The 57,671-nt window shown below is 44.0% G+C and carries 40 protein-coding genes and 1 pseudogene (2 of these 41 only partly in view); 18 read left to right on the forward strand and 23 right to left on the reverse strand.

Annotated elements, in window-relative coordinates:
* From rhuM to ACMFL8_RS07530, 4 genes are all read right to left on the reverse strand, one after another.
* On the reverse strand, window positions 1-722 hold the 5' portion of the coding sequence (gene rhuM, locus ACMFL8_RS07515) for a RhuM family protein (RefSeq protein ID WP_413190584.1). It extends 274 nt beyond the left edge of the window; only the first 722 of its 996 coding nucleotides appear in the window; its start codon is at window positions 720-722; its stop codon lies off the left edge, out of view.
* A gap of 71 nt (window positions 723-793) precedes the next feature.
* A complete protein-coding gene (locus ACMFL8_RS07520; RefSeq protein WP_189581987.1) occupies window positions 794-1,537 on the reverse strand; it encodes a zinc-dependent peptidase in 744 nt (247 codons plus the stop codon).
* Window positions 1,538-1,729: 192 nt separating this feature from the next.
* Window positions 1,730-3,784, reverse strand: a complete 2,055-nt coding sequence (locus ACMFL8_RS07525; protein WP_413190585.1) for an autotransporter domain-containing protein — start codon at window positions 3,782-3,784, stop codon at window positions 1,730-1,732.
* Window positions 3,785-4,025: 241 nt separating this feature from the next.
* Window positions 4,026-4,622 (reverse strand): TetR/AcrR family transcriptional regulator, encoded by a 597-nt coding sequence (locus ACMFL8_RS07530; protein ID WP_413190586.1) that lies wholly within the window; start codon window positions 4,620-4,622, stop codon window positions 4,026-4,028.
* Window positions 4,623-4,740: 118 nt separating this feature from the next.
* On the opposite strand from ACMFL8_RS07530, the gene ACMFL8_RS07535 reads away from it, so the two are divergent.
* Together ACMFL8_RS07535 and ACMFL8_RS07540 are read left to right on the forward strand one after the other, a co-directional pair.
* On the forward strand, window positions 4,741-6,180 hold the full coding sequence (locus ACMFL8_RS07535) for an NAD(P)-binding protein (protein WP_413190587.1): 1,440 nt from the start codon (window positions 4,741-4,743) through the stop codon (window positions 6,178-6,180).
* 32 nt (window positions 6,181-6,212) lie between these two features.
* Window positions 6,213-7,307 (forward strand): DUF2855 family protein, encoded by a 1,095-nt coding sequence (locus ACMFL8_RS07540; RefSeq protein ID WP_413190588.1) that lies wholly within the window; start codon window positions 6,213-6,215, stop codon window positions 7,305-7,307.
* A gap of 166 nt (window positions 7,308-7,473) precedes the next feature.
* On the opposite strand, the gene ACMFL8_RS07545 is transcribed toward ACMFL8_RS07540, so the two are convergent.
* Window positions 7,474-8,112: a GDSL-type esterase/lipase family protein gene (locus ACMFL8_RS07545; protein ID WP_413190589.1), complete on the reverse strand. Its 639-nt coding sequence runs from the start codon at window positions 8,110-8,112 to the stop codon at window positions 7,474-7,476.
* A gap of 238 nt (window positions 8,113-8,350) precedes the next feature.
* Here ACMFL8_RS07545 and ACMFL8_RS07550 point away from each other — a divergent pair.
* The 3 genes and pseudogenes from ACMFL8_RS07550 to ACMFL8_RS07560 form a co-directional block, all read left to right on the forward strand.
* A pseudogene (locus tag ACMFL8_RS07550) lies at window positions 8,351-9,973 on the forward strand (circularly permuted type 2 ATP-grasp protein); the annotation flags it as partial.
* A gap of 957 nt (window positions 9,974-10,930) precedes the next feature.
* Window positions 10,931-11,716, forward strand: a complete 786-nt coding sequence (locus tag ACMFL8_RS07555) for a transglutaminase family protein (RefSeq protein ID WP_189581966.1) — start codon at window positions 10,931-10,933, stop codon at window positions 11,714-11,716.
* 34 nt (window positions 11,717-11,750) lie between these two features.
* Window positions 11,751-12,491 carry a peptidase gene (locus ACMFL8_RS07560; protein WP_413190590.1) on the forward strand — a complete coding sequence of 247 codons (741 nt, stop codon included), beginning with the start codon at window positions 11,751-11,753 and terminating at the stop codon, window positions 12,489-12,491.
* Between the two features lie 120 nt (window positions 12,492-12,611).
* Here ACMFL8_RS07560 and ACMFL8_RS07565 read toward each other — a convergent pair whose 3' ends face one another.
* The 4 genes from ACMFL8_RS07565 to yghU all read right to left on the reverse strand — a co-directional run bounded on the left by ACMFL8_RS07565 (window position 12,612) and on the right by yghU (window position 18,969).
* Complete coding sequence (locus ACMFL8_RS07565) at window positions 12,612-13,856, reverse strand: DUF819 domain-containing protein (protein ID WP_201590655.1); 1,245 nt, start codon at window positions 13,854-13,856, stop codon at window positions 12,612-12,614.
* 485 nt (window positions 13,857-14,341) lie between these two features.
* Complete coding sequence (locus ACMFL8_RS07570) at window positions 14,342-16,009, reverse strand: DEAD/DEAH box helicase (RefSeq protein WP_413190591.1); 1,668 nt, start codon at window positions 16,007-16,009, stop codon at window positions 14,342-14,344.
* Window positions 16,010-16,615: 606 nt separating this feature from the next.
* Window positions 16,616-17,701, reverse strand: coding sequence for a DUF1176 domain-containing protein (locus ACMFL8_RS07575; protein WP_413190592.1), 1,086 nt, complete (start codon window positions 17,699-17,701; stop codon window positions 16,616-16,618).
* 413 nt (window positions 17,702-18,114) lie between these two features.
* Complete coding sequence (gene yghU, locus ACMFL8_RS07580; protein ID WP_413190593.1) at window positions 18,115-18,969, reverse strand: glutathione-dependent disulfide-bond oxidoreductase; 855 nt, start codon at window positions 18,967-18,969, stop codon at window positions 18,115-18,117.
* 387 nt (window positions 18,970-19,356) lie between these two features.
* On the opposite strand from yghU, the gene ACMFL8_RS07585 reads away from it, so the two are divergent.
* Entirely contained in the window at window positions 19,357-20,733 is a 1,377-nt protein-coding gene (locus ACMFL8_RS07585) for a DHA2 family efflux MFS transporter permease subunit (protein ID WP_413190594.1), read from the forward strand.
* Between the two features lie 143 nt (window positions 20,734-20,876).
* Here ACMFL8_RS07585 and bfr (ACMFL8_RS07590) read toward each other — a convergent pair whose 3' ends face one another.
* The 3 genes from bfr (ACMFL8_RS07590) to ACMFL8_RS07600 form a co-directional block, all read right to left on the reverse strand.
* Window positions 20,877-21,359 carry a bacterioferritin gene (bfr, locus tag ACMFL8_RS07590; protein WP_194618535.1) on the reverse strand — a complete coding sequence of 161 codons (483 nt, stop codon included), beginning with the start codon at window positions 21,357-21,359 and terminating at the stop codon, window positions 20,877-20,879.
* A gap of 61 nt (window positions 21,360-21,420) precedes the next feature.
* The gene (gene bfr, locus ACMFL8_RS07595) at window positions 21,421-21,909 is read right to left on the reverse strand and encodes a bacterioferritin (RefSeq protein WP_010198016.1); all 489 of its coding nucleotides are present in this window, start codon (window positions 21,907-21,909) and stop codon (window positions 21,421-21,423) included.
* 405 nt (window positions 21,910-22,314) lie between these two features.
* Window positions 22,315-22,506 (reverse strand): bacterioferritin-associated ferredoxin, encoded by a 192-nt coding sequence (locus ACMFL8_RS07600; protein WP_010198018.1) that lies wholly within the window; start codon window positions 22,504-22,506, stop codon window positions 22,315-22,317.
* Between the two features lie 358 nt (window positions 22,507-22,864).
* Between ACMFL8_RS07600 and ACMFL8_RS07605 the strand changes: the two genes are divergently transcribed.
* Window positions 22,865-23,194 carry an ArsR/SmtB family transcription factor gene (locus ACMFL8_RS07605; protein ID WP_194618537.1) on the forward strand — a complete coding sequence of 110 codons (330 nt, stop codon included), beginning with the start codon at window positions 22,865-22,867 and terminating at the stop codon, window positions 23,192-23,194.
* A 418-nt stretch (window positions 23,195-23,612) separates the two neighbouring features.
* On the opposite strand, the gene ACMFL8_RS07610 is transcribed toward ACMFL8_RS07605, so the two are convergent.
* The 5 genes from ACMFL8_RS07610 to ACMFL8_RS07630 all read right to left on the reverse strand — a co-directional run bounded on the left by ACMFL8_RS07610 (window position 23,613) and on the right by ACMFL8_RS07630 (window position 28,824).
* The gene (locus tag ACMFL8_RS07610; protein ID WP_010198021.1) at window positions 23,613-24,335 is read right to left on the reverse strand and encodes a sulfate/molybdate ABC transporter ATP-binding protein; all 723 of its coding nucleotides are present in this window, start codon (window positions 24,333-24,335) and stop codon (window positions 23,613-23,615) included.
* A gap of 110 nt (window positions 24,336-24,445) precedes the next feature.
* Window positions 24,446-25,381: a sulfate ABC transporter permease subunit CysW gene (gene cysW, locus ACMFL8_RS07615; RefSeq protein ID WP_413190595.1), complete on the reverse strand. Its 936-nt coding sequence runs from the start codon at window positions 25,379-25,381 to the stop codon at window positions 24,446-24,448.
* 1 nt (window position 25,382) lies between these two features.
* Window positions 25,383-26,267 (reverse strand): sulfate ABC transporter permease subunit CysT, encoded by an 885-nt coding sequence (cysT, locus tag ACMFL8_RS07620; RefSeq protein ID WP_189581940.1) that lies wholly within the window; start codon window positions 26,265-26,267, stop codon window positions 25,383-25,385.
* Window positions 26,268-26,448: 181 nt separating this feature from the next.
* Window positions 26,449-27,549 (reverse strand): sulfate ABC transporter substrate-binding protein, encoded by a 1,101-nt coding sequence (locus tag ACMFL8_RS07625; RefSeq protein WP_194618539.1) that lies wholly within the window; start codon window positions 27,547-27,549, stop codon window positions 26,449-26,451.
* Window positions 27,550-27,699: 150 nt separating this feature from the next.
* A complete protein-coding gene (locus tag ACMFL8_RS07630; RefSeq protein WP_413190596.1) occupies window positions 27,700-28,824 on the reverse strand; it encodes a sulfate ABC transporter substrate-binding protein in 1,125 nt (374 codons plus the stop codon).
* Between the two features lie 255 nt (window positions 28,825-29,079).
* On the opposite strand from ACMFL8_RS07630, the gene ACMFL8_RS07635 reads away from it, so the two are divergent.
* Window positions 29,080-29,601, forward strand: coding sequence for a hypothetical protein (locus ACMFL8_RS07635; protein WP_413190597.1), 522 nt, complete (start codon window positions 29,080-29,082; stop codon window positions 29,599-29,601).
* A gap of 104 nt (window positions 29,602-29,705) precedes the next feature.
* On the opposite strand, the gene sat is transcribed toward ACMFL8_RS07635, so the two are convergent.
* Window positions 29,706-30,959 (reverse strand): sulfate adenylyltransferase, encoded by a 1,254-nt coding sequence (sat, locus tag ACMFL8_RS07640; RefSeq protein ID WP_413190598.1) that lies wholly within the window; start codon window positions 30,957-30,959, stop codon window positions 29,706-29,708.
* Between the two features lie 277 nt (window positions 30,960-31,236).
* Here sat and ACMFL8_RS07645 point away from each other — a divergent pair, with 277 nt between their 5' ends.
* The 6 genes from ACMFL8_RS07645 (at window position 31,237) to ACMFL8_RS07670 (ending at window position 41,910) form a co-directional block, all read left to right on the forward strand.
* Window positions 31,237-32,922 carry a nitrite/sulfite reductase gene (locus ACMFL8_RS07645; protein WP_010198040.1) on the forward strand — a complete coding sequence of 562 codons (1,686 nt, stop codon included), beginning with the start codon at window positions 31,237-31,239 and terminating at the stop codon, window positions 32,920-32,922.
* On the forward strand, window positions 32,915-33,511 hold the full coding sequence (locus ACMFL8_RS07650; RefSeq protein WP_010198042.1) for a DUF934 domain-containing protein: 597 nt from the start codon (window positions 32,915-32,917) through the stop codon (window positions 33,509-33,511). Before ACMFL8_RS07645 ends, ACMFL8_RS07650 begins: the two co-directional genes overlap by 8 nt.
* An 87-nt stretch (window positions 33,512-33,598) precedes the next feature.
* Window positions 33,599-34,237, forward strand: coding sequence for a phosphoadenosine phosphosulfate reductase family protein (locus ACMFL8_RS07655; RefSeq protein WP_010198043.1), 639 nt, complete (start codon window positions 33,599-33,601; stop codon window positions 34,235-34,237).
* Between the two features lie 203 nt (window positions 34,238-34,440).
* Window positions 34,441-36,108 carry a uroporphyrinogen-III C-methyltransferase gene (cobA, locus tag ACMFL8_RS07660; protein ID WP_413190599.1) on the forward strand — a complete coding sequence of 556 codons (1,668 nt, stop codon included), beginning with the start codon at window positions 34,441-34,443 and terminating at the stop codon, window positions 36,106-36,108.
* A gap of 168 nt (window positions 36,109-36,276) precedes the next feature.
* Window positions 36,277-37,884 carry an exonuclease SbcCD subunit D C-terminal domain-containing protein gene (locus ACMFL8_RS07665; RefSeq protein ID WP_413190600.1) on the forward strand — a complete coding sequence of 536 codons (1,608 nt, stop codon included), beginning with the start codon at window positions 36,277-36,279 and terminating at the stop codon, window positions 37,882-37,884.
* Window positions 37,885-37,986: 102 nt separating this feature from the next.
* Complete coding sequence (locus ACMFL8_RS07670; protein ID WP_413190601.1) at window positions 37,987-41,910, forward strand: AAA family ATPase; 3,924 nt, start codon at window positions 37,987-37,989, stop codon at window positions 41,908-41,910.
* A gap of 231 nt (window positions 41,911-42,141) precedes the next feature.
* Here the strand turns inward: ACMFL8_RS07670 and ACMFL8_RS07675 are convergent, their stop codons facing one another.
* A complete protein-coding gene (locus ACMFL8_RS07675; RefSeq protein WP_413190602.1) occupies window positions 42,142-46,992 on the reverse strand; it encodes an NAD-glutamate dehydrogenase in 4,851 nt (1,616 codons plus the stop codon).
* A 460-nt stretch (window positions 46,993-47,452) separates the two neighbouring features.
* On the opposite strand from ACMFL8_RS07675, the gene purD reads away from it, so the two are divergent.
* Entirely contained in the window at window positions 47,453-48,802 is a 1,350-nt protein-coding gene (purD, locus tag ACMFL8_RS07680; protein ID WP_413191383.1) for a phosphoribosylamine--glycine ligase, read from the forward strand.
* Window positions 48,803-49,174: 372 nt separating this feature from the next.
* Window positions 49,175-50,569, forward strand: a complete 1,395-nt coding sequence (locus ACMFL8_RS07685; protein WP_413190603.1) for an ABC1 kinase family protein — start codon at window positions 49,175-49,177, stop codon at window positions 50,567-50,569.
* Between the two features lie 125 nt (window positions 50,570-50,694).
* Here ACMFL8_RS07685 and trmB read toward each other — a convergent pair whose 3' ends face one another.
* Window positions 50,695-51,384, reverse strand: coding sequence for a tRNA (guanine(46)-N(7))-methyltransferase TrmB (gene trmB / locus ACMFL8_RS07690; protein WP_413190604.1), 690 nt, complete (start codon window positions 51,382-51,384; stop codon window positions 50,695-50,697).
* Between the two features lie 217 nt (window positions 51,385-51,601).
* Here trmB and ACMFL8_RS07695 point away from each other — a divergent pair, with 217 nt between their 5' ends.
* Window positions 51,602-51,793, forward strand: a complete 192-nt coding sequence (locus ACMFL8_RS07695; RefSeq protein ID WP_194618554.1) for a DNA gyrase inhibitor YacG — start codon at window positions 51,602-51,604, stop codon at window positions 51,791-51,793.
* 40 nt (window positions 51,794-51,833) lie between these two features.
* Window positions 51,834-53,015, forward strand: a complete 1,182-nt coding sequence (locus ACMFL8_RS07700) for an aspartate aminotransferase family protein (protein ID WP_413190605.1) — start codon at window positions 51,834-51,836, stop codon at window positions 53,013-53,015.
* Window positions 53,016-53,138: 123 nt separating this feature from the next.
* Here the strand turns inward: ACMFL8_RS07700 and ACMFL8_RS07705 are convergent, their stop codons facing one another.
* The 3 genes from ACMFL8_RS07705 to ACMFL8_RS07715 all read right to left on the reverse strand — a co-directional run.
* Window positions 53,139-54,038 carry a LysR family transcriptional regulator gene (locus ACMFL8_RS07705; RefSeq protein WP_010198065.1) on the reverse strand — a complete coding sequence of 300 codons (900 nt, stop codon included), beginning with the start codon at window positions 54,036-54,038 and terminating at the stop codon, window positions 53,139-53,141.
* 236 nt (window positions 54,039-54,274) lie between these two features.
* Window positions 54,275-56,530, reverse strand: coding sequence for a DNA polymerase III subunit gamma/tau (gene dnaX, locus ACMFL8_RS07710; RefSeq protein ID WP_413190606.1), 2,256 nt, complete (start codon window positions 56,528-56,530; stop codon window positions 54,275-54,277).
* An 84-nt stretch (window positions 56,531-56,614) separates the two neighbouring features.
* On the reverse strand, window positions 56,615-57,671 hold the 3' portion of the coding sequence (locus ACMFL8_RS07715) for a hypothetical protein (RefSeq protein WP_413190607.1). The gene runs 209 nt beyond the window's last position; the window shows 1,057 of its 1,266 coding nt (coding positions 210-1,266); its start codon lies beyond the right edge, outside the window; the stop codon is at window positions 56,615-56,617.

Below are 57,671 nucleotides of genomic sequence, written 5' to 3' on the forward strand. Positions count from 1 at the left end.
TCACCAAAGACCGTTTGTTGTAAATTACCCAATACACTATCCAAACCATCACCACGAGGTTTAGCAAATAATTCAGTCGCCTCACCCCTATCTATCAGCTGCGCTTTCAAATCAGTTAACGCTGCCATCGCCTCAGTCGTACTGGGTAAGATACCACCATCTTGCCCTGCAGGACTATCCAGTAGACCTTCATCATAGCGCTGTAACCATAAAAACGTCTGCGTATAACGGCTTATAATCTCAACCAGTCCGCGTCCTTCGTCGGTGTTAAGCTCGGGACTTTGGGCGGTTTTTTTGATTAATTTTAGCGCTTGTTGCAATTCAGTAGAGTTTTTATCGAAGCGCTGTTGATTGAGTGTATAGCCTTGTACCAAGTATTCACGTAAGCGCTGCGTTGCCCAACGCCTAAACTGCACACCTTGAGGAGATTTAATGCGATAACCGACTGATATAACCACATCTAGGTCATAAAAAGTCACCGGGCGGTCTGAATTTGCAATATGCATTTTTTGCATATTGCTTTTTTCATCGATTTCTTCATCTTTTATGGCATTGGCAATATGACGAGAAACCACTGATTGGTCACGCCCAAATAACTCGGTCATTTGGGCTTGTGACAACCAGACGGTTTCTTGCTCAAAACGCACATCTACTTGCGCCTTTCCATCAGCACTTTCATAGATCTCTACTGTTGACATGTCGTCATTTATAGCGTTAATCATCTCAGCTTCCCAATCCTAGAACCTTAAATTGATTAGCCCTTATTGAAGACTTTAGGTTCTGTACTCTTTATTCATAGTGGTGTTTGCTTAAAGAATTTCACCATAATCTCATAAATATCTGGATATGCGTCCACTAGCTTTTGCGGTGTCTCAAAAAACACCTCACTGAGTACGGCAAAAAACTCAGCAGGATTGGTCGTTCCATAGCGATCTAGCCCTGACTTGCGATGGGTTTGAAAGTCCTCAAAATCTCGCGCCATAATCTCAGTCCAGCGCGCAGGATCCATATCAGGTTGCATCGGTGGAAAACCATTGGCGCGGCCATTCATCATATCAAGTTTGTGCACAAACTCATGAATCACGACATTATGACCATCACGTTCGCCTGAATGTTTGGCATCTTTCCATGACAAGATAACAGGACCTCGCTGCCATGCCTCCCCGCTACGGTGCTGACTGCCTTCATGGACAATACCAAACTCATCTACAGTAGTGCTGTCGCTTTTGTATGAACCTGGATAGATAATGACAGATGACCAGCCAGCGTACCATTCAAGGCTTAGGTTTAAGATAGGCAAACAGGCTTGCAGCGCAATAGACTGCCTAACAGCATTGGTTATTTCAAACCCTTGCGCACCAGTAATGGATTTATCAGCCAAAAACAAAGTTGCCAGCTCAAACAGATGCGTCATCTCGTCATTGTTTAATCTATCTAGTATCACAATACGCTCAGCCGCTTGTACCCAATCGGCATGGGTAAACTCGCTGTTATCCAATATACGCTGTTCACGCCAGTCTTTTATAATGCCAAACATACACGTCACCCCTATTCTTATAATATTTGGAACACATTTTTTATTACCACCTCTGAATATTATAGCGGTAACCAATAATACGCCATTATAATTGGTATATTGAAATGTATAAGAAAAAAAACGCTGCTCATAAATCAATTATTGAGCAGCGCAGGTTTATATTCACAAATTATGACATTCATACATTGAGATTTAAAACTGATATTGTAAGCCTAGTTGTACTGAGCTGTCTTTATCGTCACGTGCAAAGGTGGTGTCGCCATTCAGATACGCATAAACATTTTTATGAACCTTGTTACTCACACTCAGCTCAAAACGTCCATAATCGTCGTCTTTATCTGCTTGAGTGATGCTAACCTCTCTTGTCCGACCATCAGCTAAAGACGTGGTCGATAAATTATCTATCAGACCATCTTCGATCACATGTACATAAGCGACTTTGCCTTGAAGCTTGGCAGGCGTGCCCATCAAATTAAAACCATACTGTAACTGGTAACCAAGCTCTGAATCCCATGCCTCGCTAGAGGTATCATCAATCTTGAGCGCAGTGCGAGAATTACCATTGCCACTGGTATAACCATCTATGTCTGTATCACTGTAATTGAGACCCAAAAAGGCACCATGGGCGATATTTTTTTGCATAAGAAAGTTATAGCCAAGCTCATTGTGTACGCTAAACACATCGGCATCGGCATTACCGCGTTCGCTATTGTTGATAATATTGATACCATCATTACCATCCAGCCTGACGGTTCTATTAACGTCCAAGTCATGCTTAGACAGACTTAAAGAAGTAGTATTCCACCAAGCTGTGTCTTTGCCGCCCAGTAACGAGTAGGCTTGAACACCATAACTCGTATCTTTTTTAATACCGTTTTCTACGCTTTTATTGTTTTGATTGGCCGCTTGCACACCTGCGCCAACACGCCAGCTCGGCTGTACCATATATTCGCCATATAGACCAATATTGGCGCGAGTGCCTTCTTGTGCGTCCTCAGCATCCACGTAGCTTTGGGAGCCATCTACCCAAACCTGAGTACGCGACTCGGAATCAAAAGACTCCGCATCATCGAGAGTATGTAATGCTAAAGCATTAGCGCGCTCAAGCACCGCTGAGTGCGAGTCGGTAGCATTGTCTTGTAAAGCTAAGCCCATCGTATTTTGAAGATTGAGCGCACTTTTGGTTGATGCGATGATATCGGCATTGGTTTGCTCAACAATCAATCTGCTGATGATACGAGAGTAGTCGCGCATTCTTTGGGCTATGCGCTCTTCACCAAAGGCCGCAGTAAGTACTTCCTCATTGTCTAAGGCAGGGTTATGCCACGTATAGCCGCCTGGAATGTCTGGGTTTTCAGTTTGTGTGTAACCATCATAATCAGGCCCGAGGCTCCAGTTGGTTGCCTCAAATCCTACGACCTGCATGACACTATCAAAAGACTCCTGATCGCTACAGCATCCAACGCCATAAGGCTCGTATGGCTCTGTCTCACCTGGTGCAATAATGGCTGGATTGACCTCTAGTGTAATACCAAGCTCTTTAGCGATGCGCAGTGCATTTTCACGCAAACTTACATTGGCAGCCACTTCGTTGCCATCATCGTCGTAAGCATTTCGCCCTGCATTAGCGTACATTTTGTCGCCCGTAATCAGACTGTCTAGGTTAATCATGCCCAGTGCTGTTGATTTTTCCGCGTCCGTGAGCTGATCAACAAATGCCTTTGACCCATTAAGGCCGCCCTCCTCTGCACCAAATGCCACAAACTGAATGTCGTGCTCTGTCTCAATGCCAGTCAGGTTTTTTGTCAACTCAGTTAAGACGCCAGACCCAGAAGCGTTATCATCTAATGCTTCTAGATTTGCATAGTTTGGATAGGCGACGGCAGAATCATAATGTGCGCCAACAAATAGCGTTCTGTTGGTATCAGCACTGCCTTTTTGGGTCACGACAACGTTATTACTCGTTAACGTTTGACCTCTGAATAAACCACGAGGCGCTACGAAATCAAAAGTTTGACGATTGACTTGGTTGTTACTGTCATCGATGGTCATGCGCTGCTGCATATAATCAGCAGCTTGGACTTCTTTATCGGAACCTGTATAACGACCAGCATAATCACGGGCAAGCGTCAGCGCCGTTTCTGTACCATAATCACCGTACTTGGCCTCTGCAAATACTTGCGAGCCTGTAAGCAGTGTCAGCGCCGCAACCACTGAAATCTTAAGCGGTGATAAATTAGTATCCAAACTGCTTCTCCTTGGTTAAAGAACTGTAATCAACAGTGAAAAGTAACCTAAAATAATGCAGTTTACAAGATAAAAGACATATGTCTGTTTATTTACTTTTTGAGCATAGTGGTGAATCATCGAAACGCTATGTACCTATGTAGTTACTTATCCGTGATCAATACAATACTTACGAATCGCTGTTCGGTATTCATTTTCACCTTCATACTGCTGATTTATCGAGCCGTGTAGGAAGGCTTTACTACTGATGCTTAGCATTAGTTATTTCAGTTATGTCAATGGCATCCAACTGCACTGCTACCACTCGCAGCGCCATTGATTTCCAGTCCAAATGTATATCATCGGTAAACACCATATGGTGACTGATGCTGACGTATCCATGCACGATTGCCCAGATATCTAACGCTATTTGTCGACGTTCCGTTGCGCTAGCATCCTCGGGCAAATAAGAACCCGCCACTCGTACCAATTTTGAGAAAGCACTATCTCTTGCTGCAATGGCCTCGATTGAGGGCTGATATCCTGCATCAGACTCCCCAAAAATCAGTCGATAATGCGCCTCGTATTTTTCTCCGACATTGAGATACCCTAGGCACGCTTCTAGTACTTGTTCTTTATTTGCCTTACCCTCCGGAATGACATTCATGGCTTCACGGACGAGATTAAACCCTTCAATATATAGCGCATCCAATATGCCTTGCTTGCCTTGGAAGTGACTGTATATACCAATAGTGGACAATCCTGCACGTTTAGAGATGGCTCGCACGCTTAAGGCATCCCCGCCCCCTTCTAAGAAAAGCTCAGATGCGGCGTTTAGTATTTTGGTTCTGGCATCCATTAGATTCTCACTATCTCTTGACAATTATAACAGCGTTATTCTAGTATATAACACTGTTATGCACAAACAATTATGAATTGCTTGTGTTGATAGAAACTCAACTTAGAGTAAGGACGCTATGAGTATTCAACAGCTAGAAACGGATTATTTAATCATTGGTAGTGGCGCGGTGGGCATGGCTTTTGCCGACGTGCTGCTCACAGAAACAGATGCTAATATTATTATCGTCGATAAGCATCATAAGCCAGGTGGTCATTGGAACGATGCCTATTCATTTGTCACCTTACATCAGCCATCGTCGTTTTACGGCGTGAGCTCACGTGAGCTTTGCGGCGGTATGATTGATAAGATTGGTTTAAACAAAGGTTTGTCTGAGCTGGCATCAGGCGCAGAAGTCATGGCATACTTTGATAAAGTCATGAAGCATACGTTTTTACCGAGTGGCCGTGTGACATACTTCCCGATGTGTGAGTATCAAGGCGATGGTAAATTTTCATCGTTACTGTCTGATACCAGCTATGAGGTCAAGGTCAACAAAAAAATCATTGATGGCACTTACTTCAAAACTTCAGTACCAGCAACCCACACCCCTAATTTTGAAATTGCTGAAGGCGTTAAGTTTGAGCCATTAAATAATCTACCGAGTCTAACCAAACCCCGTGATGGTTACGTGATTATCGGCGGTGGTAAAACAGGTATTGATGCGGTTTTATGGTTACTAGAGAATCAAATTGACCCAGACCACATTACATGGATTATGCCAAGAGACGCTTGGCTGATCGATCGTCAGAACACCCAGCCTTCTCGTGATTTTTTTGTGAACACTATAGGTGCGCAGGCTACTCAGGCAGAAGCGATTGCTGAGGCAGAAAGCATCGAAGACCTTTTTAATCGTTTAGAAAAAGGCGGCGTATTAATGCGTATTGATCCAAATGTACGCCCGCAAATGTTCCATGGCGCCACCATTAGTAGTGAAGAGCTTAAGCAGTTACGCCGTGTTAAAAACATTGTGCGCAAAGGACGCGTGACCCGTTTAGATACTGATAAGATTTATTTCGGTGATGACAGCATTGCTACCACTCCCAACACGATGCATATTGATTGCTCTGCACGGGCAGTACCAGTGACAGAGACGTACGATGTATTCAAAGGTAATACTGTGGTGGTACAAACCGTACGTACCTATCAGCCCGTATTTAGTGCGGCGTTCATCGCCCACATTGAAGCCAATTATGATAATGAAACTGTCAAAAACGAGTTGTGCCAAGTGGTGCCGATCCCAAATCATGATACAGACTTTCTGGTTGGGCTCGTTAAACAAATGCAGAATCAAATGCGTTGGTCAAAAGAGCCTGCGCTACGTGAATGGATGATTAACAATCGCTTAGATGGCTTCACTAAATTGGTACGTGCCAGCGAAGATACGCCACCTGAAGAGCTGGCTATCCTTAAACGTCTAAAAGAAGCAGGACCAAAAGCCGCTGCAAACATGCCCAAACTCATGGGTGAAATTATGCAAATAACGGCAGCACGTCAAGCCAAAACTGCTAACGCTTAATCTGATAACTATAAAGAGAAAAGGAAATGTCCATGCAAGAATTTCAGACCAACAAAACAAACCTAACTCAAGCTCGCCTGCAAGAGACGCCTATACACACTCTCGGTGATGGCGAAGTACGTGTCAAAGTCGATCGCTTTGCCTTTACCGCCAACAACATTACTTATGCCGTCATGGGTGACCAATTACGCTATTGGCAGTTTTTTCCGCCAAATGGGAATGAACCCGAAAAATGGGGCATTATTCCTGTATGGGGCTTTGCCGATGTTGTGGAGTCCAATAGTGAAGCGCTGCCCGTCGGTGAACGACTATTTGGTTACTTCCCGCCTGCCAACGAATTAATTATTACACCTAAGCGAGTCACGCAAACCAGCCTGCTCGATGGTAGTGCCCATCGTGCCGAGCTGCCACCCGGTTATAACCTATATCAGCGCGTTAACCACGAGCCGGGTTATGACCGTGCCAATGACAATCAGCGCATGCTGTTGTTCGTATTGCACTTGACCTCATTCTGCTTACATGATTTATTAAAGCGCAATGACTGGTTTGGTGCAGAGCAAGTGGTGATTATCAGTGCCTCTAGTAAAACCAGTATTGGCCTAGCTTATGGCCTCACTGATGATAAAGATGCGCCGCACGTTATCGGCCTCACCTCAAACCGTCATATAAATTTCGTTAACTCAATTGATGCTTATGACAGTGTGCTTAGCTATGACACGCTTGAGAAAATTGACGCCAGCAAACCAACGGTCATTGTCGATATGTCGGCCAATACCGATGTGCTTAGCAGGCTGCATCAGCACTTAGGCGATAATATGCGCTACACCAGCAATGTCGGTCTCACGCATTGGGACGAACCGCGCCATGTAGACGGTATTATTCAAGAACGTAGCCAGCAGTTTTTTGCGCCCAGTCATGTACAGCAATGCATGAAAGAATGGGGCACTGAAGAATTTAATAAACGCTCTATGCGCTATATCATGAACAGTACCGCAAAAACCAATGCATGGCTAAAAATTCAAGAGCTTGACGGAGTCAATGGTTTATTGGAAGTCTATCAAGACATTTGCGCAGGAAAAATAGCTGCTGATGAAGGTTTGGTGGTAGTCATGGATGACAATCAATAAAATGACTGGGCTATAAAGGCCGGACTATAAAATTTATTGTTTATTCGTCATTAATAAAAAAGCAGAGTGCTTAGTCAATAAGCGCTCTGCTTTTTTCGTACTGATTAAACTCTAGATGTTAAATACATACGCCCTACTCACGATTTTTAAGGTTGAGATTCGCCGCTTAATACATCCACCCTTCGTCTTTTAAATAACCATGTAATCCTTCGGCGAACTGTCTATAACCTGCAGCATTGGCATGAATTCTATCAGATTTTAATGCGTCATCTGACAGAATAGTCGACCAGCCATCAGAGTATAGTGGTATGTCTTCAGCTTCCGCAATATCTTCATACAGTGGGTTATCATTGGCTTTTCCAAACAAGGCGCTGGTACTGAGATGCGGCTCAGCAATTAGGACAACATCAATATTTTTAGATTGTAAGGTATCTATAGTCGCGATGATATTGGCACGCGTCGTATCAGATTGAACGCGTTGCAGCACATCATTTCCACCCACGCCAAGCAGTACCAAGTCAGGGTTTTGCTTAGTGATTTCGTCCACTCGAGCCAGCACATCTGCGGATGTATCGCCATTGACACCTGCATTAATGACTCTCCATTTGCTTAAGTCTGCAAGTACCTTAGGATAGGCAGTTTCTGGACTCACGCCATAGCCATAAGTCAATGAATCGCCAAGCGCTATCACTGTGCTACCAGCGGGCAAGATATCTTGTTGTGGTTCGCTACCACAGCCAGTCACACTGATAGTCGCTGACAATCCTATACCTGCCAGTATTAAAGAACGATGGTATTTTTTCATGGTTTTATTGACCTTGTTCAACGATTTCTTGTCTTATTTAGTGGACCATAGAACACTTGTTTGTAATATTCTAATTCATAACATATTGAATATATTCCATTTTATTATAGAACGATTGTTGTATATTGCCTAGTAGACGTTGTATAGTTCATACAAGATACAGGCGCTATGTATGGCGAATTGACGCTATTGTCTGTCCACTATCATCTAGATTCTACCAAGGATACGTGTGGTATTTATGAATAAAAAATCATCTCAATCTCAGTCTCAGAGCCAAAATCAATCACAAGAAGACCAGTCGCAAGACCAAAGTCAGAATCAAAACACAAATAAGGACACGGCTGCCCCTAAAACGAGTACAAAAGACAACGCTTCAGAGCCATCGCAAAGCCAATCACAGAATCAGTCAGAGGATACACCCGTCAAGAATTTAGCAGATACTCCTCCATCACGAGCACCAAGCTTTGATGAGCTCCAAACGGCTAAAGGTCAGTATCGCCCAGTGGCAAAAGCCGTTGGTAATTGGCTTGATAACATCAACATGGATGCCCTCAATTATCTAAACGAACAAGCAGAAAACATCTTTTACCGTAAAGGCGTCACCTTTACCGTCTATAGCGATGCCAAAAACATCGAGCGTATGATTCCGTTTGATATTATCCCCCGTATTATTGCTGCAAGCGAGTGGCGTCTGATAGAAGCCGGTTGTAAGCAGCGTATCACCGCACTCAATGCTTTTTTGCATGACATCTACCATGACCAAGCCATCATGAAGGCCGATATTGTACCTGCCAGTTATGTCTATGCCAGCGGCTGCTATGAGCCTTGGATGATGGGTATTGAGCTTGACAAACCCATCTACTCGCATATCAGTGGTATCGACTTGATCCGTGACGAGTCTGGCAAGTTCTGTGTATTAGAGGACAATTTGCGTACTCCGTCTGGTGTCTCCTATATGCTTGAGAGCCGTAAAATATCAGAGACATTATTGTCTGATATGTTTGCTGACACCTCTATTATGGGCATCAGTGATTATCCCGACCGCCTCAAAGCCTGTCTTGCCAGCTCAACATCCAAATATGATCCACAAGTTGTCATCTTGACACCTGGCCGCTTTAACAGTGCCTATTATGAGCATGCGTTCTTAGCACATGAGATGAATGTGCCACTCGTACATGGTTATGATTTGGTAGTTGAGGACAGTAAGGTCTATATGCAAGGTATTCGTGGCAAGGTACAAATCGATGTGATCTACCGACGCATTGATGACCCATATATTGATCCGCTCGCTTTTCAATCTGACTCGATATTGGGCGTCTCAGGGCTAATGAGCGCCTATCGCGCTGGCAACGTCGTTATCGTAAATGCCCCAGGTACAGGCGTGGCTGATGATAAGAGCCTATATCCTTTTGTGCCAGACATGATTAAATTCTATCTAAACGAAGAGCCGATTCTGCCTAATATAGAAACCTATCAATGCCGCAAGCCTGATGAGCTCAAATACGTGCTTGATAATTTAGACAAGCTAGTCGTAAAAGAAACCCAAGGTTCGGGAGGCTACGGCATGCTTATTGGGCCGACTTCTACCAAAAAGGAGATTGAAGAGTATCGCCTGCGCTTACTTGAAAACCCAGCCGGTTTCATTGCCCAGCCGACTATTTCGTTATCGACCAACCCCACTGCTGTCAGCGATGGCATTGCGCCGCGTCACATTGATCTGCGTCCCTTTATCCTCAGTCACGGCGATGGCACAGTCGATATCGTACCGGGTGGCTTGACTCGTGTGGCCATGGTTGAGGGCTCATTAGTCGTCAACTCATCACAAGGTGGCGGTATTAAGGACACTTGGGTCGTCGATGACAGTCACCTACAATCTGAAACCAAAAAACCAAACGGTAATGGTCAAGCTGGCAAATACACGCCTGTGCCTTTAGATGCCAACAACTCAGATCACGCCAACTATTATGATCGTGTGCAGCCTAAAGAAGCAGGCTATGAGATGCTAGATGACGCACCGATGATCTTGCTACTTTCCACTGCCAGTCATCTCATATGGCTAGGCCGATACAGCGAGCGCCTGTATTACTATGATAATGTCATGAAGCAACTGGTCAAAGACGATCTCAAAAAATCACAGCTGAAGCATTTAATCAGCCATTTAGGTTTTGACGCGGATGCGGATGAATCGTTTAAGACCATGAAAGCGCAGATGCTGTCTGATCTGGAACGAAATATCATACCGAACATCGTTCAATCGATAGATGACAATGTGCAAGAGGCCAAAGGCGTCATTGGTAAAGACACGGCTGAGTTATATAATTTGATTAAGCGGCTTTCAAGTGCTGGTACTTATCGGGCTGCAACCTTGCAGCTACATGCATGTAACGCAGCTATGAAACAAGAGCATCCAACGGTGACCTGCTTCTGGCAATTAGGGCGTCATTTTGAGCAGCTAGAGCGGGCTGTGCTACTGGAAGAGGACTCAATAGAAGTCAGTCTTGAGTTTAAGTACTGGATCAATGAGCTGCCTGAAAACACGCGCTGGCGTGAGCTGACACGTCTGGCCAATCAGATGATTAGATCGAAGAAATTTAGTGATTTTCAGCTGATTAGCAAAGAGTTTAATATCATCTTGCGTCAAGGTGTCTAGTCGCAAGATGATTACAGGCGCTAATGATACAGTCGATTCCAGATAATTTGGATAATAGCAAGGCGAGTAACAGTACTACCAATAGTAGACTAAGCTCGCCTGACGCCATATCCGATTTATATGGGATTGACCATACATATGAAATAAACAGAAAAATAGGAAGCTATCATGAAACTTCAAATCAGCCATCAAACCAACTATTATTACGGCGAGCTTGCACAGCGCAGTGTCCAGTATATACGCATGACCCCCATGCAGATGCCGCACCAAATTATTCACAAATGGGAGGTCATGCTGCCTAAAGTGGCGACCAATCAAAAAGACGGCTTTGGCAATGACTGGCTCACCCTTAGCCGTAATGAGGCACATAATAACTTGCAGATGCAAGCGTCAGGTATCGTGGAGATTGACACAGAGACCAAACGGTTAGAGGATATGGCACATGTCCCCTATCTGCTCTTTACTGTACAAACGCCATTGACCAAATGCTCACAAGAGATGCGTGAGTTTTCAGCGCCCTATCTAAAAAACCCCACGCATGACAGCCTAAAGTCGATGGCCAATGCCCTTATCATGAAGATGCCGTTTGTGAAAGATGTGACTCATGTAGGTACGACAGCGACTGAGTCTTTTGCGACAGGCGCTGGCGTTTGCCAAGATCACACCCATGTGTTTTTAGGCTGCTTACGGGATCAGCATATCCCAGCCCGCTATGTGTCAGGCTATCTATACGACGATACCGAAAACCATATGGCCAGTCATGCGTGGGCAGAAGTATGGCTGGACGGTTACTGGTACACCTTTGATATCTCAAATCAGCTGTTTCAACCAAGTTCTCACGTCTACGTCGCCATTGGTCGAGACTATTTAGATACAGCTCCTGTCCGCGGTGTTAGAATGGGCGGCGGTTATGAAAACCTTTACAGTCAAGTATTGGTTTCGAGATTATCATAGGCTATTTTTAAGCCTATTCTACTAAGGATCAGTTATGACTTATTGTGCCGCTATTCGCCTGAAAGAAGGGATGGTTTTTGCTAGCGACACACGTACCAATGCTGGGGTTGATCATATCTCAACCTTTAGGAAACTCTATCAATATGGCGTTGAGGGCGAGCGCTTTATAGTATTACAGACAGCTGGCAGCTTAGCGACATCGCAGGCGGTGTTTAACAAGCTGCAAAACGATATTGACCAGCGTCTTGAGAGTAATCTCAATACGGTCCCGACTTTATTTGATGCTGCGCAAATGGTTGGTGAATGCATGCGTGAAAAAATGAACCATGCAAAAAAAGTTGCTAATTCTAGTGTCGATGGCGCCTTTACCAGCTCTTTTATGCTGGGTGGTCAAATAAAAGGCCAGCCGCCTGAGTTATACATGATTTATCCTGCAGGCAATTGTATCAAAGCCACTGAAGACACACCGTTTTTTCAGTTAGGTGAAAGCAAATATGGCAAACCCATTCTAGATCGTTCTGTCAGCTACAATACAGACGTAAGACATGCAGCCCGCGCGTTGATGCTATCATTTGATTCAACCATTCAATCAAACTTATCAGTAGGCATGCCAATTGATTTTATACTATATGACAATGACAGCCTGACCATGCCCACTGGCCGACGTATTGATGAGAATGATGAGTATTTCAACAGCATTCGCCATCAATGGTCAGAGGAGCTACGTCGTATTTTGATTGAATTGCCTAAATGTCCTGATGGTTATTGGGGATAGGTATATGAAGGGCAAAAACTGTTTTAAATGAATGGTGAGGATCAACCGACAGACGTAGAAAAAGCAGCATAAATCGACCTTATGCTGCTTTTTTTATAACTATTTTTTCAAATTATAAGGTTATGTCACCACCAATCGCATTAGCTGCGTACTGATATAACCACCAAACGTGCCCACCGCATAACCCAAAATACCTAAAAACACGCCAACTGGTGCCAATGATGGATGAAAGGCTGTTGCCACAATTGGTGCAGAAGAAGCACCGCCAGTATTTGCGTTAGAGCCAACTGCCAAAAAGAAAAATGGCGCACGAATGACTCTAGCGACCGCAAAGATGATGACGACGTGAATACTCATCCACAATAGACCAATGAGTAGTAATCGCCACTGCGAGACAATACCTGCTAGATTGATTTGCATACCGATCGCGGCGATTAATACAAAGATAAATACGGTACCGATTTTGGAGGCGCCCACATGATCAAGCCGACGTATTTTGGTGAAGGAAAAAACCACTCCTATTAAAGTGATAATCACCACCATCCAAAAGAACGAGCTGGCAAAGCTGTATTGTACTGCCCAGCTATAAGGTGCAAAAAACTCTGCAATCTGACCACCTATGAAATGTGCCACCCCAACCATCGCAAAGCATAAGCCAAACATCACCATCAAATCATTTAAAGTCGCTGGACGCGTATGATCACGTTCGTAGCTTTCAACCGCTTTAATCACTTTATCGATACTGCTGGTATCCGCTCTCAATAGGCGATCTATCTTATCGCTATGCTTTGCCATGATTAATATCGCCAATAACCACAATGATGCATTGGTCGTATCGACCAAAATCATCATGCCAAACAAATCATCACTGACCCCAAACAGCTCTTTCATCGCCGCTTGGTTGGCGGCACCACCGATCCAACTGCCCGCCACTGCTGAAAAGCCGCGCCAAAGAGTATCGTCGGTAAACATACTCGGCGACACCCACTTAGCGATACCCAAGCTAATCGGGCCACTGATGACAATGGCAATACTGGCAGCGAAGAACATCGCAATCGCTTTCCAGCCCAACCCCAATATCTTTGGTACATCCATTGATAGGGTCATCAATAGCAAACTTGCTGGCAGCAAATAAGTAGCAGTGAAACCATAAATCTGTGAGCCAATACCGTCAGCGAACACACCCAAACTGTTTAGTGTGGCTGGTATAAAGCAGCACAGTACGATACCCGGCAATACTGCATAAAAGCGCTGCCAAAACTTACCGGGCAAACCTTGAGTATAGAACACCAATCCGATAACAGCCATGATGATACCAAAGGCTAACGGCAAGCTATCAATGGCTAAATGAGAAATATCAGGCATCAAGGTACTCCAAGAGTTACAGCTAGCAAAAGTGAGTCAGTATAGATAAGGCGAAAAACAGGTGCAAGCAACGATTGACTACGAAGATATATTTGTTCGTTTTGGCAGCTCATCAGTACTAGGGCGTGTCTTCAATTCACTCGATAGTCATCTGAATAGGCTGAAAATGGCTAAATCTTGCCAAACATCGTCAAATAGCTGGTTAATATCCCGATATTATCTGCACTATTTTTCTTGTTTGACGGCAATTTATCTCATTTTTATCACCATTTTTGAAATGAAGACACGCCCTAGAGCGTGTCCTCATTGTTAGCCCATTTGGAGAATACTGGATTGATATGAGAACACGCCCTAATCGGATACATATAAAACCACTGCGCACAAAAAAGCCAGATAACAAGTATCTGGCTTTTTGACGCTATTTTATCCGATTAAGTAAGGACTATTTTATTAATAACCTTTATTAATCATCAAATACAACGGTATTACGAGTTGTTACTACGGTTACCGCCGCTTGAACGACCTTGACCACGGCTGTCAGCACGACCAGCTGGGCGACCTTGGCTGCCACTTGGACGACCACGACCCGTTGCAGCACGCTCGCCGCGTGGAACGCCAGTGCTATCACCACGGCTAGGAGCACCAGTGCGCTTGCCTTGATACGGCTTGCCACCTGAACGCTCATTTGGCTTACCAGATGAATCACGTGGCTTGCCTTGATAACCGCTGTCATTGCTTGCGCGTTGACCGGTTGGAGCGCTGTCACTTGAGCGACCGCGAGCATTAGCAGGATTACCTTGATAGCCACCGCTTGAGCGACCACGGCCTTGACCATTACCGCCACCGCCGTTTGAACGACCACGACCACGGCCACGACCATTGCCTTTGTTTTCGCTAGGTACATAAGTCTTCTTAGGCTCCATGCCTTCGATGATACATACTTCCATTTTGCGATCTAAATAACGGTTGATCGCGTTTAGCTGTGGACGATCATCCATGCTACACAAGCTGATAGCGATACCAGTACGACCAGCACGACCACAACGACCGATACGATGGACGTAATCTTCAGTCTGACGTGGCAAGTCATAGTTAATAACGTGCGAGATAGCTGGGATATCTAGACCACGAGCAGCAACGTCAGTCGCTACTAGGATTTTAATTTTGCCATTACGCAAGTCTTGAACGATACGGTTACGCTTGCTTTGTGGCAAATCGCCATGTAGGAAGCTTGCTTTATGACCCGCTTCTTGTAGCTGTTTGGCCAGTTTTTCAGTGCTACGTTTGGTAGCAGCAAAGATAATGATCTGTTCCATATCTTGCTGGCAAACGATTTTGTCAAGCAAACGGTTTTTATGATCAAAATCATCACAGTAGTACACTTTTTCTTCGATATGTGCAGATTCTACTTTGATTGATACGCGCTCAGGGTTCTTAGTGAAGCTGGCAGCGATTTTACCTACTGGGCCATCCCAAGTTGCTGAACACATGATTGTTTGACGATCCGTTGGTGCAGCACGAAGGATATCACTGATGTCATCAGCAAAACCCATGTCTAGCATGCGGTCAGCTTCATCAAGTACCAATACTTCTAGGTTAGACAAGTCAACGCGACCGGCATTGATATGGTCAAGTAAACGACCAGGGGTCGCAACGATAACTTGTACGCCTTTTTTCAAAGCAGTAATCTGACCGTTGTACGGTGCGCCGCCTACTAATGGCACACAGAACAAACCGCGCATATCTTTAGAATATGTACGCACGCTGTCATGTACTTGCTGAGCAAGTTCACGCGTTGGCGTTAGGATAAGGGCTTTGGTTAGTTTGTCAAAGCTAGTGGCGCGGCTTAAACGATCAAGTACAGGGATAACGAAAGCTGCCGTTTTACCACTACCGGTTTGCGCTGATAGAAGAAGGTCACGACCCGCTAGAGCAAAAGGAATGGCTTGTGCTTGAATAGGTGTTGGGTTTGTATAACCACTGCGATCAAGCGCGGTCAAAATTGGCTTGGCAATACCGAGGTCAGTAAAAGTAACTTGATTTTCGTCAGAAGCGTCAGCGTCAGTAGAAGCTGCTTCATTAGTAGTTGTGTTTTGAGTGGTGTCTTCGATAATGCCATTTTCAGCGGCGATTGCAGATAAGATGTCAGTCATGAGAATCCTTGGTAAGTATAAGCTGCTGTAAATTCAGCAAACTTGATGCATACCACTGATAACCGTTCACCACGCTGCTTTTATTAAAAAACTACCGAGCAATATGAAAATGTCGATAATCAGAAGCCAAGCTAATAAAGCTCTACTTCTTCAATAAATGCGTTCGTGCTGTCTGACGTATTTTGGTGGTAGTGCCGAGTGTCTTATCCTTGCCTGATATCAGCGCATTATCGATGCTTTGTCCAAAGCAGATAAAGGCAAACAACAACCAATCTAGACCATATTTATATGGGCCAGTAGATAAGATATGAGTCAAAAATAACTGATATTTTTTAAAAGGTTATTTAAGTACACAAAATCATCGGCAACAATTACTTATGGTCATCCTAGACCCAAAATCGCAGGCGATGTTATCAATCTCATAATTCACGCTAGTCAATGCTAACGTGGCGACGCAGTATAGCACAGTACAAACACTATCTGTATCTATTTTTCCATTTACTATCAAAATAAGCGCTATCTTCTTAATAACCAATCATTTATTTAATCAAGACATGCCTCAGCCTTTAAGTAAATGATTGGTCACTAAAATGAACGTCGAATGTTCTAGCGTAGAATTTTTACTTCTGTCACATAAGTTGGCATTTGCCATGCCCCGCCTGCTTCGACCATACGGCACAGCCCCGTAGTGCTCTCATGACTTTTTTCAAAAGCTTTACCTGTCCACATCCAGTCGGCTTTGGATAAGCAGTCACCAATCCCGCGACCTTTTTGTACCGACGTGATTTTACCTTTGTCGTAATCGGTTGCATTGGTGGTAACCAAGGTCGGCTTATAAGGTTTATTGTCATTTATCACCCAGACGCCTATACCTGCATTATAAGCCCCTACCCAGCATTCGTGTTGTGCTAATAACTGCGTATTGTTCAAACGGCTGACACGCCATGAGGTTTCATCGAACAAATTTGGGCAGTCACTATCGGCATCTCGCATGGTAGTTTTCATCATTGTTGACAACTGCGAGGATTTCATCACAAATTTTTTGTTGCTGCTAGATATAGCAGCAGGGTTGGGTGCTACAAAACGGAGTGACGGTGCAGGCTTAGGTGGCAAGACACTACTATTGGGCTTTTTAGCATCATCGCTACGGATAAAGGCACTCGATGTGCCTAGGCGGCCCTGTGCCTCATCTGCCTTGAGCATGACAGCGCTAGCTCCTTTATCAGACAACTGCCAACGTGAGTTACGTAGTACCAGCTCGATTTTGCTTGATTTAGTCAAAGCATCTAGCAGTGCGGTCACCTGTGACGAGGTCAGCTCAGCATTGCCTGCTGCTGCGGAGAAAGGTTTGGTTTCACCCAAGTCTTTGCCGTCGATAACCAAAGAAATGCGATGGCGATTACCCAGTTGCATCAAGGCTTTCGCAGCGCTTTCTTTAGCACCGCCAAACTTAACTTGACCGTCTACGGTGGCATTGGCCCCCGCACGGCGCACCAGCAATACCGAGACGGGCAACTGGCTATTGTTTTCTGCTTGGTATCCTGCCAGCCGGCAAGTACGGGTATTATCACAAGCAACCTGCCAATCTTGGTTGGTAAATTCAACGGCGGCAGCATGAGCGTGGCTCATAGAGCTAAATGATGTGATAGTCAGTGCCGTCAGTATGGGTAATAAAATTTTGTTTTTTGACATTAATAGGCTTATTTTTGTTGTTGTTTTAGCTTTATTTGAAGAATGAGTCACATTTTTTGCATTAAATTTTTTATGAATATTGATATAGTAACTGGCATTGTGATCAGTTAACAATAATGGTGCACTTAGAACTTTATGCTTCTTCATAATAATTACTCATCAATAGAAGAATTATAAACACACGTCCTTTAAGACGGCGACCTGTTATCTTAACGTATCAATGTTTCTATCTGTTGTACTAATGTACCATTATGTAAATATACAAGTATACTGCTAATTTAATATATCGATATATAAAGATAGCACTATCAATATGTTAAAAAAATAAAGCTGATAAGCAAATTGCCTACCAGCCTTGTTTGACAGTCTCATTATTTTTATTTTTCTAATGAAGACTTATGATGCTTAATTACTTAAGCCATTGGTTTTAGTGACAGATCGACTGCCCGTTTTACCGCAGGACGCTCAGCTATTTGCTTCGCCCAGCGCTGTACATTTTTATAATCATCGACCTGCAAGAATTCAGCGGCTTCATAAAGCTTACCCAAAACCAATTGTCCATACCATGCCCAAATAATGATGTCTGCAATATTATAGTCTGCCTCGTCATTGCCGCACATGTATGTGCTGTCTTTTAGATGTTTATCGAGTACGTCGAGCTGGCGCTTGGTCTCCATGGCATAGCGATTGATGGGGTATTCCATCGGCTCTGGCGCATAAGCATAGAAATGACCAAAACCACCGCCTAAGAAAGGCGCACTACCCATTTGCCACATTAGCCAAGAGAGGCAGTCTGCTCTCGCTTTACCAGCGGCTACAGGTATGAACTGACCAAACTTTTCTGCCAAGTACATTAAGATGGCACCGGACTCAAAAAGCGCAATAGGCTCGCCAGCGGTATCGGCAGAATGATCGACCAAGGCTGGAATCTTTGAGTTAGGATTTACCGCCACAAAGCCTGAACCAAATTGATCGCCTTCTGAGATGTCAATTTTATAGGCGTCATATTCAGCGCCCTCCACACCAAGCTCGGCCAGCTCTTCTAATAAGATGTTAACCTTGACACCATTTGGCGTATTTAGTGAATAGAGCTGTAATGGTGCCTCGCCGACTGGCAGCTCTTTTTCATGACGCGCGCCAGCCGTTGGGCGATTGATACTAGAAAATTTACCGCCACTTTCTTTATCTTGTGTCCATACCTTAGGTGGCGTATAAGTCGCTTCTTTTACATTATTATTGGTCGTTGATTGATTGTTATCATTACTCATCAGAGATCCTATTTGTTATTGTGTCACAAAATATAATTTTACTAAAAATAGCCCGTTCAAGATAATTTGGATAAAACAGCAGGCAAAAGCACTGTGAACAGTAGACTGAGAGAACCTAACAAATTATTTAATTCATGTATCCAATTTATATGAGACTGACTGAATGTGTGCTCTACTATAACGGCTATCTCTCAACCTATTAAAGTCCTGTCGTGTAATTAATGTAGTGGTTTTTAAGATAAAAAGTCCTTTGGTTACTTTGCTCACCTTTAACTACTCTGTCATTGTTCCTATACTACGCACAATTTAACGGTCTTTAGAGATAAAGGTAGTGGCTCACGAGCACGCTCTTTGAATACCCTAGCCTTAAGATATGGTGATGTCAGTATGGTAACGCTAACCTCCACACAAAATAAATACCTACCCTATGTGCTGGCGGTGGCGCTGTTTATGCAAATTTTAGACGCCACCATTTTGAATACCTCGCTACCACAAATGGCACAAGCACTGGGTGAGTCACCACTTAAAATGCAATGGGCTGTGATTAGCTATGCGTTAACCTTGGCTGTTTTTATTCCAATCAGTGGGTTTTTAGCGGACAAATATGGCACACGTCGGGTGTTTTTATCCGCGATCATCATCTTCTGTATTGGTTCATTGCTGTGCGCGGCGTCACCAACCCTAGACTTTTTAATTGGTTCACGTGTGATACAAGGTATTGGCGGTGCGATGATGACACCTGTTGCTAGGTTGATATTGGTCAAGTCATATCCTCGCAATAAGCTATTGACCGTGATGAACTTTGCGGTGATTCCAGCATTGGTAGCACCCTTGGTAGGGCCAGTACTCGGCGGTTATATCGTGCAATATGCCAGCTGGCAGTGGATATTTTTGATCAATATACCGATGGGTATTTTTGGTTTTATTATGGGCAAAAAACTGGTACCGGCTTTATTTGAAGATACTAAGCATTTAGATTGGACAGGGTTTTTATTGTTTGCCACTGCAGCTTGTGGGTTTACGCTGGCGGTAGAGTTTGGCTCACAGGCAGGGCGAGAGCTTTATGGATTGTTCTGTGGTTTGGGTGCAAGCCTGCTGATAGGTGCTTATATCTGGCATGCCAAACGCCGTCAAGCACCGCTATTCCCCTTGACCCTATTTGACATTCGTACCTTTAAGATTGGGATTACGGGTAACTTATTTACGCGCTTAGGCATTAGTGCCGTGCCGTTTCTACTACCGTTACTATTACAAGTGGTGTTTGAGTACTCACCGTCGCAGGCAGGTTGGCTACTAGCGCCTATCGCGGTTGGGGCGATTGGTATCAAGCCTTGGGTGAGTAAAATTATTCAGCGTTATAGCTATCGCACGGTATTGGTCTACAATACATTTTTTATGGGTACACTCATCATTATGTTGGCGCAGTTTAATGATGCCTCACAGTGGCTTTGGTTCATCCCTATTTTAACCGTAATGGGTGCTTGTAACTCTATGCAGTTTAGCGCAATGAACACCATTACCATTGGTGATTTGGAAGGCGTACAAACCAGTAGCGGTAACAGCTTGATGGCCGTTAATCAGCAGCTCGCGATTAGCTTTGGTATTGCCTTTGGGGCTGCGCTACTGAATCTACTACGTGAGCGGTTTGAGCTTGATACCTTGGCTGCGTTTCAGACGACGTATTGGATATTGGGAATACTAACGATTCTCTCAGGACTGTATTTCTTACGTCTTAAACCTGAAGATGGCCGTGGTTTGTATTAGGGCGTGTCCTCATTTAAAAGCTGAAGACAAATGATGTCATAAACATGCTCATAAATACCAGACACAAAAAAGCCAGTAGAGGTTTGAATAATATCAAACGCCTACTGGCTTTTTAATCGATGAAGGACTTAATCGACGAAGAACTAAGGCGCTTTGTCATCATCCATCTGTGATTGGATGTAGCGTTCTACACCAATGCTTTCGATCAAGTCTTCTTGTGTCTCTAGCCAGTCTTGATACTCTTCATTGCCATCTTTGAGCTTCACCAATAGCTGACGAGATACATAATCACGATGTGTCTCGCACAGAGTAATCGCATCGGTAAGAATGTCGAATTTCTGTTTTTCTAAACGCAAATTGCAATCAATAATCTCTGGCACATCTTCACCCACCAGCACTTTACCCAGTTCTTGCAAGTTCGGTAAACCATCAAGTAACAAGATACGCTCGATTAAATCGTCTGACCATTTCATCTCAGCAATTGATTGATGGTATAGCGAGTCATTCAGCGCTTCGAGACCCCAATGCCGAGCAATCCGTGCGTGCAAAAAATACTGGTTAATAGCGATTAGTGATTGACCAAGCACTTTATTGAGTGCACGGATAACGTCTTTATCCCCTTTCATAATATCTCTCCCTTTATCATTACCTAGTAAATTAAATGTCGTGTAACGCTATCGATAGCTATTAAACAAGATGAGGAGATACCTCAGCCATTTGACTTTGTAGGTAATTTGGTAGACCAATCATATCGATAAGACGCAACTGCTGCTCAAGCCAATGCGCATGATCTTCTTCAGTGTCTTTTAGCTGCACAACCAACATCTCGCGAGTGACGTAATCATGTTGTTCTTCACACAGCGCAATACCGTCTTTTAGATGCTGTTGCACTTCATACTCTAGATCAAGGTCAAGCTGCAGCATTTCAGGAACAGTGCTACCAACATTGATATCGTTGACTTTCATCTTTGGCGTGCCGCCGAGCATTAGAATACGGCGAATGATAGCCTGTGCGTGTAAGGTTTCATCTTGCATCTCATGATTGATACGGTCGTATAATTTGCCGTAATGCCATTCCGCATACATCTCTGAGTGAATGAAATACTGGTCACGAGCTGCAAGCTCGCCACCTAATAGAAAATTTAAATACTCAATAACTTTTGGGCTACCTATCATCACACGCACTCCTATATTTATTCGTCTTTCAGATTACAGTAATAGTAATAATACCTGTATTGATAGCATTATCAGTAACCTGCACGGTCAAATTGAAAACAACAAAAAATCTTCTAAATCAAGATAGATATAGTAGCATATAGACGCTGTATGACTTGTAACGTTATTAACTAAGAATACGATGCTAATTGAGAATCATAATTAGCCAGCTTTTTTGAATACGCTCAATAGATATTTGAGCAATATAGAGAAAGTTCAGTGCGGGATATAAGCATGATAATTGCCCTACCCTTTATAACAGCTAATTGAGCTATAAAGAGTAAGCCGCGATAATAGAAGAGGTGGTTGTTCGAAGGTAGGATTAGTTGTCATGCGCAAGCGTAAACGGTGCTTATCCAACAATCGTTAAACGGCATAAGCTAGGACATCTAATCTAGCATGGTGTTCATCAAGATAATCGTTGACCATAGGTTCGCAGCAGCCACAGCACGTCGCAACATCAAGGGTATCTTTTAGACCGTCAAGGGTATCGATGCCAGCAGCAATAGCGGCTTTGATTTGCTTTTCTTTTACGTCGTTACAGATACATACGTACATGTGCTTGCTCCTACGATGGTTACTATATGCTTTGCTGAGGTACTTAAAAATGAAGAGATATGTTTTGAACGATATAGGTTGCTTGATGTTCAATACTTTATCTTGTTGGTCGTTATAATAACGATAATTATTACCATTTGCAATAGCATTGACCTATCTGTCCGTCATAAATCTACTGCTATTGAATCTTGATAAAAGCTCAATTCATGTAACTGCATACACACAAACATGTAACCGAACATTTTTAACGGTATTAAATTGACGATGAAGTGTAATTTTGCTCACTTTTTAATCGATTTTATTGATAACTGCTGTTATATTGACATCCTATTAATAAAAGCTCTCTTGGGATTACCCTATGTCTGATAATAATTTTACGATACAACCTATCGAATTGTTTAAAGTTTTATCTGATCCGACACGCTTAAAAATCTTCCAAATTTTATTCAAAAAAGAGGCACTCTGTGTAGGCGCATTGGTAGAAATACTGGATCAACCGCAGCCAACCATCTCTCGCCATTTAAACCATTTGAAAAAACTGGGTATTTTAAGCTGTGTTCGCGACGGTACGTGGATGTGGTATGAAGTAGCAGATGACCTGCCTGACTGGTGCCAAGATATCTTAGACATCACTTATGAGCAAACCTCACTTGGAGACTTAGACGGTGATATGCAAAAACTTGCGTAGTTACTATTAACTTGCGTAGTTACTATTAAGTAGTTACTACTAATAAGTGCTTAGATGGTAATCGATTAGGATAGTAGGTAATTAGAAGCTATTCATTAAGCGTTACTATCTGCGGGTTTGGTCATTGCTCTACCTCTAAAGTTGACACTTATAAATAGCTTAATCCATAAAAAAAGACCTAATAATTTAGGTCTTTTTTTATTTACAAATGACAGCAACTGCACAGACTGGTTGTCTTAAACATGGGTGAAATGCGATGAGATATAGTCAAAATACCCCAAAAACGCTACGATACTGATGATATTAATTTTTTGTCGCCTCTGTCTGCATAGGTACAGCAAGCAAGAAAAATTGATATCAGCAGTGCGTGATGTATCGATATTACTTTGCACTGACTATATGACTTAAAGAAGTCTGATTATACTAAATCTAAAAAGTCGCTGACAAAAGCGTTAGCTGGATGGTGTATCAGCTCCTCTGAAGTACCTACCTGCTCGACATGACCATGATTCATCACCACAATCTCATCAGATATTGCGCGCGCCTCTTCTTGATCATGGGTCACCATGATACTGGTAATACCAAGATCATGATGAATGTCTTTTAGCCAGGTACGCAACTCTTTACGCACCTTGGCATCAAGTGCGCCAAACGGCTCATCCAGTAGTAATAACTTTGGTTTTACCGCCAGTGCTCGTGCCAGTGCAATACGTTGGCGCTGACCGCCAGATAATTGATGCGGATAAGCATTGGCAATCTGCGGTAACTGTACTAATTCTAGCAGCTCTGCCACCCGCTTATTGATATCAGCTTTGCTTGGGCGTTCGTTCTTTGGCAACAGCGTTAAGCCAAAGGCGATATTATCAGCGATATTTTTGTGGCGAAACAAGGCATAGTGCTGAAACATAAAGCCGATATGGCGTTTTTGAACCGGCGTGTTGGTAACGTCCAAATCATCAAACAATATCTGCCCCGAATCCGCATATTCAAGCCCAGCAATGATACGTAACAGTGTCGTCTTACCGCAACCAGAGGGGCCTAATAAGGTCGTCAATTTACCAGTAGGCACAGTGATATTAATATTATCTAAGGCAGTAAAATTGCCAAAACTTTTATTAACGTTCCTAATTTCGATGCTCATAATAGTGTCTCTTATTATATCTTTTGTCTTATCGTAGCAGATTGTCTTCGATTGCTGTTTTATTAGTAGCTAAATATAAGTAGCGAACTATTAACAGCTACTTGAACCATTTATAGGCTGTTATCTTCGTTCTTTACTACGGTGGCATTGGCACTCACTGGCAGCTCAGGGGCACTTGCCAGCCGTTCAGATTTGGCAAATTTACGCTCTTGTACTTTGGTCATGACTTGTTGTATCAGCAGCGTCACGAGAGCAAGCGCAGCAAGTAAACTTGATAAGGCAAAAGCCGCGGTAAAATTATAATCATTGTAAGCAATCTCAACCAAGAGCGGCATGGTATTGGTCTCACCGCGAATATGGCCCGAGACCACGCTCACGGCACCAAATTCACCCATTGCTCGAGCATTGGTTAAAATCAAACCATAGAGCAATGCCCATTTGATATTGGGCAAGGTTACATGCCAAAAAGTCTGCCAACCGGTAGCACCCAAAGTAAGCGCGGCCTGCTCTTCACTATCGCCTTGTGTCTGCATCAGCGGTATCAGCTCACGGGCTACAAAGGGAAAGGTCACAAATAGCGTTGCCAACACAATCCCTGGCACCGCATAAATCACTTGAAAGCCCATGCTCTCAAGCCAGCCACCAACGGTAGAGTTAAGGCCGAATAACAAGACAAACATCAAACCGGCTACCACTGGTGACACCGAAAATGGCAAATCAAGCAAGGTTGTGACCAGCTGCTTACCTTTAAACTGATAACGCGTGACCAACCATGCAATCGCAATACCCATCACCATATTAATGGGTAACACGATAGCAGCGGTAATTAACGTCAGCTTAATGGCTTGCAAGGCTTCTGGATCGACCAGTGAGGCGATATACAACTGCCAGCCACCTTTAAAGGCTTCGTAGAACACCGCAAATAATGGCACCACCAACATGATAACCATGAATAAAACAGCAATCGCGATAAAGGTACGTCTAATCCATGGGCTGTCTTTAGTCGCTGGATTACTTTGATAATCGTAACTATTGGATATCTGCATCTTAGCGAGCTCCTACACGGCGCGACAGTTTCCACTGTACGATGTTGATGGTCAATAAAATCACAAATGAGATCAGCAGCATAAATAACGCCACGGCGGAGGCACCCTGAATATCAAACTGCTCAAGTTTACTGATAATAATGAGCGGTAAAATCTCAGACTGCATCGGAATGTTACCAGCGATAAAAATCACCGAGCCATACTCGCCAGTCGCACGAGCAAACATCATGCCCGCACCCATAAGTAAAGCGGGTAACAGCTCTGGCAAAATAACCTTGCGAAAAGTGGTAAAGCGATTCGCACCTAATACCGCAGATGCCTCTTCAAACTCAACCGATAGCTCGGCCAATACGGGCTGTACCGCACGAACAATAAACGGAAAGCTGACCACTACTAAGGCGAGCCAAATACCGATAGGCGTAAAAGCCACCTGAATATCGAATTTATCGAACCATTGACCAATCAGACCATTAGGCGCGTAAAGAGTGGCAAGAGAGATACCGGTGACGGCGGTTGGTAGTGCAAAAGGCAAATCAACCAAAGCATTGATTAGGGACTTACCCCAAAACTCATAACGCACCAGTACCCAAGCGACCAGCGTACCAAACACCATATTGGTGAGCATCGCTAAGAACGACATCCACAAGCTTAATTTTATAGCAGCGGTCACTTGCGGCTGGGTAATGGTTTCCCAAAAGCCGGTCCAGCCCATTTGCGTTGTGGTATAAGCCATCATAGCAAACGGCAGTACCACCAGTAACGATAAGCTAAAGACGGTGATGCCCATGCTCAGACCAAACCCTGGCAGCACATTGCGCTGACGCAAACGGTTCAGCCACCCTTTGTTTCGCAGGGGTTTGTTGGCAGAAGATAGTGGTGCACTCATAGTAATGTCCTATTGCCTATCTGATGGTACTTATCGTAAAGACCACGTTTTATCAAATTTATTATTAGTACGCTTATGGTATAAAGGACACAGCGCGGGTGCCATGTCCTTTATATGATTGGACGTTACTTTAGAATTGCTGAGCTGGTAACGACAGTACGTTTAAAACATAGCAGACTGGCTACTGAGGGGCATTAATTGCTAACTGATCGAATACGCCGCCATCACTAAAGTAAGTGCTCATAATTTCATCCCATGACCCAAACGCATCGTTTGGACGGAAAGTTTCAACCGGTGGTAATTTGTCACCATTTTTATCAAGAACGCTTTTTACGCTAGGACGTAAGTAAAGGTCAGCAGCCAATTGCTGAGCAGGCTCGCTCCATAAGTAATCAAGATAGGCTTTTGCTGCATTAGTCGTGCCTTTCTTGTCCGTCACCGACTTAACGATCGCAACAGGGCTTTCTGATTTGATAGAGTATTTAGGATAAACGATGTCAACTTTACCCGCACCAAAATCAGTGGCGGCAAGGTTGGCTTCGTTTTCAAAGGTGACGAGTACATCACCAATACCGCGCTGAACGAAAGTCGTTGTCGCTGCACGTCCGCCATTCTCATAAACTTTTACGTTTTTAAGCATATCTTTTACGTATTTTTTCGCTGGTGCTTCTTCGTTATTAAAGGCGTGTAAACCATAACCATAAGCCCCTAAGAATGCATAGCGACCGTTACCAGTGACTTTCGGATTAGCCATCACAATCTCAAGGCCATCTTTGGTCAAATCTTCCCAATCGTTGATGCCTTTTGGATTGTCTTTACGCACCAAAAATACGATGGTGCTGGTAAATGGCACAGCATTATCTGGGAACTTGCTTTCCCAATCTGACTCAACCAACCCTTTTTTCTCAAGCAATTCAATGTCTGAGCCTTGGTTCATCGTCGCAACATCCGCTTGTAGACCATTGGCAACTGACAGTGCTTGCTTACTTGAGCCACCATGTGACTGCTTAATTAGGATAGTGTCGTTTGGGTTCTCAGCTTTATAGTGCTCAACGAACAGCGGGTTGTAGTCTTTATAAAAATCACGCGCCACATCATAAGAGACGTTCAACAGCTCAATATTCTGACCTTCTGCACTCGTGGCTGTGCCATCAGCATTGGCAGTTGTATCTGCCTGCTCACTGTTGCTACAGCCAGCAAGTCCAAGTGTCAACGCCACGCCAGCGACACTTAGAGCGCTCAGCGCTTTGTTTTTTTGTTGATAACGAGCTGCGTATGTCATAAATACCTCAGAGATGTCTGTTTTTTATGTAATGCAGGTATGCTAACAGCGCCATCTTATTATGTTTAATGATGAATATGTGTATGTTATTGCCAAAATGGAATAACTGTATTATATAGATAAAGTTATCAATTACTTAAGGGTTGCCCTCTACTCTACCCGTGCCAGCTGATCGAAACGCCCGCCATCGACAAAGAATGTGTCCATGATCTGTGCCCAAGACCCGAAAACTTCGACTGGCTCAAAAGTGTTAATATCAGGTAGGGTGTCTTTGTGCGCTGCTAATACCTGCTCATTACTAGGACGCATATACATCTGTGCCATGAGTTCTTGTGCGGGGGTCTCCCATAAACCTTTGAGATAAGCGGTTGCGGCCTCAGTTTTACCGCCTTTTTCGGTGACAGCGGTCACTACGGCAACGGGGTTTTTAATAACAATCGAGTAGCTTGGATAAACGATGTCAACTTTTCCTTTTGCGAACTGCTTCACCGCCAGATGCGCTTCGTTTTCGGTAGTGATAAGTACATCACCTAGCCCGCGTTGGGTAAAGCTGGTCGTCGCTGCTCGTGCACCATTGTCGTAAGTAACGACGTTTGCCAATAGTTTCTTGATAAAGTCATCCGTTTTGGTAGGATTTTCCACACTTTCTTTGAATTGATGCAGACCATAACCATAAGCGCCCAAAAAAGCATAACGCGCCGTACCACTGGTTTTTGGATTCGGGATGACCACGTCGACCCCGTTACGCGCCAAATCCGACCAATCTTGAATATTTTTTGGATTACCATTCCGTACCAGTAGTACCATAGTGCTGGTATAAGGAACGGCATTATTCGGTAGGGCTTGTTGCCAGTCGGCTGCGACCAAGCCTTTTTCAACCAACAAGTTCATGTCGCTTTCTTGGTTGAAGGTCACCACATCGGCTTGCAAACCATTGGCAACCGACAAGGCCTGCTTACTTGAACCACCATGTGACTGATTGATATCGATCTTACTGTCTGGATTTTCTTTCTGATAATTCGCACTGAATAATGCGTTATAGTCTTTGTAAAAATCGCGCGACACATCGTAAGAGACGTTCAGTAAGCTGATGTCTTTTTGCCCACTGGCAGATTCGTTTTGCGTGGCTTGCGTTGGGCTACAACCTGCAATTAGCATCATCGCTGTCAATGCGCTGCCAATCATGAGGATGCGTGGTTGTACGCTTTTAGATAATGATGGGGCACCAGAAATACTGCCAATGCGAGATGAGATTTTGTTGATATTAATTTGCATAAATGTTCTCTATAGTTTCGAGTTTCATATCTTTTAGTTTCGATGCGACCATTTTTTATTAAAATACTTATTACGGTCTCAATGGCTATTGCTCAGTGAATTTGGCTTTTTGAATTTAATATTGAGTATAATGAGAGCCATGCTAGCAGCTTGTTTCATGAACGCTTAGTGACAAATTAGCTTATCGAGTGAAGCACTTGGCATAAGCAGGCAGGAGCAATACCTATCATTCACTTAACCACAAGGTGCGACCATATGATTCAATACCAACTTCGCTCAGTACTTTCTATTGCGTTATTATTTGCCAGCCCTATCCTTATTAGCGTCAGCGGTTGTAGTTATAGCAATGATAACTACGGTGATAGCAAAGTGAAAAGTACTGCTATTATGCCGACACCTGCTGTGCAAAAAGTCGTTGGTGACTACGCCTCAGAGAGTTATGCGGCTCGCAAACAAGGTTATGATTGGGTGGGCGTCATGGTGAGACCTGACGGAGCGACAGACATTACTATAAAAGTGCGCGCCCGCAGTGATGTGAAAAAACCAACCTGTTATTTTGATGGTAAGGCGACCTTGCTGGGTCAGGATGATGCACACGGCGTTATTTTTCAGACCAAGATAAATAGCAGCAATGACAGCATGGCGTTCTTTCAATTTAAAGACGATACGCTGACCATTGATAGCCCAGATAAATATGCATTAAACTATTTTTGCTCAGGTGGCGGTACGCTAGCCGGAAACTATGAGAAGCTTTCGGGTGCTTTAGAGCTGAATTAACATTCAATGACGTTAAGCTTTACTGTAGACAATAAAAAAGGTGCTAGACGATAAGTCTGACACCTTTTTTATGACTGATTTTATTTATCAACGATACAAATTAATTATACGGCTGATGCACCAGTGAGCTTAACCTCAGCTCGCTCCTCACGAGCGATACCAGCATAATAATTGCGCAAAATTTCTAGTACTTCAGGACGGCTAAAGTTCTCTGGCACCTCTTCGTCTTCTGATAGTGCTTTACGTAGCTTAGTACCTGACACTTTGACATGTTCAGAAGCGTCATGCGGGCAAGTCTTGTCTGATGCCATCGCATTACAAGCATTACACCAGAACGTCCAGCCAATTTTTAACGGCTGAGTGATCAGATCGTCTTTGCCAACGTGCTCAAAGATAGTCTGAGCATCAAAGGCACCATAATAATCGCCAACACCAGCATGGTCACGACCAACAATCAGATGACTACAGCCATAGTTTTGACGGAATACCGCATGCAGTAACGCTTCACGAGGTCCAGCATAACGCATGTCTAGTGGATAACCCGCTTGAATCACCGTATCTTGTCTAAAGTAGTTGTCAATCAAGGTTTTGATGGCTTCTTGACGCACGTCAGCAGGAATATCACCTGGCTTGAGCGCACCTAATAATGAATGTATCAACACCCCATCACAAATCTCGATAGCAATCTTGGCAAGATATTCATGTGAGCGATGCATTGGGTTACGCGTCTGGAATGCTGCGACTGTTTTCCAGCCTTTGGCATCCAATATTTCGCGCGTCTCCGCAGGCGTTTTATAAATCTCTGGGTATAAGGCTGGGAATTCGCCTTCGCTTAGCACTTCTACGCTACCTGCGATGTTGACATCGCCTTGGTTTAGCACTTGCTGCACACCCGGATGCTCAGAGTCTGTCGTGGTAAATACTTGCTGGCATTCGTGTTCTTTATCAATACTATAGGTTTCTTCAACCGTCAAGATACCCATCACTTCACCATCTTCAGCGATCAACGCGACTTTATCACCTTGATTTAGGCTGTCGGCTGTGGCTGTTGGTGCAGATAAGGTGATTGGAATCGGCCAAAACAAGCCAGCATTTTCGCCGCTTTGTAAGCGCATGTTGTCAACCACACCCTGCCAGTCGGCTTGATTCATAAAGCCGCTCAGCGGGGTAAAGCCGCCAATACCAAACATAATCAAATCGCCACGCTCACGAGAGCTTAAGGTAATTGTCGGTAAGGTGCTGGCAAGTGCCAAGGCTTGATCACGGGCGTCGCCAGTTAACAATAATGGCTTAAGCTCACTGCTACCATGAGGAGGGACTAGTTTTGAAGCTGCTTGATTGAGGACTGAAGATGTCATATTGATTTAAAACCTTAATAATAAATGATTATGCTCGGTAAATTGGCTTAGAAAATTGGCTTATAAATAGAATACGCATAGGCTACCTAACTTTCGTTATGAAAATTTATGCTGTGTTTGGATATGGATATGTCTTAAAGGAATTTATGTTTTTTGGCACAAGCTTATATGATGTAAAGCTGAATTATTCACATTGCGATCGGCAACAAAATCTATTACACACGCAAATCATTTTCGTCGCTGCTTTTAAGTCTAAAAACAAAATTGAGATTACGTCATGTATCAATATAACTACGCTGACCAAACCTTGGTAGAGGAACGGGTCGCCCAATTTCGCGACCAAACTGAACGGTTTTTGGCCGGTGAGCTGCCAGAAGATCAGTTTTTGCCCCTGCGTTTGCAGAATGGCCTTTATATCCAACGTTATGCGCCGATGTTGCGTATTGCTATCCCTTACGGCCTGCTAGCCAGTTACCAATTGCGTAAATTGGCAGAGATCACCCGTAAATATGACAGAGGCTATGGGCACTTTACGACCCGTACCAATATTCAGTTGAATTGGCCAAAGCTAGAGGAAGTTCCAGACATCTTGGCAGAACTAGCATCGGTACAGATGCACGCCATTCAAACGTCGGGCAACTGTATTCGTAATACCACAACTGATCCTTACGCTGGTATTCATCAAGAAGAGATTGCAGATCCACGTCCCTATTGTGAAATTATTCGTCAGTGGTCAACCTTTCATCCTGAGTTTGCCTTTTTGCCGCGTAAATTTAAGATTGCTGTTATTGGTACAGCCAATGACCGCGCGGCGACGCAAGTGCATGATGTGGGACTACACCTAAAAACCAATGAGGCAGGCGAGATTGGTTTTGAAGTATTGGTTGGCGGTGGTCTTGGTCGTACACCAGTGATTGGTAAAGTGATTAACGAATTCTTACCGCGTCAGCATCTGCTCAGTTATCTAGACGCTATTTTGCGTGTTTATAACCTGCATGGTCGCCGCGATAATAAATTTAAAGCCCGTATTAAAATATTGGTGGAGAGCATGGGCGGTCCTGCCTTTGCCAAATTGGTCGATGCAGAGTGGGAAGCGCATACCAAAGATGGCGCGCTGACCTTAACAGACGAGAATTTTGCCACTGCCAGCAGTTTCTTTAGCGAGCCTGATTATGTTGCCTTCGACGCTCTGCAAGCACAGTCTGATTTGCAGCAGCAACTCAATGCCGATAAAGACTTTGCCAATTGGTACAATCAAAATACGGTCGCGCATAAAGTGTCGGGCTACCGTGCCGTTGTTATTTCTTTAAAAGCAGGGTTGGTCGACGGAAGCTATGTGCCTTCGGGCGATGTCAACGAGCAGCAAATGGATGCCCTCGCTGACTTATCAGATAAATATAGCTTTGGGGAGTTACGCGGTACTTATCAGCAAAATTTGGTGTTTGCTGATGTGCAAACCAATCATCTGTATGAGCTATGGCAACAGCTGACCGAGCTTAATTTAGCGCGTGCCAATATAAACACCTTAACAGACATGATTGTCTGCCCAGGTTGGGATTATTGCTCGCTTGCCAATGCCACGACTTACAATATCGCTGAGCAAATCGAGAAACAGTTTGATGATCTCGACTACCTTTATGACTTGGGTGAGATTCGTCTAAACATGTCCGGCTGTATGAACGCTTGTGCGCACCATCATACGGGTGATATCGGTATCCTTGGTGTCGATAAAAAAGGCGAACACTGGTATCAAATTAGTTTGGGTGGTAACTCAAGCAGTGATGCCAAAATCGGCAAGATATTGGGCAAAGCAGTGCCAGCTGATGATGTCGCTACTACTCTACAAAAGATTTTGGACGTTTATCTAGAGCTGCGTGCTAGTAATGACAATGACGTAGAACTCTTTACTGATTTGGTCGATCGCGTTGGTATCGCACCATTTAAGGAGAAGGTCTATGGGTAATCATCATGTACTAAATAGTGATGGTGTCGATATCAGTCAGACTGATACTTGGCATGCGCTTACCACCAATGAGATACCAGATGGTATCGCTCTCACAGAGATATCGCTGCTCGAGACCTTACAAAAGCAAGAGAAGCTCGATGTCGTCCTACCACTTGCAGACTTGTTGGATGCTAAAGGCACGCTCGCTGGTGGACTATTGCAGCAAGTATATGAGCTGTTGGGCGAGCATACTAGCCGTCTTGGTGTTTGGATTACCTCAGACACTGATACTGATGCGCTGGCAGGATTGACAGACTTTTTGTTAAAGCAAGATTTGATTGTGATTCATGTACCAGCCTTTACTGATGGGCGTGGTTTTAGTTTCGCACAGACGCTACGTCAGCTCGGTTTTCAAGGCGAGATTCGTATGGCAGGCAAGTTTGGTCGTGACCAAATTGCGTATCTACTGCGCGCGGGTGCCGACACTTTTGTACTTAGCGAGCACGATATGCAGTCTATCTCTGATATCAGTCAAGCATTCAATGCGCTTGCCAGCAGTTATGATGGTCGCAACGCTGCCGACTTGCCGATGTTTTCGGGCGCTTAATATTGCTATTCAGTAGCCATTATTTACTTTTAAGTATTTTGTTTATTTAACCATTTTTTTATATTAACAACAATTAAGGAACGTATTATGAGCCAATTACACCCAAATCTAGACCTTGATCAAGCCAACCAAGCGCTACAAGGTAAATCACCAGAAGAAATCGTAGCATGGGCATTGCAGCAAGCTAAAAACCCAATTATCACGACGAACTTCCGTCCTTATGAATCTGCTATTTTGCATTTGGTCGCCAAGCAACGTCCTGATATTACCGTATTATGGGTAGATTCTGGCTATAACACCGATGCCACTTATCGTTTTGCTAATAAAGTCATCAAAGATTTAGGTCTAAATGTCATTACGTATATCCCTAAACAAACGGCTGCCCATCGTGACGCCACTATGAATGGCATTCCAGGGATTGATAATCCACAGCATGACGAATTCACTGAACAAGTGAAGCTTGAGCCGTTCCGCCGCGCACTAGATGAGCTAAAGCCTGACGTTTGGTTCAATGCCATTCGTAAAGATCAAACCGAATTCCGCCAAGGCCTTGATGTGTTAAGTCTATCAAAAGATGGCGTGCTAAAAGTAGCACCGTTGTTTGAAAAAACAGATGCAGACTTGGATGTTTATTTAGACGAGCACAAACTACCTAACGAGCATGACTACTTTGATCCAACGAAAGTAGAAGAGAGCCGTGAGTGTGGCCTGCATACGCAGCTGTAATATCGACTGATTTTAGTTAAGCAAAAGCCCTCTCATAAACGAGAGGGCTTTTTGCATTCTGTATGGCTATTCCTTTTTCAATCAAAAACTACCTTTAACATGTCAAAAACGAATATACTAATGCCAATACACTAAGTGAGACGTCGCACGCGATACCTCATAATAGGGGTATATTTTACATTGAATAAATTGCTGGTGATGCTATGAACACCTTTCCGCTATTTTTTAAATTAGAAGACCGCAAAGTGCTGATCGTCGGTGGCGGCGATGTGGCGCTACGTAAGGCTGACTTGCTCAGCCGTGCTGGGGCTTGTATCACGGTACTGGCACCAACCATTATGGCTGAGATACAAGCGTTGCTATCTGATAGCAAGCACCAACTCATCTATGAAAACTATCATAAAACCTATATGACAGGCGCGCGTGTCATCATCGCGGCGACAGATGACGAAACGCTCAATCATCAAATTCATGCCGATGCTACCGAGATTAATATTCCCGTAAACGTGGTCGATACCCCGCCTTTGTGTGATTTTATTTTTCCTGCCATCGTCGATCGCAATCCCATTGTGATAGGTATTTCTTCGAATGGTAAAGCGCCTGTGCTGGCACGTCTGTTGCGTGCGCGTCTTGAGACATTAATACCCCAAGGCTACGGCAAACTTGCCAAGCTGGCAGGCGATTTCCGTGCTGAGGTAAAAAGCAAAATCCCAACCTTGACAGGTCGTCGGCAGTTTTGGGAGCGTGCTTTTGAAGGTCAAGTCAGTGAGCTGATGTTTGCGGGTAATGAAACCCAAGCGGCCGCCCAATTAAAAGCCGACTTGGACGAGACGGCTGCCAAAATTGATAGAACCAGCAATGCAGACACTCAAATTCCACAAACAGCGATATCGGTGACGGATTCAAAAGATCAGCCACAACAACATCCTGAACATTCAGCTGCATCGTCTGAGCAAACGCCTATCGGTGAAGTCTATATCGTCGGTGCAGGTCCGGGTGATCCAGAGCTGCTTACCTTTAAAGCGCTACGTTTAATGCAGCAAGCCGATATTGTCTATTATGATGCGCTGGTATCACCGCAAGTATTGGATCTATGTCGCCGTGATGCCGACAAAGTATTTGTCGGTAAAAAACGTAGCAACCACGCCGTCGCTCAGCTTGGTATCAATGAGCTGTTGGTCAATAGTGCGAAAGAAGGTCGCCGTGTGGTACGGCTAAAAGGTGGTGATCCCTTTATCTTTGGACGTGGTGGTGAAGAAATTGAAAGCCTGCGCGCCCATGGCGTCCCGTATCAAGTCGTCCCCGGTATTACCGCTGCCAATGCTGCCGCAAGTTACGCTGGTATTCCGCTCACCCACCGTGATCACTCGCAATCTGTGCGCTTTGTCACTGGATTTTTAAAGGCTGGCGCGCCCAATAGCAACTTTAAGAGCTTTTTAAATACGGATGAAACCGTGGTGTTTTATATGGGTCTGCATTCGCTGCCACGTTTGACTGAAGGCTTGATTGAGGCAGGACGCAATGCCGATACACCAATCGCTATCATATCCAACGCCAGTATGCCAAACCAGCAGGTGTTGACAGGGACGCTAGCAACCATTGTCGCCCAACAAGAAAAAGCGCAATTGCCAACGCCAGCCTTACTAATCATGGGTGATGTGGTCGCGCTACATCATGATTTGGCTTGGTATAATTTACAGAATCAGCAGCACAATCAAAACGTCAGTGACACCGCAAATAATTGGTTGCGTGGCGGTACTGCTGCGACACCCAAAGAAACAAGCTTACAGCAGCAAGCACATGCCCTATCAATGGTAGCCAATCTAGCAACGCAGCAAGAAGATGGACTCGAGAAACTGGTTATTGATTAGTGACTCTCCTCAACTAAATCGACAACTTAATCGATAGCCACCTTAAGGGGCTAACCAAAATAAAACCCTATCAATGATATTTGGTAGGGTTTTATTTTGGCAGCAGAGCAAACAGCAATAATTCTTGCTAGAATGAAGGCTTTCTACTAAAAATCTTTAAGCTCAACTATGTCATCACTTGCCGGTACCAAATCCATGCCTATTAAACCTCTCACTATACTCCATACCTCTGATTGGCATTTGGGACGACGGCTTTATGGTCGCATGCGTTATGAGGAATTTGAGGCATTTTTAAGCTGGCTTGAAAAGACGATTAGCGCGCAAAAAGTCGATGTATTAATCGTTGCTGGTGATATCTTTGATACCATGACGCCAAGTAATAGAGCCCAAGCACTGTATTTTGAGTTTTTGGGTAGAGTGTCAAAATCCTGCTGTCAGCACGTAGTGATAGTTGCGGGCAATCACGACTCCCCTACTTTTTTAGATGCACCCAGTCAGGTGCTTAAGTTTTTAAACGTCCATGTCATTGGTACGGCCTGTGACGACTTAACCGATGAAGTATTGGTTTTAGGTGATGCAGATGGTACACCTCATTGTATTATCGCCGCTGTCCCTTATTTGCGCGACCGCGATGTGCGTAGCAGTAGCGCTGGCGAGTCAGCTAAAACCAAAGATGCCAATGTCATCGCTGGTATTTGCGCGCACTATGATGGTGTTGCAGAGATTGCCACAGCCAAACAAGCTGAACTAGCTAAGTCGCATAAGCGTCACATTCCTATCATCGCGACAGGGCATTTATTCGCGGCTGGTGGCACTACTACTGATGATGATGGCGTACGTGAGCTGTATGTGGGAAGCTTGGGCAAAATATCCGCCGATATGTTCGATGAATGCTTTGATTATGTCGCACTTGGTCACTTGCATGTGCCGCAGCGTGTCGGTGGTCGTGAGAGCATTCGCTATTCAGGCTCGCCTATCGCAATGGGATTTGGAGAGGCTCGCCAGCAAAAACAGGTATTGCTGGTAAAATTTGGCGAAGCTTCAAAGCAGGTTACTGATGAGACTTCACCGTCAAAGGCAATTGATGAAGTTATAAGTTTTCAGGCGACAGAAACGGTAGCGCCTATCGAGAAATCCGTAGAGAAACTCTCTAAAAAAGCAGCTGCTCAAGCAACTGAATTTATGGACGACTTGTTTGGCTTTGGTGATTCGGCAGACAGCGAAGCGATTACGCCAAACGCCTTTGACGACTCAATTTCTAGTCAAGTAAACGCTATACAGAGTAACCACCCTACAAACAATTCCACAAATAACGCCATATTAGTCTCTAACCTACTACATCATGACGAATCACGTCAGATGGAGGTCATCTCTCTACCCATTCCAAAATTCCAAAAGTTAGCACAAGTTTCAGGTGATCTAGACGCTATTCAGCAGACTATCGATAAAACCATTCAGTCTCTCAATGCAACACAGTCCGTTTGGCTGGAAGTTATTTATACAGGTAATGATGTGGTCAGTGAGCTGCGCGATCATATTCAATCGATGGTAGATGGCTCGTCCTGTGAGGTGTTAAAAATAAAAAACACTCATACTTATAATAAAGTCCTCAATCAACAGCAGATCTCTGAGACGCTCCAAGATTTAAATGAGCAAGAGGTATTTGAGCGTTGCTTAGTCGCACATAGTGTTCCTGATGAGCAAAAATCAACCTTGCGTGATGCTTATGAGCAAATCGTTTATAACCTTCGTCATGAAGACACTCAGGCCGAATAATAGCAGCTTATTACAGAGGCAATTAATAGCTTCTTAATTTATCATTACTGTTTCTCATCACTGCCATTTTCTTACTACTCTATATAAAAATAAGACCTGCCCATGCGACTGATTGAACTGCGACTCAAAAACCTGAACTCCCTAAAAGGCGAATGGCACATTGACTTTAGTGACCCCGCTTTTCTTAATGAGGGCATCTTTGCCATTACTGGGCAGACGGGCGCTGGCAAGACGACCATCTTGGATGCGATTTGCTTAGCACTATATAGCCAAACGCCAAGATTGGGTGATATTACAGGTTCGACAAACGAGATCATGACTCAGGGTACAGGTGAATGCTCGGCTGAAGTCATCATCGAGATTGACTCAACACGCTATCAATGCTCGTGGTATCAACATCGTGCTCATAAAAAAGCCAAAGGCAACTTATTGCCGATCAAGCATGAAATCAGCGAGGTTGAGACTGGCAAGATTTTAGAAGAAAAAAAATCTAAAACATCGGTCTATATCCAAGACCTTATCGGCATGGACTTTAGTCAATTTACCCGATCTATTATGCTAGCACAGGGCAGTTTTGCGGCGTTTTTAAAGTCTGATATTGGTGATAGAGCCGCCATTTTAGAGAAAATAACGGGCACTGCCATCTATGCCAAAATATCATTAAATGTGCATGAAAAGAAACGCTCTGAAGAAGAGGTGCTAAGCAATCTCCAAGCAGGCGTCAACAGCTTGTCTTTACTAAGTATCGAAGATGAACAACTGCTGATTTCAGCGTTAGAAGATCTTAATCAACAGCAAAGCACACAACGAAAAACCTTTAAAACACTAAGCGAGCAACTACAGTGGCTAGACAACGTTCAGCAGTTACAGCAAAGTCTGGCTATTTATCAAACTGAATTTGCAACAGCGCAGCAGGCACAGCAAGACTTCACTCCTGAAGCGCTACGCTTAGACATTGCCAGCAAAGCATTGGAGATTGACAGCCAATTTCGAGAGCTGAGTCATAGCCGCGATACGGTTAAACGGCTGGGTATTGAACAACAGTACCTGCTTGATAAGCTTCCAGTACACCAAGAAGCACTGGCCCAGACTGCGGCTCAGTTAGACGATGCCAACACTGTTGAAAAGCAAGCCACAAAACGCCTTCAAACGACCTTGCCAGTGATTGCCAAGACGCGTGAGTTGGATGCCGATATAAAACAGTTATCACAGTCTCTAGTAGACGATAATCAGCGTAAAGATATACTAGCAAGTAATGCTCACAAATTACGTCAAGAAATCGCTAACCACAAACAAACAGAGCAAGTGACCAAAACTCAGCTTAGCACTATAGAGAAGCATTTTAACGACAACCAAGAATTAAACGACCTCGATACGGATATAGCAACCTTTGATAATATCTGTAGTCGATTGAAGGGGCTGCTACAGGACAATGTCCACTTAACAAAGGACAGTCTTGCGCTTAATCATCAATCCAAACAACTCAAGGCTGAATGTGATCAGTTATCTAAGCGGCAATCCGCGGATAAACTGAAAATAGTACAACAACGTGAGCAATTGACCCACTTGCAACAGCAACAATCGGCACTGCTCCAAAATCAATCAATCGCTAGTATGCGTAGCGAACAAGAGCAAATCGATCATATTAGCAATCAAATTTCGCAAGCCAGCTTTAAGCTAAAGCAGTTGTCCGAGATTGTTGGCCAAATCACGAAGACCACTCTCTCGCTACCGACGCTAACTAATGAGTTAACAACATTAGAAGGTTTGCTGGCTAGCCATCAATCAGACATTCAAGATACCAAAATCAAACGACAAGAAAAGCTGACACATTTAACCCTACTACAAAAAGTCGCTAAGCTTGAAGACTATATAACAGAACTAGAAGATGGGTTGCCCTGCCCGCTTTGCGGTGCACATGAGCACCCTTACGGCAAACAGCATCCATTATTAGACAACAATTATACTAACGACACCAACGACACTAGCAACCAAAATCAACCGTCTCAGATAAAGCAAACCCAGCAGCAATTGGCTGAATTAGAAACCCATATCGAGAGTCTTGAGCAGGCTTTATCGGGCTACCATATCGAATATGCCACAAAGCAAGAAACGCTTAACAACCAGCAGCAGCGACTAGCACCACTACAGCAACAATCCAAAACCTTAGGCAGTGATATTCAGGGTTACATATCGTCGCTGTTAAATACCGACCATCGTTATTCTGAGTCGATTGCAGCTATTATCAAGCCATTGGCGCAAATGAGTGACGGCATTAATACCGATATTTCGGATGTTAACCAGTGCGTATTTTTATTAGATACCGTTAAACAGCAGCTTATTGAACAAAAGCAGACCATTAAGATGACATTGCTTCATTATGACGAGCTGATTGAGAATGCATCCACCCTCCGTACTGCTATCGAACATGACGAAAAACAGCAGCAGGCACTGATCAGCAATATCAATAACTTAACAACTGACATCACGCTTTACACGCAGAAAATTGAAGGTATCGAAGGTAGGGTTATGGCTAACTTCTCTGAGCTGGCGCCCGCTATGACAACAATTTCATCTTTAGTGCGCAAATACCCTGTAGATAAATATAAGAATGATTTCAGTATCAATTTTGAGTCAACAGTCATTCAAGACGTATTGGGGCAACTGGATAACAGTATCGATCAGCACACTGTGCTCGATAACGCAGACTATGACCGTCATATAGATGTATTGCGTCAACAGCGTAGCGCGCTTAATCAGTTGAAACAAAAATTTAATGAGAAAAAAGACAGTCAACAGCAACTCACCAATACGTTAAGCAGCTTGGCTGCGCAGATTGAGACTAAGCAAGATCAGCTTACCAACGATGAAGTAGCTTTCGCAAAACTAACAAACTTCATTACCAATAAAACCAATGATATTGAAAAACTAAATCACTCTAGAATAGAGATTTTTTCAGATAAAAATCCAGACTACGAAGAGACGCAATTACGCAGTACTGTTGATGAGGCTAAAGTTAAGCAAGTAGTAGCACAAAGGCGGTTAGATTCGGTGCAGCAAGCATTAGAACAATTAACGACTAGAAAGCAACAGCTAGAAATGGAGCTACAGTCTGCCACTGTCATGATGGGTAGTAAGCAACAAACCTTTACTGATTCACTCGCAGAGTCGCAGTTCACGGATGAGTCAGAATTTATCAATGCACGCCTGCCTAAAGAAGAGCGAGAAGCCCTACATATACGTAAATTGGCGATTGATAATGCGTTATATCAAGCTAAGTTACAGTTGAATGTGACTCAGCAAGCGTTAGAGCAAAAGCTTGCCACCCCTATGACCGAGGAAAACCGAGACACACTTGCTGAGCAGCATCACCAGATTCAGACGGAGATTGATCAGTTAAGTCAAAAAATCGGGGCTATTGATCAAAAGCTCACAGACAATCACAACCAAAAAGGACAACAAGTGGCTCAGCTTGTTGCTATCAATGCACAAAAACAAAAGCTGCAAGTTTGGCAACAGCTCCACATTTTAATTGGTTCGGCTGATGGCAAAAAATACCGTACCTTTGCCCAAGGCTTAACGTTTGAGGTCATGATTAGCCATGCCAATAGCCAATTACAAAAGATGAGTGATCGCTATTTGCTGATTCATGACGATAACCATCCGCTTGAGCTAAATGTCATCGATAACTATCAAGGCGGTGATATTCGCAGTACTAAAAATCTATCCGGCGGTGAAGGCTTTATTATCAGCTTGGCACTCGCACTAGGACTATCACAAATGGCCAGTCACAATATTCGCGTCGACTCGTTATTTTTGGATGAGGGTTTTGGGACACTTGATGAAGAATCACTTGATATTGCGCTAGATACCTTAACCAGCCTACAACAAGAAGGTAAATTGATTGGTATCATCTCGCATGTACAGGCATTAAAAGATCGCATTCTCACTCAAATTAAGGTTGAGAAACTCTCAGGAGGATTCAGTCAGATATCTGGTCAAGGTTGTCAGAAGGTGCCAAATTAACGCCGTTATTAAAAAACATCGTAACGATAAAAGCCATATATAGTCAGTGAAAAGTAATATCGATACATCAGCAGTATCGTCGCATTTTTGGGGTATTTTGACTATAACATGACAGCCAACGTTTAATGACCATCGTTTATTGAATAATAAAAAACCACCGTTAATGAATAACGGTGGTTTTTTTACGATCATTTATTTTAATAGCAACTGTTTTGCTAGTTACTATTCTAGCTACTTTGTCACTAAGCCGCTCAGCTCACTCATGAGCACAGATAGCGTTGACAGACTGATTTGAATATCATCATTACTATCGAGCTTATGCATCTCTGTCGTTATCAATTCGAGCTGATTTTGATGACGAGACTTCCACTCACTAAATGCTTGTTTTGCATCTGGTTTTGAGAGAACAGCATCCATCAATAGACGCAAGCTGCGTGATAATTCATTCGCTAAGGCATGACGAGCACGGCGATCCCAATAGCCTTGTTGCGGTAAGGTCGCGATGTTGTCCGTCATCCAATCGAGCTGTAGTACTTGATAGGCTTCAAAGTATAGAGTCGCAATCTCATCGACAGGACGTTCATACTGCTCGGCAAGTAACGCCGCATCTAGCGCATCGACATGGTAAGGCAGCATAGCAAACAAGGTGGCATCACTATCGGACAGATCTTTTTGCATTAGGCTATGAGTGTCTTCTTCTAAGTACTCTGCAAATTGCTGCTCAATGAACCCACCTGATTTGGTTAATTTCTCAACACTATCTCTAAAGCGGCTGATCATATCAGCGACTTGCAAGTTTTGCCCAAAGGTATTGATGAACCAAACCACACCGCGCTCGAGCGCATCACGTAGACGTAGCTCAAGGTTAAGCAATAATGTCGCATCGACTTTATTGTCTAACGACTCAAGCGTGTTCCAAGCTTTTGATACATTAAAGACATCACGGCTAATCGCATATCCACGGATAATGGTCGCTAGAGATTGGTCTGTTTCTTCATAGAGACGGAACAATGCTTCGATACCCAAACGGTTGACCACACTATTGGTCATATAAGTACTGATAATCTCACGATGCAAGCGATGCTCAGTCATCTCATCAAAGAACCGCGTAGCCAGCTCATCTGGGAAGTACTTGCGCAGCTCATTGATGAAATACGGGTCATCTGGCAAGTCAGATAGCAACAAGTTGTCGTAAACCCACATTTTGCCATACGCCATGACCACGGCAAGCTCAGGAGGGGTCAAACCCGTATCTGCTTTTTGACGCTTGGCAATCTCTTCGTCTGCTGGCAAGTACTCAATAGCACGGTCAAGACGCCCTTCACCTTCTAGCATCTGGATGAAACGCTGATGATCGCTTAAGTTAGCAGCGGCACGAATATGGCTGAGCTCAATCGCTTGCGGTTGTAGATAGTTCTGGCGCAGCACCAATTCTGCTACATTATCAGTCATACTTTCTAGCAGCTCATTACGCTGTTTTAAAGTCATATCGCCTTGTTCGACTACTTTGCCGAGTAGGATTTTGATATTGACCTCATGATCTGAGCAGTTCACGCCGCCTGAGTTATCGATGGCATCGGTATAAATGCGCCCACCCGTTTGTGCGTATTCGATACGCCCTTGCTGGGTGAAGCCCAAGTTGCCCCCTTCTCCAATCACTGCACAGCGCAGCTCATTACCATTGATACGCAGCACATCATTAGCACGGTCACCAACATCGGCATGGCTCTCGCTTTCACTTTTGACATAAGTACCGATACCACCGTTCCAAATGAGGTCAACCGGTGACTTCATTAAGGCGCTAATGAGATCGTTAGGGGCTAAGTTGTCTTCGTTAATGTCGAAGAGGTCTTTCATTTCAGCACTGATAGCGATACTTTTATCTTGACGTGAGAATATACCACCACCTTGACTGATTAATGATTTTTCATAATCAGCCCACGATGAGCGTGGCAGTTCAAACAAACGTGCGCGCTCGGCATATGAGGCAGCAGTGTCTGGATTAGGGTCAATAAAGATATGCAGATGGTTAAAAGCAGCGACTAGCTTGGTATGGGTTGAGAGCAGCATACCATTACCAAATACATCACCACTCATATCACCGATACCGACCACAGTGAAGTCATCACGGTTTTGAATGTCCATGCCACGCATACGGAAGTGGCGTTTAACCGACTCCCAACCACCGCGAGCGGTGATACCCATGGCTTTATGATCATAACCGACCGACCCGCCCGAGGCAAAGGCATCATCGAGCCAGAAGTTGTATTCGGCAGACAAGGCGTTGGCAATATCAGAGAAACTTGCTGTACCTTTATCGGCTGCAACGACTAAGTATGGATCGTCTTCATCATGACGCACCGTATCGGCTGGTGGGACAATTTTTCCATCCACAATATTATCCGTGACATCGAGCATACCGCGTAAGAACGTCTGATAACAGGCGATACCTTCGGCTTGGAACGCTTCACGGCCATCTGCCATAGATTTGGTCTTGACGATAAAGCCGCCTTTTGAACCGACCGGCACGATAACCGCGTTTTTGACCATTTGCGCTTTGACCAGACCGAGTACTTCGGTACGGAAATCTTCCATACGGTCTGACCAACGCAGACCACCACGGGCCACTTTACCACCGCGTAGATGTACGGCTTCAACCCGTGGTGAGTAGACAAAGATCTCAAACATTGGCTTAGGCTTGGGCAAGTTTGGAATATCTGCTGCCAAAAACTTAAACGATAGGCGATCTTTACGTACACCCTCACTGTCTCTCTGATAAAAGTTGGTACGCACCATCGCATTGATTAAATCTAAATACCAACGCAAGATACGATCTTCATCCAAGCTATCGACGTCTATCAATGCCGCTGTAATTTGCTCTTGAATCTGCGTGGTTTTTTCTTGGCGCGCCTCTTCACTATATTTAGGATTCATACGCGCATCGAACAAGCTGCTTAATGCCACACTAATGTCGCTGTTTTTGACCACAGTCTGTTGAATATAAGCACTAGAGAATGGTGCTCGGGCTTGCATCATATAGCGCTGTAAGGCGCGGAGCACCACCACATCATAAGTGTCTAGCTTAGTAATCAATACCAGCTCGTTAAAAGAGTCACTCTCAACACGTCCTGCCCAAATCTGCTTGAGGCTCTCTTCAAATTGATTGCGTACCACTTGCATATTGACCGTATCGACATGCTCCAAGGTGAGCTCATACTCTTGCATCCAAATAGGCTTCTCAGGCAAGTCAAACTCATAGGTTTGCGCTGAAATCACCGAGACACCAAAGTTTTCAAGAATGGGCAATACTTTTGACAAGATGACTGGTTGCTCACGACCATAGAGCTTCAGGTGCAACTGATTACTCGCGTCACCCGTTGACTGATACAAGTGCCAAATCATTGGCTGAACGTCGGTTAACCCAGCCAGACGCTTGACATCTTCGACGGCGGTACGAGCATCAAAGCGTTCTTGGTAAGCGGCAGGTATATAATTTAAAAAACGACGATTGAGTGCATTGGCTTGTTGTTCACCCACATTATCGAGTAGCATTTTTTGATAATGATCGCCCCATGACTGCATGAGTGCCGATAGCTTTTCTTCTAGAGCTGCCGTATTCACTTCATTAACTTGACCGGGCACGGTGCGTACATGGACATGTACACGAGCGTGGGCAGATTCATTAAACTCAGTGGTAAAGCCAGATGACGTGCCACCGTAAGCATCTTTCAAGACATTTTGTACTTTAATGCGCAATTCAGTGTTGAATTTATCACGGGGGATATAGACCAAGCAGGAAACAAAACGCTGATAATGGTCGATGCGGCTGAATAGACGTAGGCTCTTTTTGTCTTGTAATTGGCTGATGCCAGAGACAATTGGATATAACTCTTCGACGCTGGCTTGAAACAGATCATCACGTGGCAAGGTGTTGATGACGTGCATCATCTTATGGTGTGCATGACCATCTCGTGGCAGGTACGCCATTGCCATGATTTTATTGGCTTTTTCGCGCAGTAGTGGTATTTGCTGAACGGTCAGCTGATAGGCTTGCGACGTCAGCAAACCGATAAATCGATATTCACCGACCAGTTTACCGTTGTCATCGAACTTATGAATACCCAAAAAGTCCATATATACTGGACGATGCACAGGTGAGACACGGCTTGATTTAGAGAGCATCAGTACGCGCGGCTCAGTTAATAGCTGCTTGAGTACTGTTGGCAATTGGCTAAAGCTTTCTGACAGTTTGTCTTCTTCAGCGCCACGTAGCAGACCAAGCCCACTATTACCAATAGCAAATAAATCCAAGTCTGCATTTTTGGCGTTAGTAGCGTCGCTGTTGACATCCATCATACTATTGCCTTCTAAGCGGTACTCACGATAGCCTAAAAAGATAAAATGATCGTCTAATATCCAATCCAAAAATGCTTGAATCTCTTTCTGTGAATAGAATACTTCTGGCAGTGGTTTTTTTGACAGTTCAGATTGAATAGAAGTCAGTTTTTCTCTCATTTGCTTCCAATCGCCAACGACTGTATCAAGCGTGTCCACTTTTGCTAATAATAGTTCTTGTAATGCCGCCAACTCTTCGTTGTCTTGATAGGCAATTTCGCAGTGAATCAAAGATAAGTGAGACGTAGCGCTTTCATGCGCGCCTTCAATATGAACGATATTGCCATCATCATCACGCGCAACACTAATAATGATGTTATACGTGCGATGGACGTCAATACCTTGAGCCTCAAGGCTCATCAAGATCGTATCTACCAAGAACGGCCTGTCGTAAGCCACTATCTGTATGACTGTGTGTGAGCTGTGGAAATGCTGCTCTTCTGCCTTTGGATTTAAAATGGCGAGTTGTGGTTTTTTGCCATCATACGATTTCAGTAGCGTAAAATGATGGAGTGCCATGCCAGCTAAATCAGTATTACTTATCGCCTCTGCTGTTTCCTGATGCAGCGGCTGGTAATAACTATGAATAAAATGATCAAATAGCGATTTGTCATTTTGTACATAGTTGGTGGCAATATCGCTTATCTGGCTTATGTGCTCTTTTGCGATACTTAGAGAGTTTGGCATGTTTGCTGTCCTTGTTATAAGTTTAGTACTTCAATTTTCTCTATTTATTTTCACTCATTAATCAATATCAATGACTAGCAACGTTTGAATATAATGAATCTTACCGATGTCAGATGGTAGTACTCCATTTGTGAGCTACCTTGTTATTATTGGCATCCTCTCCTGGTTTTTATTGCCTAACTTTTATAAGAGCAAACGGCTTGCTAGATTTGATACCGTTAATATGTTGAAGTGTAACGCACCTACGCTCATAGCTAAAGCGTACAACATCATTTCATGAATCAGCAACATGCCGATAACCTTTGCTCATGAGACAATGAGGACTTAATTGTTGGTGAATACTTGCTGGCAAGTGGATACTCATGGTAATCAAGACACTTTTTTTGTTAGAATATGACCGTATCTCTCAGAGTGTATGACTAACTCATTATTAACTTTAATGCTAAGGGCAAGACGTATGATGAATATTTTGGTGATTGGCTCAGGTGGTCGCGAACACGCGCTAGCATGGCAATGTGCAAAAGACGACAATGTCCAACACGTTTACGTCGTGCCAGGCAATGCTGGTACTGCCCTTGAACCTAAATGCCAAAACGTTGTTTTAGAGCCTGCACGCAGTGAGGCGGACGAACACAGTGCTGTCATCGAGTTTTGCCAAAATAACGCCATCGATATGGTCATCGTAGGCCCAGAAGCGCCACTAGTTACAGGTATCGTCGACGCCTGCCGTGCTGCTGGCATCAAGGCTTGGGGGCCGACCGCATATTGTGCGCAATTAGAAGGCTCAAAAACCTTTGCCAAAGAATTCATGGCACAGAACAATATCCCAACGGCGGCTTATCAAGGATTTACAGACGCTGATGCTGCCAAAGCCTATATCGATGAACAAGGCGCGCCTATTGTTATCAAAGCGGATGGTCTAGCTGCCGGTAAAGGCGTCATCGTTGCGGAGACTGTCGAACAAGCACATGATGCAATCGATGATATGCTAGCTGACAATAAGTTTGGCGACGCCGGTAGCCGTGTCGTTATCGAGCAGTTTTTGCAAGGTGAAGAAGCCAGCTTTATTTGTATGGTTGATGGCAAGAATATCCTGCCGATGGCAACCAGCCAAGATCATAAGCGCGCTTTTGAAGGCGACACTGGGCCTAACACTGGTGGTATGGGTGCTTATTCTCCTGCACCAGTCGTTACTCAAGAGGTTCATGACAAGGTAATGGCACAAGTTATTCAGCCCGTGGTTGACGCTATGAATGCCGCCGGTCATCCTTATACTGGATTTTTATATGCTGGTCTCATGATTGACAAGGCAGGCGATCCGTATGTCATCGAATTTAACTGCCGTTTTGGTGATCCAGAGACACAGCCAATTTTAATGCGCTTGCAGTCTTCAATGGTAGATTTAGTCGCTCAAGGGCTGGCTGGTCAATTACCAAGTGATGCTCAATGGGATGCGCGCCCTGCCCTTGGTATCGTGGTTGCCTCAAAAGGCTATCCTGAAACTTCTTCAAAAGGTGATGTGATTGCTGGCTTGCCAGAGTTGGATGCCAATAGTGATAGTGCGGTTAAAGTCTTTCACGCAGGCACGGCCTTTTCACATAATAGCAATGCTGATACGGCAAATACGGGTAATAATAAAGAAGTTATTACTAATGGTGGACGAGTATTATGCGTGACGGCATTAGCAGATACTATTTCAGACGCTCAACAAGCCGCATTAGCAGTAACAGGTGCAATCAGCTTTGATGGGGCGCAGTATCGCCGCGATATCGGTCATCATGCGATTACCCGCGAAAAAGCAAAGGCATAGTTCATTATTGACAAGGTTTCTGACGATGTTTGGCAAAATTGAGCCGTTTTAAGACTACTAAAATATATCAATGTGCTAATCAATGACACGCCCTAGTACTATGCTAGGTCGTGTTTTTTGCTGTATCTTTAAATCGATACAGACTTTTTACTTTATGAAGTCGTTTGTAGCAACAACAGTGGCTAACGTGTGTAAACGTTCGAATCTTACTTTAGCTTACAAAGTAACTGCCAGTAGTCAACTAAGGCTTATAAACCGCCTTCTCTTTATATGATACAATTTTGTACCCGTTTGTACCTGCGCGTCGCATCTCTCTTGTATTGTAGGTTTTGAACCCGCAAATCAATACCAACTGGATGAATGATTATATTTATGGCAAATGATACGTCTAAACCTTCTAATAATAAGCAGTCAATTGACAACTTAAAAACCTCAGGGTTTGAGCGTCGTATGTCGATTGCCAAAACCTCTCTAAATATTGGTCGTCGTTGGGCAGGCAATAGCGTGTCTGGTATGTTTTTGAATAAAGAAGCGCGCACGGCACGTAACCAAGCTTTTATGGAAGCGCAGGCAAATTATGTGGCAGAAGAACTGGGCAAACTGAAAGGCTCAGTAGTAAAAATCGGTCAAATGCTGGCCATTTATGGTGAGCATGTATTGCCACCTGAGATAACGCGTGCCTTACAAACGCTTAATGATGATACAGCTACCCTGTCATGGCCAACCATCGAGCATACCTTGCGTCAACTACTGGGTGACAAACTCAGTGAGCTTGATGTGGATACTATCCCGATTGGTACAGCTTCTCTTGCCCAAGTCCATCGAGCCACGGTGTTAGCGACTGGTGAGCAAGTGGTGTTGAAAATTCAATATCCAGGGGTCGCAGACGCCATCAACTCTGATCTTGCCTTATTTAAGCGTTTGCTAAAAGTCAGCAACATTGTCCCGCAAACGCGCTCGCTCGATGCATGGTTTGAAGAGATACGCGACCTACTCCATCACGAAGTTGATTATGAGGCAGAGGCTGCAACCACTGAGCGTTTTTATGAGCGTTTGATAGATGATCCACGTTATGCTGTGCCCAAAATAAATCGCACTTATTCGAGCAAACGTCTGTTATGTATGTCTTATGAGCCTGGCATTAGTGTCGTTTCTGAAGCGCTACAGCTTTTGCCCCACGAGCGCCGCAATGCCATTGGTCAAGCAGCCATAGAAATTATGATGCAAGAGATTTTTGTTTGGGGCGAAATGCAAACGGACCCAAACTTTGGTAACTACCTCGTCCGTGTCAGCGATAATGAAAACGATATTGATAAGTTAGTATTATTAGATTTTGGGGCTATCCGCCAGTTTGATAATACTCTATTGACGATTGCTCATGGTTTACTAAAAGCTGGTTATCGTCATGATCATCAGGCGATGATCCAGGCTATGACTGGCTATGACTTTTTTGACACGATGAGTGACAAAGTCCGTTCTGATATTGCCTCGTTATTTTTATTGGCAACTGAGCCTTTTAGTGATCCCGCGATGAATAGCGACATTCCTACTGAGTGCTTAGATGAACAAAGCCGTTATATCTGGGCAAATAGCAAGCTGCATTCACGCCTCTCATCTGCTGCGACACGGGCGATGCAGTCTTTCGAATTTAATCTGCCGCCAAAAGAATTTATGTTTATTAGTCGTAAGTTTATTGGTGCTTATACTCTTTTAACAGTTTTAGACGCCTATACGGATTCTAATAAATTAGTGAAGCCTTACTTGTAATATGAAATGAGTGTAATTTTTGGACTGCCCTTTAGTGGCAGTCTTTTTTATGTAATCATTTTAATTGCTTAGGCTATTTTGTATATAACATAACTTATTATAATGAATGATTTTTAATGGTTTCGTTATTTGCTTAGGCTATTTTTATCTCTCAAATTACTAGCCTGCCAATCATCAAACTTCGTTTTATAGCCCTCTGGCTTACGCATCGTCAGCTCCCAACATGTCTCTCCGCGTGCTAGGTACTTAACCTCAAAGTGCGTACGCTCACTGTCTATTGGCACGTGGTAGCGAGTATTTGGCAAACACCATACCGCAGAGGCTTGTTGCGCTGCATTATCCATATACGCTTCTATATTAGTCGCTAGCACCACTTCTCCGCCTACTTTTAGACGCGATAATAAGAACTCAAAAAATGGCATGTTCAACCATTGCTGATTAGGATTGTGCTGTTCAGGGTTGGGGTATAGTATAAAAATTTTGGCAATACTACGGGGTGCGATCGCATATACGATCCACGCGATGGCATCAGCATGGATAGCATTTAAGTTATCTACATTTTGCTGTGTGGCAAGTTTAGCAAAGGCTTCAAACTTATTACGAGTACGTTCAATGGCTATCAGCTGCTTATCAGGATTCTGTGTAGCAAAACTGAGCGCGTGCTTACCCTTCCCTGCCCCAATCTCTAGCATTAATGGTTTTTCATCTTTATTGTCATTAATGATATTTGGAATAATAAAGTCACGCGGTGCTGACAGTTTATGTGGTTGAAAAGCACGGGTTTTCTGATGGGAAAGCGTTGGTTGTTGCATCATGATAAGATATAGCCCTGTGAACGATAACCTTTAGCAAGGTATCAATTTGATTGTTAAACTATTGGCTCTGCTTAGATTGATTTGGTTTGGTTTGGTTTGGTTTGACATAGATAGACGGGTATTTGCCTTTTGTCATTCTTTAGCCCCATGCTATTATACCGATTCTCTTTCACTGATTGTACTTTTCCTAATAACCATGAGGATGGCCTCACTTATTATGACTGACTCTACTTCAAACACCTCCCCCAAGACCTATCCTTGTCCACGCTGCGGTACCCTGACGGCATGGCAAGACAATAAATATAAACCATTCTGTAGCAGTCGCTGCAAAATTATCGACTTAGGTGCTTGGGCAAACGAAGACTACACGTTGCCTGCGGAAACCACACCTTTCTCTGACGAGCTATAAACTACACTTTTATTCAATTATTATACCAAGGATGTTTTACATGTCTGCTACTTACCTGATGCCCACTTATAATCGTCAACCAATCAGCTTTACACGCGGTTCAGGCAGTTGGCTCTATACCAAAGAGGATACGCCATACTTAGATGCCTTAACTGGTATCGCGGTGTGCGGCTTAGGACATTGCCATCCACAAGTGACTGATGCTATCCAGCAGCAAGCAGGTACCTTAGTTCATACGAGCAACTTATTCGGTATCGATTGGCAAGAGCGCGCTGGCGAAGTGCTATGTACAGCAGCTCAGATGGACAGCGTGTTTTTCGCTAATAGTGGCGCTGAAGCAAACGAAGCGGCGTTAAAAATGGCGCGTTTATATGCATACAAGCAAGGTTTTAAACGTCCAAAGGTCATTGTAATGGAGCAGTCGTTCCATGGCCGTACCTTACTGTCCTTATCAGCAACCGCCAACCCAAAAGCACGTGAAGGTTTTTATACCTTGGACGATGACTTTATCCGTGTGCCCTTTGGCGATATTGCAGCGGTTAAGCAAGCCGCGCAAGCTCATGATGACATTTGCGCCATCTTTGTAGAGCCTATCCAAGGCGAGGGTGGACTCAATACTGCCCCCAATGGCTTTACTTATTTAGAAGAGCTGCAAGCAGAATGTGATGCTCATAACTGGCTATTCATGCTGGATGAAGTGCAAACCGGTAATGGTCGCACCGGTAAATATTTTGCTTATCAACATAGTAATGCTCGTCCTGATGTATTGACGACAGCCAAAGGTCTAGGTAATGGCTTTCCAGTCGGCGCTTGTATGGTACGCGGTCGCGCTAACGGCTTGTTCGGTGCTGGTAGCCATGGCTCTACTTATGGTGGCACGCCATTAGCCAGCCGCGTGGTTCATAGCGTCTACGAAGTATTAGCGAACAGCAATATCATGGAAAACGCAGTGACTGAAGGCTTATTCATCAGAGAAAGTATAGTCGATACATTGGGACAATATGGCGTTAGCAGTCGCGGCGCTGGTATGATGATTGGTATCGCGCTACCTGAAGAGTTGGATTGTAGCAAGCTGGTGGATCGCGCACGTGATGAGCAAAATCTGATTATCAATGTAACCGGTGGCAATGTGGTACGCTTACTGCCACCGCTTAACATCAGCCGTGACGAAAGCACACAAGTGGCTGATCGTTTGATTGATTTATTAAAGCCGTTGTTTTAGCCCAAAGGTTTAGAGAAACAAACCCTATTTACAGTTAAAAAGAAACCTATAGATAATTGCTATCTATAGGCTTCTTTTTCTTACTACTGATCAAGCTTTATATGTATGTAAATAGATTGAAAGTTAATTCGCATGGAAGTATTTTTTCAGCACTTCTAGACAACGCGTGATTTTAGCCGGCTGCTGATCGCGATTTAAAGTAACCGCATATAGCACAAAGCTCGGTAACTGATAGCCGGTCAATACTTCGACCAATTCACCACTTTCTAGCTCTTTTCTAATGTCCATTTCCATCATTCTAACCAAACCGTGGCCTTCTTTTGCCAAAGTTGTGGCCATAAACACATTATTGGTATAAATCCGTGAATTCAGTTTTATGCGCGATTTTTTGCCAGTTTCGGTCTGAATCATATCAATCTGATTGGCATCTTTCATGATTTCAATACAAATCAGCTGATGTTCGGCCAAATCTTTAGGGGTTTTAAGTTTTACATGTTGGCGTAGATATTGTGGTGAGGCGACAAGCATCTGGCGCACATCCGTTAAAGGATGGCTACTCAAACTAGAATCATTGATCGTTGGACTCATACGAATCGCGATATCGATACGCTCATCAATCATATCGATATAATGATTGTCTGCTAAATAAGTAACACTCAGGTCATCATGTGCCGCCATCCAAGTAGATAAGGCCGGTAAAATATGATTGACTCCAAGCTCAGGTGTTGTAGCCACACGCAAGCTACCTGCGAGCTCATCACGTAACTGATTGACTTTAATTCTACCTTGCTCAGCCGCACTGACCACGTCCTTTGCCGCTTCGTAAAAACTCTCACCCGCTTCCGTTAAACTGAGCTTACGAGTAGAGCGATGCAATAGTACGACACCTAAGTCGTTTTCTAACGAGCGAATTTGCTGACTGACTGCACTGGTAGTAATACCAAGCTCACGAGCTGAGCCACTAAACGAGCCATGTCCAACCACACTGGCGAACACAGCCATACCGCGTAAATTATCCAACATATTCTCACCTAAGCTGCGTTTTAATTTTTAGTATAACTTAATCATTATAAAGGATTTTAGTTTACCTTACAGCGATTAAATATACTGCTGTTGTTTGAATTAAGTTTATTTCATAAGTAATAAAAGCAAAAATATCAAGGCGATAGTATAACATCGACTTGATATTTTTTATGATATATTGTATCTATTAACTACATAGACTATTAAATAATATTAATAATCGTTTTTCTGACTGTTTAATATAACTGAACTTTGCCCATTTTTCCTTCGCCGCGCTCGGTCAGATATTTCATCACCGGTGTATTCATCAATTTTGATTCTGCTACCGTCTTTGCTTGCACCAAACGCTTTTGTTGACGACGCTCAGGTGTTTTGTCATCCGCTTGCATGACGCTACCATCAATTTGCAGACCAATATCTGCCTGCGTGAACTGCTGTTGCAGTTTTTCTGCCAGTTGCTGAAAAGTCACCTGCAAGTGCTTACTGTCAACGCTGGTAACAAAGGTCGATTTGCCATTGCATAGACCCGTCATCATACCTTGACGAGCAAGTGCCAATTCATCTTGTGCCAAAATCTCGGCTTCACGAGCGGTTTGTAGCCAATAATCCCATTTCTCTGGTGTCCACTCGCCTATCAATTCTTGCGGTGCGCAGCGCAACAACGTGCGTGGATCATCAGATTCAGACAGTAATTGAGAATCATTTGCGTCAGGCTCAACAACGGGTTCAGGCTCAACAACGGGTTCAGGCTCAACAACGGGTTCAGGCTCAACAACGGGTTCAGGCTCAACAACGGGTTCAGGCTCAACAACGGGTTCAGGCTCAACAACGGGTTCAGGCTCAACAACGGGTTCAGGCTCAACAACGGGTTCAGGCTCAACAACGGGTTCAGGCTCAACAACGGGTTCAGGCTCAACAACGGGTTCAGGCTCAACAACGGGTTCAGGCTCAACAACGGGTTCAGGCTCAACAACGGGTTCAGGCTCAACAACGGGTTCAGGCTCAACAACGGGTTCAGGCTCAACAACGGGTTCAGGCTCAACAACGGGTTCAGGCTCAACAACGGGTTCAGGCTCAACAACGGGTTCAGGCTCAACAACGGGTTCAGGCTCAACAACGGGTTCAGGCTCAACAACGGGTTCAGGCTCAACAACGGGTTCAGGCTCAACAACGGGTTCAGGCTCATGAGCTGGATTAATACTTAACGCATTCTCATCCAAACTAGCGTTTGGCTGCTCAATACTGGCTTGCTCTTGATAGTCGATATCATAAGGCTGTAACGGCAGTATCGAAGCTGAATGGGTAATGGCTGCCTGCGTAGAAGTTGTATTTTCTATAGCTGCTGGTACTTCAGATGATACAGAGCCATCATAAATAGGGCTTAGTACTTCATCGACTGGCAACGGACGAAAGGCTAACAAACGTAAAATGCACATCTCAAGCGCTTGCATCGGAGTACTGGCAAGCTTAACACCTTCACGCGCTTGCACGACAATTTCATAATACAGTTGCAGGACGTCTGGGCTCATATGCTGCGCAAGCGTATTAATGTCTTGGGCTTGCGCCTCATTCACATTGAGAGCCACTTCAGGAAGCAGTTGGGTCAACGCCAATTGATGTAGTAGCTCAGCCAGCCCATCAAACATACTCGTCGCATCAACCATCTGCGCGCGCATTTGCTCAATATGTGCAGCGACGGCAGACTTATCGTGATTATAGATATCGGTAATTAAACTGACCAAATCAGCCGCATCAATGAGACCAAGCATGGCATTGACAGTGACATCATCCAGCGCACCTTGACCGAAAGCAATGGCTTGATCGGTCAAGGATAAGGCATCACGTACCGAGCCTTTTGCCGCACTGGCCAATTGCCAAAGTGCTGGCTGAGTATAACCTACCTGCTCTTGGGTAAGGACATTTGCCAGATGCTCACTCAGCAACGTTTGCGGCAACGGACGCAGCACAAACTGTAAACAGCGCGAGATAATAGTAATCGGCAATTTTTGTGGATCGGTCGTCGCTAGCAAAAACTTCACATGTTCAGGCGGCTCTTCTAAGGTCTTGAGTAAGGCATTAAAACTGTGCGTAGACAGCATATGCACTTCATCAATTAGGTACACTTTATAACGTCCTTGGCTTGGCGCATAAGGCACGTTATCTAACAGCTCGCGAGTGTCTTCCACTTTGGTACGAGAGGCCGCATCAATTTCAATCAGATCAATAAAACGACCTTGATCGATGGCGACGCAATTATTACACACACCGCAAGGCGTACTAGTCACCCCAGTATCACAATTCAAACATTTAGATAAAATACGCGCAATCGTCGTTTTGCCCACACCGCGCGTACCTGTAAAGAGGTAAGCATGATGCAGACGATTATAATCGATGGCATTTATCAATGCTTGCGAGACGTGCGTTTGCCCAATCAATTCATGAAAGTTTTTGGGACGGTATTTGCGAGCTAAAACTTGATATTGCTGCGTCATAGTAACTGCCAATATAGTAACTGCCAATGTGAAAAGTACAAATGTAGGTGAAGCATCAGATCAGCGATCTACAATATAATGAGTCTATGACTGCGATCTTAGCTCAGCCAATTGCTCGTATAAGCGCTGTGTGTTTGCGTCGATAGCCGAGCCATTTTGATGAAACACGTCAATATGCACCTCAGTATTGACGCTGTCTTCACAAGGTCTAACCTCTACGCCAATTAAGAACAAATGGTCCATCACCGGCTGCTGCATTTGTGAATTAAGCTCGAACAGTAAATCCTGATGCGAGGCGCGCACCTTGTCTACACTTAATGTGCTATTTTCATCTTGTGCATAAAACACCATCAAATAATGGCGACCAAATACATGATAAGAATGCTCATGACAAACATAACCATTCCAGTTTGAATCTTTATCAATCGTTCTATGCGCCAGTATTTTTTCTATTAAACACGCATAGGTATACATTGACTCATCGACCAACACATCGACCTGCTCTTTTGGCAGCGGTGTTCCCGCCTCATAATAATGCTGAATCAAGCTATTAAATAGCTTGTACCACATGTGAGTATTCTTTTGAATATCAAACATCAGCGCATTGGCAAAAGTTACTTGGTCGGGTTCTGCTGCTGTGAGCAAGCGCGGTTCCACTTGGTCTATTAACTGATGAGCAACCAACTGTTCTTGCACCTCAATGGCTCTTTGGTGAAAATCAGGCGACTGTAAAAATTGGGCGAGCAACGTTGATTCGTCTTGAAACGTCTCAAAGCCAGCAAGCTTGCGGCGATGAAAGTCCAAATAAGCACTGAGATCACTCGGGGTCACCAACTGATTGAGAATGTCGACAAAGTTTTGATGACTAAATACTTGTAAGACACTCTCCTCATCGTCCAAGTCCAGCACACAGTCCTCGGCAAAGAACTGACTGCCATACTCATAATTGACGGTATGGGGTTGTGACTCTGGGTTATCGTTTTCATGCTTGATAGCAAGTGACGTCAGACCAATAAAATAAATCGCCTTGTTCGATGCCGACGCGTTTACGTCAGCCAGTGCCTTATCATTTTTTAGATAAAGCTGCGCATGACGTTTGATTAATTGATTAACTACTTCTTTTCGCCACTCACGAACCTGC

This window comes from Psychrobacter sp. AT9, from assembly GCF_047272965.1.
GTDB lineage: Bacteria > Pseudomonadota > Gammaproteobacteria > Pseudomonadales > Moraxellaceae > Psychrobacter > Psychrobacter glaciei.

Excerpts from the sequence above, each read along its gene's own strand:
- ACMFL8_RS07520 (WP_189581987.1), bottom strand. The coding sequence starts at position 1,537 with ATGTTTGGCATTATAAAAGACTGGCGTGAACAGCGTATATTGGATAAC.
- ACMFL8_RS07530 (WP_413190586.1), bottom strand. The coding sequence starts at position 4,622 with ATGGATGCCAGAACCAAAATACTAAACGCCGCATCTGAGCTTTTCTTA.
- ACMFL8_RS07535 (WP_413190587.1), top strand. The coding sequence starts at position 4,741 with ATGAGTATTCAACAGCTAGAAACGGATTATTTAATCATTGGTAGTGGC.
- ACMFL8_RS07540 (WP_413190588.1), top strand. The coding sequence starts at position 6,213 with ATGCAAGAATTTCAGACCAACAAAACAAACCTAACTCAAGCTCGCCTG.
- ACMFL8_RS07545 (WP_413190589.1), bottom strand. The coding sequence starts at position 8,112 with ATGAAAAAATACCATCGTTCTTTAATACTGGCAGGTATAGGATTGTCA.
- ACMFL8_RS07555 (WP_189581966.1), top strand. The coding sequence starts at position 10,931 with ATGAAACTTCAAATCAGCCATCAAACCAACTATTATTACGGCGAGCTT.
- ACMFL8_RS07560 (WP_413190590.1), top strand. The coding sequence starts at position 11,751 with ATGACTTATTGTGCCGCTATTCGCCTGAAAGAAGGGATGGTTTTTGCT.
- ACMFL8_RS07565 (WP_201590655.1), bottom strand. The coding sequence starts at position 13,856 with ATGCCTGATATTTCTCATTTAGCCATTGATAGCTTGCCGTTAGCCTTT.
- ACMFL8_RS07570 (WP_413190591.1), bottom strand. The coding sequence starts at position 16,009 with ATGACTGACATCTTATCTGCAATCGCCGCTGAAAATGGCATTATCGAA.
- ACMFL8_RS07575 (WP_413190592.1), bottom strand. The coding sequence starts at position 17,701 with ATGTCAAAAAACAAAATTTTATTACCCATACTGACGGCACTGACTATC.
- yghU (WP_413190593.1), bottom strand. The coding sequence starts at position 18,969 with ATGAGTAATGATAACAATCAATCAACGACCAATAATAATGTAAAAGAA.
- ACMFL8_RS07585 (WP_413190594.1), top strand. The coding sequence starts at position 19,357 with ATGGTAACGCTAACCTCCACACAAAATAAATACCTACCCTATGTGCTG.
- bfr (WP_194618535.1), bottom strand. The coding sequence starts at position 21,359 with ATGAAAGGGGATAAAGACGTTATCCGTGCACTCAATAAAGTGCTTGGT.
- bfr (WP_010198016.1), bottom strand. The coding sequence starts at position 21,909 with ATGATAGGTAGCCCAAAAGTTATTGAGTATTTAAATTTTCTATTAGGT.
- ACMFL8_RS07600 (WP_010198018.1), bottom strand. The coding sequence starts at position 22,506 with ATGTACGTATGTATCTGTAACGACGTAAAAGAAAAGCAAATCAAAGCC.
- ACMFL8_RS07605 (WP_194618537.1), top strand. The coding sequence starts at position 22,865 with ATGTCTGATAATAATTTTACGATACAACCTATCGAATTGTTTAAAGTT.
- ACMFL8_RS07610 (WP_010198021.1), bottom strand. The coding sequence starts at position 24,335 with ATGAGCATCGAAATTAGGAACGTTAATAAAAGTTTTGGCAATTTTACT.
- cysW (WP_413190595.1), bottom strand. The coding sequence starts at position 25,381 with ATGCAGATATCCAATAGTTACGATTATCAAAGTAATCCAGCGACTAAA.
- cysT (WP_189581940.1), bottom strand. The coding sequence starts at position 26,267 with ATGAGTGCACCACTATCTTCTGCCAACAAACCCCTGCGAAACAAAGGG.
- ACMFL8_RS07625 (WP_194618539.1), bottom strand. The coding sequence starts at position 27,549 with ATGACATACGCAGCTCGTTATCAACAAAAAAACAAAGCGCTGAGCGCT.
- ACMFL8_RS07630 (WP_413190596.1), bottom strand. The coding sequence starts at position 28,824 with ATGCAAATTAATATCAACAAAATCTCATCTCGCATTGGCAGTATTTCT.
- ACMFL8_RS07635 (WP_413190597.1), top strand. The coding sequence starts at position 29,080 with ATGATTCAATACCAACTTCGCTCAGTACTTTCTATTGCGTTATTATTT.
- sat (WP_413190598.1), bottom strand. The coding sequence starts at position 30,959 with ATGACATCTTCAGTCCTCAATCAAGCAGCTTCAAAACTAGTCCCTCCT.
- ACMFL8_RS07645 (WP_010198040.1), top strand. The coding sequence starts at position 31,237 with ATGTATCAATATAACTACGCTGACCAAACCTTGGTAGAGGAACGGGTC.
- ACMFL8_RS07650 (WP_010198042.1), top strand. The coding sequence starts at position 32,915 with ATGGGTAATCATCATGTACTAAATAGTGATGGTGTCGATATCAGTCAG.
- ACMFL8_RS07655 (WP_010198043.1), top strand. The coding sequence starts at position 33,599 with ATGAGCCAATTACACCCAAATCTAGACCTTGATCAAGCCAACCAAGCG.
- cobA (WP_413190599.1), top strand. The coding sequence starts at position 34,441 with ATGAACACCTTTCCGCTATTTTTTAAATTAGAAGACCGCAAAGTGCTG.
- ACMFL8_RS07665 (WP_413190600.1), top strand. The coding sequence starts at position 36,277 with ATGTCATCACTTGCCGGTACCAAATCCATGCCTATTAAACCTCTCACT.
- ACMFL8_RS07670 (WP_413190601.1), top strand. The coding sequence starts at position 37,987 with ATGCGACTGATTGAACTGCGACTCAAAAACCTGAACTCCCTAAAAGGC.
- ACMFL8_RS07675 (WP_413190602.1), bottom strand. The coding sequence starts at position 46,992 with ATGCCAAACTCTCTAAGTATCGCAAAAGAGCACATAAGCCAGATAAGC.
- purD (WP_413191383.1), top strand. The coding sequence starts at position 47,453 with ATGAATATTTTGGTGATTGGCTCAGGTGGTCGCGAACACGCGCTAGCA.
- ACMFL8_RS07685 (WP_413190603.1), top strand. The coding sequence starts at position 49,175 with ATGGCAAATGATACGTCTAAACCTTCTAATAATAAGCAGTCAATTGAC.
- trmB (WP_413190604.1), bottom strand. The coding sequence starts at position 51,384 with ATGATGCAACAACCAACGCTTTCCCATCAGAAAACCCGTGCTTTTCAA.
- ACMFL8_RS07695 (WP_194618554.1), top strand. The coding sequence starts at position 51,602 with ATGACTGACTCTACTTCAAACACCTCCCCCAAGACCTATCCTTGTCCA.
- ACMFL8_RS07700 (WP_413190605.1), top strand. The coding sequence starts at position 51,834 with ATGTCTGCTACTTACCTGATGCCCACTTATAATCGTCAACCAATCAGC.
- ACMFL8_RS07705 (WP_010198065.1), bottom strand. The coding sequence starts at position 54,038 with ATGTTGGATAATTTACGCGGTATGGCTGTGTTCGCCAGTGTGGTTGGA.
- dnaX (WP_413190606.1), bottom strand. The coding sequence starts at position 56,530 with ATGACGCAGCAATATCAAGTTTTAGCTCGCAAATACCGTCCCAAAAAC.